At 59.0% G+C, this 56,695-nt stretch carries 53 protein-coding genes and 2 tRNA genes (2 of these 55 only partly in view); 30 read left to right on the top strand and 25 right to left on the bottom strand.

Going from position 1 to position 56,695, the window contains the following annotated elements; genetic code table 11:
* The 3 genes in view from kce to MCRY_RS12045 are tightly spaced (at most 48 nt apart) and all read left to right on the top strand, a layout consistent with a single transcriptional unit that may run on beyond the window.
* A protein-coding gene (kce, locus tag MCRY_RS12055) for a 3,5-dioxohexanoate:acetyl-CoA acetone transferase (RefSeq protein ID WP_085630170.1) crosses the window boundary here: on the top strand, nt 1–197 show its final stretch. The gene continues 730 nt to the left of window position 1, outside the view; only the last 197 of its 927 coding nucleotides appear in the window; its start codon lies off the left edge, out of view; its stop codon occupies nt 195–197.
* A gap of 48 nt (nt 198–245) precedes the next feature.
* Complete coding sequence (locus MCRY_RS12050; RefSeq protein ID WP_085630168.1) at nt 246–695, top strand: GNAT family N-acetyltransferase; 450 nt, start codon at nt 246–248, stop codon at nt 693–695.
* Nucleotides 679–1,689, top strand: a complete 1,011-nt coding sequence (locus MCRY_RS12045) for a histone deacetylase family protein (protein WP_085630164.1) — start codon at nt 679–681, stop codon at nt 1,687–1,689. The genes MCRY_RS12050 and MCRY_RS12045 overlap by 17 nt, the downstream gene beginning before the upstream one ends.
* A gap of 127 nt (nt 1,690–1,816) precedes the next feature.
* Here MCRY_RS12045 and MCRY_RS12040 read toward each other — a convergent pair whose 3' ends face one another.
* Nucleotides 1,817–3,280: a fused MFS/spermidine synthase gene (locus MCRY_RS12040; RefSeq protein WP_244897907.1), complete on the bottom strand. Its 1,464-nt coding sequence runs from the start codon at nt 3,278–3,280 to the stop codon at nt 1,817–1,819.
* A gap of 393 nt (nt 3,281–3,673) precedes the next feature.
* Complete coding sequence (locus MCRY_RS12035; protein ID WP_085630162.1) at nt 3,674–4,534, bottom strand: MurR/RpiR family transcriptional regulator; 861 nt, start codon at nt 4,532–4,534, stop codon at nt 3,674–3,676.
* Between the two features lie 288 nt (nt 4,535–4,822).
* Between MCRY_RS12035 and MCRY_RS12030 the strand changes: the two genes are divergently transcribed.
* Genes MCRY_RS12030 through MCRY_RS12015 form a run of 4 tightly spaced genes read left to right on the top strand, consistent with a single transcriptional unit; the run spans nt 4,823 to nt 8,661 of the window.
* Nucleotides 4,823–5,794: a Bug family tripartite tricarboxylate transporter substrate binding protein gene (locus MCRY_RS12030; protein WP_171046167.1), complete on the top strand. Its 972-nt coding sequence runs from the start codon at nt 4,823–4,825 to the stop codon at nt 5,792–5,794.
* A gap of 10 nt (nt 5,795–5,804) precedes the next feature.
* Nucleotides 5,805–6,737, top strand: coding sequence for a BMP family ABC transporter substrate-binding protein (locus MCRY_RS12025; protein WP_085630158.1), 933 nt, complete (start codon nt 5,805–5,807; stop codon nt 6,735–6,737).
* On the top strand, nt 6,719–7,165 hold the full coding sequence (locus MCRY_RS12020) for a tripartite tricarboxylate transporter TctB family protein (RefSeq protein WP_085630156.1): 447 nt from the start codon (nt 6,719–6,721) through the stop codon (nt 7,163–7,165). Before MCRY_RS12025 ends, MCRY_RS12020 begins: the two co-directional genes overlap by 19 nt.
* Entirely contained in the window at nt 7,165–8,661 is a 1,497-nt protein-coding gene (locus MCRY_RS12015) for a tripartite tricarboxylate transporter permease (RefSeq protein ID WP_085630154.1), read from the top strand. Before MCRY_RS12020 ends, MCRY_RS12015 begins: the two co-directional genes overlap by 1 nt.
* 72 nt (nt 8,662–8,733) lie before the next feature.
* Here the strand turns inward: MCRY_RS12015 and MCRY_RS12010 are convergent, their stop codons facing one another.
* Nucleotides 8,734–9,618: a LytTR family DNA-binding domain-containing protein gene (locus tag MCRY_RS12010; protein WP_085630152.1), complete on the bottom strand. Its 885-nt coding sequence runs from the start codon at nt 9,616–9,618 to the stop codon at nt 8,734–8,736.
* Nucleotides 9,619–9,960: 342 nt separating this feature from the next.
* On the opposite strand from MCRY_RS12010, the gene MCRY_RS12005 reads away from it, so the two are divergent.
* A tRNA-Asp gene (locus MCRY_RS12005) sits at nt 9,961–10,037 on the top strand.
* 29 nt (nt 10,038–10,066) lie between these two features.
* Nucleotides 10,067–10,143, top strand: a tRNA-Asp gene (locus tag MCRY_RS12000).
* Nucleotides 10,144–10,179: 36 nt separating this feature from the next.
* Here MCRY_RS12000 and MCRY_RS11995 read toward each other — a convergent pair.
* From MCRY_RS11995 to MCRY_RS11985, 3 genes are all read right to left on the bottom strand, one after another.
* A complete protein-coding gene (locus MCRY_RS11995) occupies nt 10,180–11,034 on the bottom strand; it encodes an alpha/beta fold hydrolase (RefSeq protein WP_085630150.1) in 855 nt (284 codons plus the stop codon).
* On the bottom strand, nt 11,031–11,597 hold the full coding sequence (locus tag MCRY_RS11990; protein WP_138488139.1) for a hypothetical protein: 567 nt from the start codon (nt 11,595–11,597) through the stop codon (nt 11,031–11,033). Before MCRY_RS11990 ends, MCRY_RS11995 begins: the two co-directional genes overlap by 4 nt.
* Before the next feature lie 115 nt (nt 11,598–11,712).
* Complete coding sequence (locus MCRY_RS11985; protein ID WP_085630146.1) at nt 11,713–13,089, bottom strand: M20/M25/M40 family metallo-hydrolase; 1,377 nt, start codon at nt 13,087–13,089, stop codon at nt 11,713–11,715.
* Between the two features lie 284 nt (nt 13,090–13,373).
* Here MCRY_RS11985 and hemA point away from each other — a divergent pair, with 284 nt between their 5' ends.
* From hemA to ispG, 3 genes are all read left to right on the top strand, one after another.
* Complete coding sequence (hemA, locus tag MCRY_RS11980) at nt 13,374–14,597, top strand: 5-aminolevulinate synthase (RefSeq protein ID WP_085630238.1); 1,224 nt, start codon at nt 13,374–13,376, stop codon at nt 14,595–14,597.
* A gap of 128 nt (nt 14,598–14,725) precedes the next feature.
* Complete coding sequence (locus tag MCRY_RS11975) at nt 14,726–16,312, top strand: helix-turn-helix domain-containing protein (protein ID WP_085630144.1); 1,587 nt, start codon at nt 14,726–14,728, stop codon at nt 16,310–16,312.
* A 108-nt stretch (nt 16,313–16,420) separates the two neighbouring features.
* Nucleotides 16,421–17,548 (top strand): flavodoxin-dependent (E)-4-hydroxy-3-methylbut-2-enyl-diphosphate synthase, encoded by a 1,128-nt coding sequence (gene ispG, locus MCRY_RS11970; RefSeq protein ID WP_085630142.1) that lies wholly within the window; start codon nt 16,421–16,423, stop codon nt 17,546–17,548.
* A gap of 118 nt (nt 17,549–17,666) precedes the next feature.
* On the opposite strand, the gene MCRY_RS11965 is transcribed toward ispG, so the two are convergent.
* Together MCRY_RS11965 and MCRY_RS11960 are read right to left on the bottom strand one after the other, a co-directional pair.
* Nucleotides 17,667–18,416 (bottom strand): DsbA family protein, encoded by a 750-nt coding sequence (locus MCRY_RS11965; RefSeq protein WP_085630140.1) that lies wholly within the window; start codon nt 18,414–18,416, stop codon nt 17,667–17,669.
* A gap of 21 nt (nt 18,417–18,437) precedes the next feature.
* Nucleotides 18,438–19,775 carry a M48 family metalloprotease gene (locus MCRY_RS11960; protein WP_085630138.1) on the bottom strand — a complete coding sequence of 446 codons (1,338 nt, stop codon included), beginning with the start codon at nt 19,773–19,775 and terminating at the stop codon, nt 18,438–18,440.
* Nucleotides 19,776–19,831: 56 nt separating this feature from the next.
* Between MCRY_RS11960 and MCRY_RS11955 the strand changes: the two genes are divergently transcribed.
* From MCRY_RS11955 to MCRY_RS11935, 5 genes are all read left to right on the top strand, one after another.
* The gene (locus tag MCRY_RS11955) at nt 19,832–20,986 is read left to right on the top strand and encodes a pyridoxal phosphate-dependent aminotransferase (RefSeq protein WP_085630136.1); all 1,155 of its coding nucleotides are present in this window, start codon (nt 19,832–19,834) and stop codon (nt 20,984–20,986) included.
* Nucleotides 20,987–21,063: 77 nt separating this feature from the next.
* The gene (locus MCRY_RS11950; RefSeq protein ID WP_085630134.1) at nt 21,064–22,281 is read left to right on the top strand and encodes an N-acetylmuramoyl-L-alanine amidase; all 1,218 of its coding nucleotides are present in this window, start codon (nt 21,064–21,066) and stop codon (nt 22,279–22,281) included.
* A gap of 114 nt (nt 22,282–22,395) precedes the next feature.
* A complete protein-coding gene (locus tag MCRY_RS11945; RefSeq protein ID WP_085630132.1) occupies nt 22,396–24,948 on the top strand; it encodes a penicillin-binding protein 1A in 2,553 nt (850 codons plus the stop codon).
* A gap of 98 nt (nt 24,949–25,046) precedes the next feature.
* A complete protein-coding gene (gene prfB / locus MCRY_RS11940; RefSeq protein ID WP_085630130.1) occupies nt 25,047–26,171 on the top strand; it encodes a peptide chain release factor 2 in 1,125 nt (374 codons plus the stop codon).
* Nucleotides 26,172–26,327: 156 nt separating this feature from the next.
* Entirely contained in the window at nt 26,328–27,134 is an 807-nt protein-coding gene (locus MCRY_RS11935) for a DUF2189 domain-containing protein (RefSeq protein ID WP_085630128.1), read from the top strand.
* Here the strand turns inward: MCRY_RS11935 and MCRY_RS11930 are convergent.
* From MCRY_RS11930 to MCRY_RS11920, 3 genes are all read right to left on the bottom strand, one after another.
* Nucleotides 27,131–27,364, bottom strand: coding sequence for a hypothetical protein (locus MCRY_RS11930; RefSeq protein ID WP_238939515.1), 234 nt, complete (start codon nt 27,362–27,364; stop codon nt 27,131–27,133). The genes MCRY_RS11935 and MCRY_RS11930 overlap by 4 nt on opposite strands.
* Nucleotides 27,361–28,509 carry an aromatic ring-hydroxylating oxygenase subunit alpha gene (locus MCRY_RS11925; protein WP_085630236.1) on the bottom strand — a complete coding sequence of 383 codons (1,149 nt, stop codon included), beginning with the start codon at nt 28,507–28,509 and terminating at the stop codon, nt 27,361–27,363. The genes MCRY_RS11930 and MCRY_RS11925 overlap by 4 nt, the downstream gene beginning before the upstream one ends.
* 101 nt (nt 28,510–28,610) lie before the next feature.
* Entirely contained in the window at nt 28,611–29,381 is a 771-nt protein-coding gene (locus MCRY_RS11920; protein ID WP_238939493.1) for a helix-turn-helix domain-containing protein, read from the bottom strand.
* A gap of 293 nt (nt 29,382–29,674) precedes the next feature.
* Here MCRY_RS11920 and MCRY_RS11915 point away from each other — a divergent pair, with 293 nt between their 5' ends.
* On the top strand, nt 29,675–30,049 hold the full coding sequence (locus MCRY_RS11915) for a hypothetical protein (protein ID WP_085630122.1): 375 nt from the start codon (nt 29,675–29,677) through the stop codon (nt 30,047–30,049).
* 54 nt (nt 30,050–30,103) lie between these two features.
* Here the strand turns inward: MCRY_RS11915 and ilvN are convergent, their stop codons facing one another.
* Both ilvN and MCRY_RS11905 read right to left on the bottom strand, forming a co-directional pair.
* Nucleotides 30,104–30,664: an acetolactate synthase small subunit gene (ilvN, locus tag MCRY_RS11910; RefSeq protein ID WP_085630119.1), complete on the bottom strand. Its 561-nt coding sequence runs from the start codon at nt 30,662–30,664 to the stop codon at nt 30,104–30,106.
* 112 nt (nt 30,665–30,776) lie between these two features.
* Nucleotides 30,777–32,531 (bottom strand): acetolactate synthase 3 large subunit, encoded by a 1,755-nt coding sequence (locus MCRY_RS11905; protein WP_085630117.1) that lies wholly within the window; start codon nt 32,529–32,531, stop codon nt 30,777–30,779.
* 437 nt (nt 32,532–32,968) lie between these two features.
* Here MCRY_RS11905 and MCRY_RS11900 point away from each other — a divergent pair, with 437 nt between their 5' ends.
* From MCRY_RS11900 to MCRY_RS11885, 4 genes are all read left to right on the top strand, one after another.
* Nucleotides 32,969–33,253, top strand: a complete 285-nt coding sequence (locus tag MCRY_RS11900; protein ID WP_085630115.1) for a hypothetical protein — start codon at nt 32,969–32,971, stop codon at nt 33,251–33,253.
* Nucleotides 33,254–33,540: 287 nt separating this feature from the next.
* Nucleotides 33,541–34,626, top strand: coding sequence for a TRAP transporter substrate-binding protein (locus tag MCRY_RS11895; protein ID WP_085630113.1), 1,086 nt, complete (start codon nt 33,541–33,543; stop codon nt 34,624–34,626).
* Between the two features lie 107 nt (nt 34,627–34,733).
* Nucleotides 34,734–35,645 (top strand): TRAP transporter small permease subunit, encoded by a 912-nt coding sequence (locus tag MCRY_RS11890; protein WP_085630111.1) that lies wholly within the window; start codon nt 34,734–34,736, stop codon nt 35,643–35,645.
* 62 nt (nt 35,646–35,707) lie between these two features.
* A complete protein-coding gene (locus tag MCRY_RS11885; protein ID WP_085630109.1) occupies nt 35,708–38,062 on the top strand; it encodes a TRAP transporter large permease in 2,355 nt (784 codons plus the stop codon).
* A gap of 63 nt (nt 38,063–38,125) precedes the next feature.
* Here the strand turns inward: MCRY_RS11885 and MCRY_RS11880 are convergent, their stop codons facing one another.
* The 6 genes from MCRY_RS11880 to MCRY_RS11855 form a co-directional block, all read right to left on the bottom strand.
* Nucleotides 38,126–38,512: a cupin domain-containing protein gene (locus MCRY_RS11880; RefSeq protein WP_085630107.1), complete on the bottom strand. Its 387-nt coding sequence runs from the start codon at nt 38,510–38,512 to the stop codon at nt 38,126–38,128.
* 84 nt (nt 38,513–38,596) lie between these two features.
* Entirely contained in the window at nt 38,597–39,409 is an 813-nt protein-coding gene (locus tag MCRY_RS11875) for an arginyltransferase (RefSeq protein ID WP_085630105.1), read from the bottom strand.
* Nucleotides 39,410–39,483: 74 nt separating this feature from the next.
* Entirely contained in the window at nt 39,484–40,065 is a 582-nt protein-coding gene (locus MCRY_RS11870) for a retropepsin-like aspartic protease family protein (RefSeq protein ID WP_085630103.1), read from the bottom strand.
* A 66-nt stretch (nt 40,066–40,131) separates the two neighbouring features.
* Entirely contained in the window at nt 40,132–40,755 is a 624-nt protein-coding gene (locus tag MCRY_RS11865; protein WP_085630101.1) for a MarC family protein, read from the bottom strand.
* A gap of 41 nt (nt 40,756–40,796) precedes the next feature.
* On the bottom strand, nt 40,797–41,513 hold the full coding sequence (locus tag MCRY_RS11860; RefSeq protein ID WP_085630099.1) for a hypothetical protein: 717 nt from the start codon (nt 41,511–41,513) through the stop codon (nt 40,797–40,799).
* Nucleotides 41,514–41,568: 55 nt separating this feature from the next.
* Nucleotides 41,569–43,422, bottom strand: coding sequence for an ABC-F family ATP-binding cassette domain-containing protein (locus MCRY_RS11855; protein WP_085630234.1), 1,854 nt, complete (start codon nt 43,420–43,422; stop codon nt 41,569–41,571).
* 176 nt (nt 43,423–43,598) lie between these two features.
* Between MCRY_RS11855 and ndk the strand changes: the two genes are divergently transcribed.
* Nucleotides 43,599–44,021, top strand: coding sequence for a nucleoside-diphosphate kinase (gene ndk / locus MCRY_RS11850; RefSeq protein WP_085630097.1), 423 nt, complete (start codon nt 43,599–43,601; stop codon nt 44,019–44,021).
* A gap of 47 nt (nt 44,022–44,068) precedes the next feature.
* On the opposite strand, the gene MCRY_RS11845 is transcribed toward ndk, so the two are convergent.
* The gene (locus tag MCRY_RS11845; protein ID WP_085630095.1) at nt 44,069–44,407 is read right to left on the bottom strand and encodes a TfoX/Sxy family DNA transformation protein; all 339 of its coding nucleotides are present in this window, start codon (nt 44,405–44,407) and stop codon (nt 44,069–44,071) included.
* The gene (locus MCRY_RS11840; RefSeq protein WP_085630232.1) at nt 44,407–45,588 is read right to left on the bottom strand and encodes a pyridoxal phosphate-dependent aminotransferase; all 1,182 of its coding nucleotides are present in this window, start codon (nt 45,586–45,588) and stop codon (nt 44,407–44,409) included. Before MCRY_RS11840 ends, MCRY_RS11845 begins: the two co-directional genes overlap by 1 nt.
* 244 nt (nt 45,589–45,832) lie before the next feature.
* Here MCRY_RS11840 and cysS point away from each other — a divergent pair, with 244 nt between their 5' ends.
* The 3 genes from cysS (at nt 45,833) to MCRY_RS11825 (ending at nt 49,798) form a co-directional block, all read left to right on the top strand.
* Entirely contained in the window at nt 45,833–47,236 is a 1,404-nt protein-coding gene (cysS, locus tag MCRY_RS11835) for a cysteine--tRNA ligase (RefSeq protein ID WP_085630093.1), read from the top strand.
* A gap of 169 nt (nt 47,237–47,405) precedes the next feature.
* Complete coding sequence (cimA, locus tag MCRY_RS11830) at nt 47,406–49,025, top strand: citramalate synthase (protein WP_085630091.1); 1,620 nt, start codon at nt 47,406–47,408, stop codon at nt 49,023–49,025.
* Nucleotides 49,022–49,798, top strand: a complete 777-nt coding sequence (locus MCRY_RS11825; protein WP_085630089.1) for a squalene/phytoene synthase family protein — start codon at nt 49,022–49,024, stop codon at nt 49,796–49,798. Before cimA ends, MCRY_RS11825 begins: the two co-directional genes overlap by 4 nt.
* A 1-nt stretch (nt 49,799) precedes the next feature.
* On the opposite strand, the gene MCRY_RS11820 is transcribed toward MCRY_RS11825, so the two are convergent.
* Both MCRY_RS11820 and MCRY_RS11815 read right to left on the bottom strand, forming a co-directional pair.
* On the bottom strand, nt 49,800–50,042 hold the full coding sequence (locus tag MCRY_RS11820; RefSeq protein ID WP_085630087.1) for a hypothetical protein: 243 nt from the start codon (nt 50,040–50,042) through the stop codon (nt 49,800–49,802).
* 78 nt (nt 50,043–50,120) lie between these two features.
* The gene (locus tag MCRY_RS11815) at nt 50,121–51,359 is read right to left on the bottom strand and encodes an MFS transporter (RefSeq protein WP_085630085.1); all 1,239 of its coding nucleotides are present in this window, start codon (nt 51,357–51,359) and stop codon (nt 50,121–50,123) included.
* Between the two features lie 89 nt (nt 51,360–51,448).
* Between MCRY_RS11815 and MCRY_RS11810 the strand changes: the two genes are divergently transcribed.
* Genes MCRY_RS11810 through MCRY_RS11800 form a run of 3 tightly spaced genes read left to right on the top strand, consistent with a single transcriptional unit; the run spans nt 51,449 to nt 53,465 of the window.
* Nucleotides 51,449–52,189: a precorrin-6A/cobalt-precorrin-6A reductase gene (locus MCRY_RS11810; RefSeq protein ID WP_085630084.1), complete on the top strand. Its 741-nt coding sequence runs from the start codon at nt 51,449–51,451 to the stop codon at nt 52,187–52,189.
* Nucleotides 52,174–52,803: a DNA-3-methyladenine glycosylase family protein gene (locus MCRY_RS11805; protein WP_085630082.1), complete on the top strand. Its 630-nt coding sequence runs from the start codon at nt 52,174–52,176 to the stop codon at nt 52,801–52,803. Before MCRY_RS11810 ends, MCRY_RS11805 begins: the two co-directional genes overlap by 16 nt.
* Nucleotides 52,800–53,465, top strand: a complete 666-nt coding sequence (locus tag MCRY_RS11800; protein ID WP_085630080.1) for an alpha/beta hydrolase — start codon at nt 52,800–52,802, stop codon at nt 53,463–53,465. The genes MCRY_RS11805 and MCRY_RS11800 overlap by 4 nt, the downstream gene beginning before the upstream one ends.
* A 6-nt stretch (nt 53,466–53,471) precedes the next feature.
* Here MCRY_RS11800 and MCRY_RS11795 read toward each other — a convergent pair whose 3' ends face one another.
* Complete coding sequence (locus MCRY_RS11795) at nt 53,472–55,271, bottom strand: glycosyltransferase (RefSeq protein ID WP_085630078.1); 1,800 nt, start codon at nt 55,269–55,271, stop codon at nt 53,472–53,474.
* Between the two features lie 69 nt (nt 55,272–55,340).
* Nucleotides 55,341–56,480 (bottom strand): tRNA 2-thiouridine(34) synthase MnmA, encoded by a 1,140-nt coding sequence (gene mnmA, locus MCRY_RS11790; protein ID WP_085630076.1) that lies wholly within the window; start codon nt 56,478–56,480, stop codon nt 55,341–55,343.
* Nucleotides 56,481–56,625: 145 nt separating this feature from the next.
* On the opposite strand from mnmA, the gene sciP reads away from it, so the two are divergent.
* On the top strand, nt 56,626–56,695 hold the beginning of the coding sequence (gene sciP / locus MCRY_RS11785; RefSeq protein ID WP_085630074.1) for a CtrA inhibitor SciP. Its footprint extends 203 nt past the window's final position; only the first 70 of its 273 coding nucleotides appear in the window; the start codon lies at nt 56,626–56,628; its stop codon lies beyond the right edge, outside the window.

Below are 56,695 nucleotides of genomic sequence, written 5' to 3'. Positions count from 1 at the left end.
CCGCTGCCATGGGGGGGCATGTGCGCGTCGGGCTCGAAGACAACTTGATGATCTCAAGAGGCAAGCTTGCCGAACGCAATGCGGATCAAGTTGCCAAGATCAGACGTATCGTCGAAGAGATGGGCCGCGATCCTGCGACACCTGATGAAGTCCGTGTCATGCTGGGCCTCAAAGGTGCGGATCAGACGGTGATGTGACAGGTGGAGCCGGTCAAGTTCAGATCCCCCAAGGAAAGCGACCTCGGTATGCTGGGTACAGCCCTTGCGTGCCTGTCGCATGATCTTGGCGATCCGTATCATGCAACTGAACTAAATTTGGCGCAGGCGCTTTGGGGGGCCTGTCCATCAGCGTGGGCGCGACTGGCGCACAGGTCGTCGAAATTGGCTGGAGTGGTTCTGTTTTCGCCCGTCTATTCGACGACACAGGGCGGAGCAGGGGTCTACGTGTCGGACCTTTGGGTGGATGCTGAGGAACGTGGTCATGGGCTGGGGCAGGCTTTGCTTCGCGAGGTGGCGCATAGCGGCAATGAGCTCTGGTCGGCGCAGTTCATGCGCTTGGCTGTATACAACGACAATGCGCGCGCGTCTGCGCTATACCAGAAACTTGGCTTTGCGCGTGCGGCCGGGCAATCAACACTGGCTTTGACGGGGCCTAGGTTTCAAGCATTGAGGGGACAAGATGAAAGCCATTCTTGACGATCGTCAGCGAAAACACGACCCTCAGAATTTTATGGCGAACGGTGTCATCTCGCGTAGCCCCGAACAGCCCGCACGCATTGATGTGCTGAAATCGGGTGCGCAAGCTGCAGGCTATGCTTTCGCAGAGCCGAAAGACGCGGGACTTGGTCCGATTGCGGCCATTCATACAGCAGAATACCTCAGCTTTTTGAAAACCATCCACGCCCGTTGGACGCGCATCGACGGGGCGGCACCAGAGGTGATCCCAAATATCCATCCAGCTAACCGCACAGACAGCTATCCCAAATCGGCGATTGGACAGGCAGGATATCATCAGGCCGATACGGCTTGCCCGATTTCCGAACATACTTGGCTTTCGGCATATTGGTCCGCCCAAACGGCGATAACGGGGGCAGACCTTGTATCAGGCGGCGAAAACAACATCTACGCGCTATGCCGACCACCGGGCCACCACGCCTTCACCGACCTTGCAGGGGGCTTTTGCTTTTTGAACAACGCGGCAATCGCCGCAGAGCGGCTTCGCCAGAAGGGGCATCGTCCTGCCATCCTTGACGTCGACGTGCATCACGGAAATGGCACCCAAGGCATTTTCTATCGCAGGGGCGATGTGCTGACCGTCTCGATCCATGCCGATCCAGCCAGATTCTACCCATTTTTCTGGGGGCACGCCCATGAGCGAGGAGAGGGCGAAGGTCTTGGCGCGAATTTCAACCTGCCGCTGCAACGTGGAACAGGCGATGACGACTACATCAAGGCGTTGGACATCGCACTTGCGCGGGTGGCGGATTTTGGGGCGGACATTCTGGTGGTGGCACTCGGACTCGATGCCTCAATCGATGACCCTTTCCAAGGGCTTGCCATCACGTATGAAGGTTTTCGGCGCATTGGAGACAGGCTGAGGAATACAGGGCTATTGCTCTTGCTGGTTCAGGAAGGGGGCTATCTGTCCGAAACTCTCGGCGACAATCTCAATGCTCTCTTGAAGGCCTGATTGATATCTGTCGGGTCTGTCGGGATGTGATGTCGATTTCGGTTCTTTGGACTATCTTGTTTTTGCGGGCGTCATCTAGAGGGTCTCAGTCCAGCGCCGGGAAACCCAAATTCCGGCAAAACTGGCGCTATCTGTGCCCAACCCAGCCGCGGTCATCAGTGAACGGGCGGGCGTCGGAGATTCCCGTGGGTTCATAATCCTGAGGCAAGCTGGCCAGAGCTGTCAAAGGTTCATGAGACGCTGCAAAAAGAATGTTTCGGCGGCCCATGTCATTCAACTCGCCCTGAACAATCTCGATATTCGGATAAAGCTCCTTCAGGATTGCGTTGACGCCGCGGGCCAATTGGCCGTCCGGTACATCGATCAGATTGACGTAGACCGGACCATCGACAATGTCGCGAAGGCGCGTGAAGGTTTCCAATGTCACCAAATGCGCCGGGACAGACCGAGATGAAAATGCGTCCATAACGGCGGCATCAAAGCGCTGAGGGGTTTCGTTCAGGTATACCCGTCCGTCGGCATGCACGATCCCAAGTCGACCTTTATCCTCTGCAGTCTTGTTTGATGGGTCATAACCGGTTTGCGCGATCATATCCCCTGCGCGCGGCAGGTTGGCCTTGGCCACCTCGGTGACCAGCGGGTCGATCTCGATGGCGATTGCATGTGCGTCTGGCCGTGATGCCAAAAGCTGCGTCGGCAGTGTGTAGCCACCGCCACCCACAAATATTACCGAAGGTTCCGGACCAAGGTCGCGATCCATGCGGGACCAAAGCCAATCGGTGTATGGCAAGGCAAGGTCCATTGTGGTCGTTTTGGCGTCTGCCGAATTGGTCTTTTCGGCTGCCTGTAGTGTTCCGTCCGAGATAAGCTGTCGCTCACGCCCATTTTCAACGACATACAGGCAGGATAGGCCGGATTCGTATTGACAGGCAGGGCTTCCCGCCAGCCCGGCAAAGGCAACAAAGGCCGCAGCTGCGACGGTGATCCCGGGGTTCCCGGACGCGCCCCCTTTGACAAATGGCAGGCAAAGAAGTGCAGCCGCGCCGCAAGCCGCAAAGGTGGCCGTGGAGCCGATCAGCGGCAAAGTGACAAACCCTGCCAGAATAGCCCCGAAAATAGCCCCAACAGAGCCCGCCGCCAAGACGATGCCCAGCGAAGACCCTTCGCGTCCTGGGCGCGCCTCGATTGCGATTTTGGCCAGCAACGGCGATGGCAGGGTCACGCAGACCGAAGCGGGAAAGAACACCCAGAACACGGTGAACATCATGCCGAACGTGCCGCGCGCGCCGGAAGCATAGAACAGACCAAGGAGTGTGGGTGAGACGGCCATCAAAACAGCCGTCGCAACAAGCGCGCTGCGGACGTTGCGCAAGGCCACGTCGCGCGGGCGTTCCGCAATAAACCCACCCAGCGCGCTGCCTAACGAAAATCCGGCAAGCACCGTCGCGATCACGACGGTCCAGGTGAGAAGCGATGTCCCGAAAAATGGCGCAAGCACGCGGCCCGCTGCAATCTCGTAGGTCAGCCCGACGGCCGACAACATGAGAATGAGCACGATGGTGACTGAAAACTGAATAGTGACCTCCCACACGTCGGGTTCCGGGTCAGCGATAAAGCTCGCTGCTCCATGGGCATTGGACCTAGCAGGCTTTCCAGAGAAGTCATGGCTTGCAGTGTCGGTGAAACAGACGTGGTTTCTGGATGCCGTGCCACCTTTTTGGACACTGTGCCTGCCAGCGACATCTGGAAATTGAGGCGGGGTAGACGGCCAAAGACGGTGGGTTCGCCGAACCTTCGAAAAAACAGTGAAAAACGCTCGATTGCGCCACTTCCGGTATCAACGCTATTGCGAGTACTCCCGAACCGCAAAGCACCACGATGGCAAGGTCGGGGATTTCCTGAATTTAGATATCCTTACCCATCGCGGCGGGCTGATCCTGCATTAGAACACGCACTGCAAATGACGCACAAGCTGACTGTGCGGTCAGTCGTATTCGCCCAAGCGCTCGTTAAGTTCATCAACACGGCGCAGGCGCGTGCGGCCATTGGCGCCTGATTTCAACGTCGTTCGAACCACGATCTGGTGGCACAGGGCCAGCACGGCGGCATGGTTGAACTGCGGGGTGGCGGTGCTGATCCGGCAGCGGAAATGCCAGTCAAGGCTTGGATCCGGTTCCATACTGTCGTCTGAAATCACAGCGCGCGCTGCGCCGATTGTGCCGATTTCGCGCAATAGGACTTCAAGTCCGCTCATTCTGCGGCGCAGGGCGACAACAAGGACTAGGTCGTCTGCTGTCATCGCAGCCAAGTGCTCGCCCATGGATTCACCGTCTTTGGGAATGACGGCGGCGTCTGGGACAACCTTGACCAATTGCCAGCGCAGATAGGTTGCAAAAGAATGGCTGATGCGTTGGCCGATGATCCAGACTTTCCGGGCAGACAGCATCTTTTCTGCCAGCCTATCAAGGTCATCCGGGGTGATCCTCTGAAAGGTCCACGCCAGGTTTTCCATTTCTTCGCGCATCCCGAAGCCCAGCACGTCTTCCATCGCGCCCGGTTCGGCGTGACCGATGTATAGGCGAGAGCCGGAGCTTGCTTCGTCACGCACGGCACGGCGCGCGGCGTCATAGCTGTCATAGCCGATCTTGCGGATGAACCGCGACACCGTTGCTTTGGACACATCCGACAGCCGCGCCAATTCCTGCGCGTCGTAGCTTGCCATATCGCCCGGAAAATCCAGAAGGAACGTCCCAAGACGCCGTTCAGCAGGTTGCAAGTCTGCCAAGGCCGTCCGAATGCGGTCGAGAAAGCGGGGGGAGGACTCTGTCTGTAACTGTGATTTCATGAGGTCAGTTTGCCGATAATCCTAGTGGTGACAAGAAATGAGACCGATTTCTTTGCTCTAAAAAGCATGTCCCGATTCGTCTTGTTCTGACTGGATGTCCCAGGTGAAACGCAGGTTTCACGACTCTTTGTGGGGTGAATGATGAGCAGGTCCGTGGTCATCTGCTGAATTTCTGGCCGAAATCAAGATTTCTGTTTTGTTAATTTTTGAAACCATGGTTCCATAATCTCATGTTGGACCCACGATGACAGCGCACGCTCTTTGATGCCTCATAGAAGGAACACGCTCATGACCACCAGACGACATCTTCTTGCTTTGCTGGCCTCCGTATCGGCGGTCGCGGCCATTGCTACGGCCCCGGCGGCACAAGCGGCTTGGCCGGAAAAACCTGTCCGTATTCTGGTGTCCTTCCCGCCGGGTGGATCCAGCGACCTTGTGGCACGCCTTTTGGCTGAAAAGCTGTCCGCCGATCTGGGCCAGCAATTCGTGGTCGAGAACAAACCCGGCGCAGCAGGCACTGTTGCTGCAGGCGCGCTGCAAGAGGCGGACCCTGACGGTTATACATTCATGCTTTCCAACCTGACGCCGTTCAGCGTTGCGCCGACGCGTTTCCCCGACACGCCCTATGATCCGGTCGCCGATTTCGATCATATTACCTATGTCGGAACGGTCCATTTGGGGTTGTTTGGTGCGCCCAGTTTAGAGACAGCTGATTTTGGCGCTTTCCTTGAAAGGGCCAAAGCTGATCCGGGCAGCATCGACTATGGCAGCTCTGGTGTCGGCTCTTGGGGGCACATCATTGCCGAGCAGTTCAACCGCGAGACCGAGGCCGGTCTGTTCCACATTCCCTATAAAGGCTCTGGTCCAATGCGGCTTGATTTCCGGGCGGGTGTGGTGCCGGTGATCTTTGATGCGGTGCCGCAGAACCTTCCGGCGGTCGAAGAGGGCACAGCGATTCCGCTCGCCGTGTCGTCGACAACGCGCCTGCCGACTTTGCCGGACACGCCGACGTTTACCGAGCTTGGCTATGACATCGTTGCTGAAAACTGGCTTGGCGTAAGCGCCCCTGCCGGTGTGCCGGATGAGATCAAGACGACCCTTGATGCGGCGCTGCAAAAGGCGATGACCAATGCAGACGTGGTGGCGCAGTTCGACACGTGGGGTCTGGTGCGTGCACCCAAGACCAGCGCCGAGTTCGAGGCCTTCGTCGCTGAACAATTCGAAGCATGGAAGCCGCTGGTCACAGCGATTTCGAACTGAGGGGAGCGGTATGCGGATCACTGTCTTTTTTGTCGGCGAGGTGCATGATGATGGGTTCAATGCCAGTGCGTTGGACGGTGCCTTGCGGGTGCAAGACGCGGGGATTGCCGAGATCAGCGTGATCGATGGTGTGCCATACAAAGAAGATGTGATCCGCTCTCGTCTCGCTGACGTGATGCCCGGCTGTGACGGGCTTGTCTTCATCGGAGGGCAGGGCAACGGCGCAACACCAGACATCGCGGCGCTGCATCCAGACAAACGCTTTGCCATTGTGCAGGGCCACAGAACCGGACCGAACCTTGCGAGCTACGACGTATTGCAAGAGGAAACGGCCTTTCTTGCCGGGGCCTTGGCGGCGCTGATCACGAAGACGCGTGTCGTTGGCCATTTGTCGGGCCACAGGGTGCGACCCGGTTTGAAAGGGCGCGCTGCATTTGCCGCGGGTGTGGCCCATATCGACCCCGAGATCGAATTGCTGACCGCCTTTTGCGGCACGCAGGATGACAACGCGGTGTCACGTGCATGGGCCGAGGCAGAGATCAGTGCCGGGGCCGATGTGATCTTCACCATGTTGAACGCCGCACGCCAAGGGGCGATTGACGCTTGTCGAGCGGGTGGGGCGATGCAAATCGGCAATGCTCTCGATTGGGTGACGCGTGACGAAGAGGTGTTCATTGCCTCTGCGATGGCGCGGATTGATCTTGGTGTGGAACGCGCGATCCATGACATGGTGGCAGGACAAATCCCGTCAGAGGTGGTCGAGCTTGGACTGGCAGACGGAGATTACGGGCAGCTGACTTTGGGCAAGGATGTCGCCCCGGAGATCAGGGCGCGGATCGCCCAGATCGCAGTGATGGTCCGAAACACGCAGATTACCATTCCCGACGACTATACAGGGCCGGAGTTCCAGCCCGAGACAGGGCTATGCATCGCGACCGCCTGATCTCTCAGGTTGGTCCCGCGCTCATGCTGCTGGTGGGCTTGGCATTTGTCGTCGGTTCGATCACGACGCTTGAGCTTGGTTCAGCCCGACGGATGGGGCCGGGGGCGTTTCCGGCGATTGTCGGGGGCCTGCTGTCCGTGCTGGCTTTGGTGACACTGATCCGCAACGTCCGGCAGCCCATGGGCTGGGACCAGCCGGACCCGATTTCCGTGCTGGCCGTGGCTGGTGGTGTGATTGCTTTTGCGTTTCTCACGCCACTTCTGGGCGTGCTGCCTGCGATTGTCGTGTCGGTGTTGACGACCTCGTCGGCGGTGCCTCAGTTCCGGTGGCCCGGTCGCATTGCTCTGGCCGTCTGTGTCTCGGTTGCGGTCTGGTTGGTCTTCGTCAAGGGCCTTGGCATCCCGCTCACAACGATACGGGGGCTCTGATGGAGCTGTTGTCCAATCTTGCGCTTGGCTTTGCGACAGCCGCGACGGTCTATAACCTCACCTACTGTTTCGTTGGTGTGTTTCTTGGCACTTTCATTGGCGTGCTGCCGGGGGTCGGGCCATTGGCTGCGGTGGCGATGTTGCTCCCGGTATCGTTCTATCTGCCGCCCGAAACTGCGCTTGTGATGCTGGCAGGCGTCTATTACGGCGCGGAATATGGCGGGTCGATCGCGTCGATCCTGTTGAACATCCCCGGCACGCCATCTGCGTCGGTGACCTGCCTTGACGGATATCCGATGGCACGCGATGGCCGGGCTGGTGTTGCCTTGTTTTCGACCGCGATCGCGTCGTTCTTCGGGGCCATTTTCGGAGTTGTGGTGATGGTTCTCCTGTCGCCGGCGTTGGCGGAGTTTGCCCTGTTGTTCGGGCCTGCCGAGTATTTCGCGGTCATGGTGCTGGGGCTCGTTGCTGCGTCGGTGGTAAGCACTTCCGGTGCACTGCGCGGTGTGATGATGGTCTGTCTTGGCATCTTGTTGGGCACAGTGGGCGTCGATATCAATTCCGGCGAAACGCGGTTTGTTGTGGGGATGCCCGAGCTGCGCGACGGGGTCAGCCTTGTTGTGGTGGCCATGGGGCTTTTCGGGATTTCCGAAGTCATGGTGTCGGCGCGTGGTGCCACGCGGTCCTATGCGACCGAGCGGATTTCCATGAGCAAGTTTCTACCGACACGGTCGGAATGGCTGCGCAGCATCGGTCCCGCCATTCGTGGATCGGCCATCGGTTCCTTCTTCGGCACGCTTCCGGGGACTGGGCAAACAGTGGCGTCGTTCGTTGGCTATGCCTTGGAAAAACGCATTTCGCCTCGGGGGGACAAGTTCGGCACAGGCCAGATCGAAGGCGTGGTCGTGCCTGAGGCGGCCAACAACGCTGCGGCACAAACAGCCTTTATCCCGACGCTGACGCTTGGCATCCCCGGATCGACAACGATGGCGCTGATGCTGGGCGCCTTGATGATTCACGGGATTACGCCGGGACCGCGTCTTATCTCAGAGCATCCAGAGCTGTTCTGGGGACTGATCGTGAGCTTTCTGTTCGGCAACCTGTTTCTGCTGATCCTGAACATCCCGCTGATCGGTCTTTGGGTCCGCTTACTGCGGGTGCCGCACTATTATCTTTATCCAACCGTCGTTGTCCTGATTTGCGTGGGTGTTTACAGCATCGATAATTCGATCTTCGACATCTGGATGACCCTCGCGTTCGGTGTGCTGGGCTATGTACTGCGGCTTTTCCGCTTCGAGCCTGCGCCACTGCTTATCGGGTTCGTTCTTGGGCCGATGTTGGAGGAGTTCTTCCGCCGCGCCATGCTGCTGTCGCGCGGTGACCCGATGGTCTTTCTTGAACGCCCCGGCAGCGCTGCTCTTTTGGGGATCGCGCTGGTGTTGTTGCTGGCAACGGCGATCCCGCGTCGGTTCCTGCCATGGGCGCGCCCGGCGTGAGGCGGCGGCTGTTCCATAGATAAAGCAAAACGGCGCATACGTTACAATCATCGCATGTGGCGTGGGGGTGCCTTACTCGGCGGGATGCACGTGAGTTTGTAGCCAGCTTAAAACCTCGTCGACACGGGTGCGGGCGACGGGGACTTCGGTGTCATCACGCAGTCGTAGAACCACGCGGCCGTTCTTGCGTTCGACGCGAATGGCAGGGTCGCGGGCAATCCACCATGACCGGTGTGGCTGCATCCCGTCCGTATCCTGCGTCTGTGCAACAATGTCGCTAAGGCGGGCCCGCGCGCGTGATTTCGCGTCTTCAAATGTCATGTGGACATGGTGTTCGCGCGCTTCGATGTGAAGAAGCTTGGTCAGTTCTACTTTTTCGCCACCGATGACAAGATGGCGACTGGGTTCCTCAGCGGCGAGCTCTTTTCGGATGTCGGGAAGGATGAATCGAAAGTAAATCGTTTCAAGCCCCTGTACCATGAAGAAGAAGATAAAGAGTTTTCCAACGAAATCAGGCACCAGTGTGCCGTTGCTCGCATAGTGCAGGCAGGATTCGCACAGGACGACCGTCGGTATCAGTGCCACAAAACCAATGACAGGTATCGGAACACGCAGGTTGGGAATTGCGCGCGCCAGTGCTGCAACGCCAAACAGGCAGAGGATCATGACCGTCAGGTAAAACGCAAACAGGACGGGCCAAAAGCCGACAGCAAACCAGACCGGCACAAAGGCCCGAGCGGACGAAGGATCGGCCGCGATGAATGCAATCATGCACAAAAATGTAAACAAGATTGTGCGATTATGCGCTAACGCGCGCAAATACACCCTGAGGCTGAAGGACATTCGTTCGCCCAACAGGTCCCAGAAGCGCAGTTCTGTACCCAACAAGTTACTCACAACTCTGATCACCCCAACCAGTCTGGCCAGAAAGGATATGTTTTTGATGTCACCGATCAACTCAAATCTTTCAGATTATATTCTTTCGTATGCCAAAATGACGCTAACGCGCATCACTTTTGATACTATGTTGCGGAATATCTCAGAAATTTGAATGCTTTGTCGGTCAGGATTGTCCCGCGCCCGTACCAGTCGCACGGACAGATGCCGGTTGGGCCCAAGGCGTGGCTGGGTGAGGGCGAGAGGTGGCCAGTTTGCGGCCTGATCTTTGGTAAAAATCAGTGTTCCAACCATTGCTTCCAACCGTCTGAATTTTTGCTTCAGAAAACCGCGCGAAAGCGCTTGACGGGGCAGGGCACTGACCATAAAACCCGCGTCACGCCCAGATGCGGGCGGCAGTGAGCGGTTGTAGCTCAGTTGGTTAGAGTACCGGCCTGTCACGCCGGGGGTCGCGGGTTCGAGCCCCGTCAACCGCGCCATCACTGCCCAAAGCATCGACGTGAAATGCGCGGTTGTAGCTCAGTTGGTTAGAGTACCGGCCTGTCACGCCGGGGGTCGCGGGTTCGAGCCCCGTCAACCGCGCCATTTCCCGAAATTCCCGTTCTCCAATGTCCTAAACGATCAGGTGATGAAGCGGGCGATTGCGTCGGTTGTGGCTTCTGGCGACTGGTCGGGGAAAAAATGCCCACCGTCAATTGCGGCGTGAGACATGTCGCTTAATCGATCGGCCCACGTTCCCGGAACATCCAAAAGCTGCGCCATCGCGCCGTCCTTGCCGTAGAGAACAAGCGTTGGACACGCGACACGTCGATCCAGGTCGGCCCGATCATCCGCCCAATCAATGTCCAATGCCGCACGGTAATCATGGCACATAGCGCGAATGCAATCAGGATCGCGCCACGCCGTTCTGTATGTAGCCAGAAGGTCTGAGTCGAAATCCGACAGGCGGGCCTTACCGAAGCCCAAGAGGCAGCGTTCGAAATACGCGTCTGGGTCGTGACCGATCATTGTTTCCGGAAACGGATGGGGCTGCGCCAGAAAAAGCCAATGATAATACGCTCGCGCGATTTCGGTTGTCATATTCGTCAACAGGTATTCGGTTGGAACAATGTCCATCACAATCAGGCTTTGAACGACTTGCGGATGGTCGAGCGCCATGCGGTGTACCGTGCGCGCCCCTCGGTCATGCCCCACGGCGTGAAACTGCACGTGGCCAAGATGGTCCATGAGGTCCACCATGTCCTGTGCCATGCAGCGAAAGCTCATCTCGGGCATCGTGGCGGGTTTGCTGCTGTCGCCGTAGCCCCTGAGGTCGGCTGTCACAACTGTGAAGCGGTCGGTAAGGGCAGGGATCATTGGTCGCCACATCGCCCGTGTTTGCGGGAACCCGTGCAACAACAAAAGAGGTGGACCGTCACCGGCCACCTCGTACGCAACGGATTGATTGTTCGTGCTAAAGTGTTGTGTTCGCGTCATTTAGGCGAGGATGACACAGGTACCACGCTTGTCCAATCGATATTTGCGATGTCCGAGGTGCGCGCCTGCGCAAAGGTCAGGACATCCGCCGGGCTTTCAAATCCAGCGTATTGCAGTCCGGATTGCAGATGTGCCTGATCCAGATTGCTGACGGCAATCGCTGCGACTGCGCCGACGATAAGACCGGCCGAATCCAATCGCCCGGTTGTCCGCGGTTTCACAAGGCGAACGACATTCATCAGGTAGAACACGATCAAGCCGAGGATCAGAAGGCCGAGACCGTTTGTTGCGTAGTGAATGAATTGCACGGGCCAGCCAGACCGTACCAGCAACGCTTGGACGGTTTCGGGATTGTTGGCTGCGAACAATGCGGCGAGTGCAAGACCAAAGCCAAGGCCGGACATCATCACCGGGTGGCTGGATTTCCGAGACGCGGATGTTCCCAGTTCCCAAGGCTTACGCGCATCGCGTGCTTTGGAAGGTGTCGCGGCGAACGAAGGATCAAGCCGCTGAATGCGCGCATTGAAATCGTTACGATCTTGTTTTCTAACCACTCGTCTCATGGCGTTAACTTTTCGCTGCGAAATGTGTCCGGAATTGGAAATGCCCGTGTCCAAGTTGCGAAACTACACGAAAATGCTATGAAAGTGACGCCACGTCACAAGCTCCCTTCCCAGGTCAGGTCCGGGTGAGAGCGTCAAGGATACGCGCCCAGCTTCTTGCGCCTTTGTGAAAGCTTTCGATGTCGTATTTTTCGTTTGGGCTGTGGATCTGGTCGTCGTCCTTGCCAAAGCCGATCAGCATGGATTCGGTCCCAAGCAAGGTTTGAAAATACCCTGCGACGGGAATTGAACCGCCACTGCCGATGAACGCGGCTTCATCGGGCCATTCAGCGCTGAGGGCGACGCGGGCCTGTTCGAATGCTGGATTGTCGATCGACATGACCGACGCTTGTGAGGCGCCATGGCCTTTGAATGCGACCGTGCAGTCTTTCGGAGTGAGGTCCGTCACCATCTGGCGGAAACTGTCACGGATGGCGTGCGGGTCCTGCTGGCCCACAAGACGGAAACTGATCTTGGCGCTGGCTTTGGAGGGGAGCACGGTTTTGAAGCCTTCGCCCTGATAGCCGCCACCGATCCCATTGATCTCGCAAGTCGGGCGGGACCAGATCATTTCAAGCGCGCTGCGTCCTGCTTCACCAGCAAGGTCGCTGAGTCCTACGTCACCAAGAAACGCCTTATGATCAAAACCCAGCGCCTCCCATTGCTGTAAAACATCTGCGGGAATTTCCGGCACACCGTCGTAGAAATCCGGGATCGTGACGCGCCCTTGATCGTCATGCAGTGCCGCAAGGATGCGATTAAGCACCCGGATCGGGTTCATTGCCGCCCCGCCATACATGCCGGAATGCAGGTCTCTGGTCGGTCCGGTGATCGTGATTTCCTCTTGCAACATGCCCCGCAACATTGTCGTGATGGCAGGCACCCGGCTGTCGAACAGGCCGGTGTCGCAGATCAACGCGATGTCCGCCTTCAACTCGGCGGCGTTCTCTTTAAGAAACGGCACCAAAGAGGGTGATCCCGATTCCTCTTCGCCTTCAAAGAAAAAGGTGATCTTGCAAGGCAGGCTGCCATGTTCCGCGATCCACGCGCGGCAGGCTTCGACAAAGGTCATCAACTGGCCCTTGTCATCTGCCGTCCCACGTCCGCGCAGGATTTTGCCCTTGGATGTGTCCTCGACCTGTGGGTCAAAGGGATCATTGTCCCAAAGATCCAACGGATCGACAGGCTGCACATCATAATGTCCATAGAACAACAAATGCGGGCCGGGGCCGTCGATATGCCCCACCACCATCGGATGACCGGGGGTCGGACGTTTTTCGGCGGTGACACCCATCGACTGAAGATCCGCGACCAGCCAATCAGCGGCCTTGTCACAGGCGTCCTTGTAGGCCGGATCCGTGGAGATCGACGGAATGCGCAGCAATTCCTTCAGACGCTCAAGGCTGTCCGGCAGCGAGGAATCAATGCGGGCAAGGACGGAATCGACGGACATGTTCGGGCTCCTCTGTGTGTTTGTCGCGACCCTATCACCGCGCCTGTCGCTGTCCAGAGTGGCTCAGGCCGCGCCATCTGATTGAATGATGCAGGAAAAATGCAGATTTTTCGTTCAAATGCGGCGTTCGGGTGAAACGATTGACTCAGATCAAGGCTGCGACCGTTGGTCGTTCCTTAAGCACATTGTCATGGAGAGATGCGATCTATATCCATTCTAAAACGTGAATGCGACGCGGGGCGACGGAAATGGCCCTCGAAGATCGCAGACTGAAGGAGACGCCGGTGCACTACGCAGACAAACTCGACGAAGCCCTGAACCGTTTGCACGAAGAGGGTCGCTATCGGACGTTTATCGACATCGAGCGTCAGAAAGGTCAGTTTCCCCATGCAGTCTGGCGCAAGCCGGATGGCAGCGAACACAATATTACTGTCTGGTGCGGCAACGATTATCTGGGAATGGGCCAGCACCCTGCGGTGCTTGCCGCTATGCACGAAGCGCTAGACGCAACAGGCGCAGGCTCGGGCGGCACGCGCAACATCTCCGGCACCACAGTCTATCATAAACGTCTTGAAGCGGAATTGGCCGATCTCCACCGCAAAGAGGCTGCGCTGTTATTTACGTCGGCCTACATCGCAAATGACGCAACCTTGTCGACGCTGCCCAAATTGTTCCCGGGCCTTATCATCTACTCGGATGCCCTTAACCATGCGTCGATGATCGAAGGCGTGCGCCGCAACGGTGGTGCAAAGCGGATCTTCCGGCACAATGATCTGGACCATCTGCGCGAATTGCTGGCGGCGGATGATCCCGACACACCCAAGCTGATCGCGTTTGAATCGATCTATTCGATGGATGGCGACTTTGGCCCGATCGAAGCGATTTGCGACCTTGCCGACGAATTCGGCGCGCTCACCTATATCGACGAGGTGCATGCCGTGGGCATGTATGGACCGCGTGGTGCAGGTGTGGCCGAGCGAGATGGCCTGATGGGCCGCATCGACATCATCAACGGAACCCTTGCCAAAGCATATGGTGTCATGGGCGGCTACATCGCAGCCTCTGCAAAAATGTGTGACGCAATAAGATCATACGCGCCGGGCTTTATCTTCACGACATCCTTGCCGCCTGCTGTTGCGGCGGGGGCTGCAGCTTCGGTTGCGCATCTCAAGAAGGATCAGAGCCTGCGTGATCAGCACCAGCTGCAGGCCCGCATTCTGAAAATGCGCCTCAAAGGTCTGGGTTTGCCAATCGTCGATCACGGCAGCCATATCATTCCTGTCATTGTCGGCGATCCTGTCCACACCAAACAAATGTCCGACATGATGCTGGATCGCTACGGAATCTACGTGCAGCCGATCAACTATCCGACCGTACCGCGAGGTACAGAGCGTCTGCGCTTTACCCCGTCACCGGTGCACGGACCGCAAGAGATTGATAAGCTTGTACAAGCGATGGACGAACTTTGGGCGCATTGTGCGCTGAATCGCGCCGAACTCAGCGCCTAAATCTCGGAATCAGTGCAAATAACCTTGTCGTGTGATATCTAAAGAGTAATAAAACGCGCGACTCGACTCACCTGGTACGCGCGACGCAGGCAGCGTGTAGACGGTTAGTACGGCAAGGGGCAGCGAGTATGATTGGGCGTAAATCCCAAAAGGTTTCGCAGGACACGACCGATGAAAAACCGCGTGGGTTCGATGATTTCGAACTCAGGCTCGGGGATGTCATGCGTGGGGAACGCGCCACGTTAGGCAAATCCCTGCTGGATGTTCAGCGCGAACTGCGCATCAAGGCCAGCTATATCGCGGCCATCGAAAACTGCGATCCCACCGCATTTGACACGCCGGGCTTTATTGCCGGATATGTGCGCTCGTACGCGCGGTACCTTGGCATGGACCCGGATGACACCTACGCGGTGTTCTGCGCCGAAAGCGGTTTTGAAACCGCGCATGGTATGTCCGATGCAGCATCGTCGCGCAAAAAAGCTGACATGGCACCCGTATTGAGAGCAGAGGCCGCACGCGATCCGTTCTCGCAACCTGCGTTGCCATTTGCCCCCGGAACCGATTCCCTGCTGTCCCGCATCGAACCCGGTGCCATTGGATCGACGCTTGTTCTTGTCCTTTTGCTGGGCGGGCTTGGATATGGCGGATATTCCGTTCTTCAGGAAGTGCAGCGCGTTCAGCTTGCTCCGGTCGATCAGACGCCCGTTGTTCTGAGCGATCTTGATCCGCTTCAAACCACGATCGAGTCGACGGACGACACCGTTGCGACCCTCGACGAGAACACCGCCGCTGGCGTGTTCACTCCACCTGCATCGGTAGAGGCATTTGACAGGCTCTACCGCCCGCAAGCGCTGGATGTTCCGGTTCTGGTGGCGCGCGATGCGCCGATTTCCACGCTTGATCCGAACAGCGTCGGGGCCTTTGCCGAGGTGACACGGCAAAACCTGCCGAATGTCGATCTTTCACCTGCAGCGATCCGCGCGGCGGCGTCGTCGGCCGCCTTGCCGTCGGACGGTGTCACTCTTATCGCGGCGCGTCCTGCTTGGGTGCGGGTGCGGGGTGATGACCGTTCGGTGATCTTTGAACGCGTTATGGCAGCGGGCGACACGTGGACTGTTCCCGCATCCGAAGCGGACGCGCTGTTGAATGTCGGCGAAAGCGGAGCAATCTATCTGTCGGTGAATGGGCAGACCGTTGGCCCGGTGGGGCCGTCCGGTACAGTCACGTCTGACATGTCGCTTGACGGGCCGACGCTTGCCGCGATTCTCGAACCTGCTGATGTGCAGCGCGATCAGGATCTAACCCGCGTCCTTGCCGACTTGGGAACCGATACGACGCAGCCGACCATTGGCCAGCCGAAAATTCTGGAAGACAGCGCGCCGGGTGTGACCCTTGTTGCGGTGCGTCCCGCGTGGATTCGGGTGCGCGCGGCGGATGGGACCGTGATTTACGAGACCATCATGAATGCAGGCGACACCTACGAGGTGCCGGTGACCGAAGAGCCGCCGACCCTGCGCGTTGGCGAATCCGGTGCGATCTATTTTGCCATGAACGGCCAGACATACGGGCCCGCCGGAGCACGTGGATCGGTGACATCGAACTTGGCTTTGTCCGTCAACGAATTGTCGCAAACCTATGCGGTGGCATCGCTTGAGGCCGACAGCGATCTTGCACGCGTGGTTGCAGAGCTGTCCGTCATCCAGCCCACAGACTGAACGTCGCAACATGTGTCTTGAGGCTTGCGGTGCGCCAATGCCGGGCCTAGCTATATCCTCAAAGAGACTGTACCGTTTGGTTGACACTTTCCGCGACAGGAGGGCTGCATGAGCCTTAATCACATTCGCCCGTGGCGCAACATCTACCGCCGCAAGTCGCGCCAGATCATGGTGGGCAATGTGCCGGTTGGGGGAGATGCGCCCATTACCGTTCAGACCATGACCAACACGCTGACACCGGATGTGAAGGCGACAATCGCGCAGGTGCAGGCGGCGGCGGATGCAGGTGCTGACATTGTGCGGATCTCGATCCCCGACGAAGACAGTTCGCGTGCGTTGAAAGAGATCGTACGCGAAAGCCCGGTGCCCATCGTTGCGGACATCCATTTTCATTACAAACGTGGCATCGAAGCGGCTGAGGCTGGAGCGGCCTGCCTGCGGATCAACCCCGGCAATATCGGGTCTGAGGCGCGGGTCAAGGAAGTCATCAAGGCGGCACGTGACCACAATTGCTCGATCCGTATTGGCGTAAACGCCGGATCGTTGGAAAAGCACCTGCTTGAGAAATACGGAGAACCCTGTCCAGACGCGATGGTGGAATCCGGTCTCGACCACATCAAGATCCTGCAGGACAACGATTTTCACGAATTCAAAATCAGCTGCAAAGCGTCGGACGTGTTCATGGCCGCCGCCGCCTACCAGCAATTGGCCGAAGCCACGGACGCGCCAATTCACCTCGGCATCACCGAGGCGGGTGGTCTGATGACCGGCACGATCAAATCGGCGATTGGTCTTGGTAACCTGCTTTGGATGGGGATTGGTGACACGATCCGTGTTTCGTTGTCGGCTGATCCTGTGGAAGAGGTGAAGGTCGGGTATGAAATCCTGAAATCATTGGGTCTGCGCCACCGCGGTGTAAACATCATCTCCTGCCCAAGCTGTGCGCGGCAGGGGTTCGACGTGATCAAGACGGTTGAGGCGTTGGAAAAGCGGCTGGAACACATCAAGACACCGATGAGCCTGTCGATCATTGGCTGCGTGGTAAACGGGCCGGGCGAGGCTTTGATGACCGATGTCGGGTTTACCGGCGGCGGCAACGGCTCTGGTATGGTCTATCTGGCCGGCAAACAGAGCCACAAGATGTCCAATGACCAGATGATTGACCACATCGTCGAAGAGGTCGAGAAGAAGGCGGCGGCATTGGACGCCGCTGAAGCGCAGGAAGCGGCAGAGTAGGTAAAAGCCGCTTTGGTGCGGCTTGAACCAAGCGCGTTGCAATGCGCTTCAATCGCGGTTTCGGAACCGCGAGATTCAAGGCGGTTCGAACCGCCTTGCGCCCGTGCGAACCTCGGGCTTACCGCGCCTCTGCTACGATCTGTTGCATCGCGTCCAGCGGCACGTAACCCCGGATCAGCTGGTCGCCCATGACGAACGACGGTGTGCCATTGATCTGCAACGCCTGCGCAAGCGCCCGTGTTGATGCCAGTTGTTCGTTGATGCTGTCGCTGTCCATCGCTGCGATCACAGCGTCTGCATCAAGGCCCAGCGTGTCGGCCAAACGGCGCAGGACTGTATCGTCGAGATCACCATTCAGCACGATCAGTGCTTCTTTCGCGGCGTGGTACGCCTCGTCACCTGCAACTTCGCGGGCAGCCAAGGCAAAGCGGGACGAGATCACCGAGTTCTCACCAAGGATCGGGAATTCCTTGGCGATGTAGCGGATATTGCCATCAAGTTCGAGAAGTTGAGTCACTTCAGGGTGCGCACGGCGGCAGAACCCGCAGCGGTAGTCGAAGAACTCGACGATGGTCACATCGCCTTCGGGGTTGCCGCCGACCCAAGAATACCCGTCGTTGAAGATGGCCTCGGCGTTGTTTTCGATCAGCGAGACATCGCCTTGTGCCTGCTCGGCGGCCTGACGATCTTCCAGAACCTGCACAGCTTCCATGATCACCTGTGGGTTTTCCAGCAGGTAGGCCCGGACCTGCGCACCAAAGGCAGCGCGGTCTGCGTCGGACATATTGTTCAGATCAAGATCAGCAGCCTGAACGCCGGTGGCCATTAAAAGGGCGGCGAAAGACGTGGCAAGGCGGGTTTTCGTCATGTGGGTCTCCAGTTATCAGGCTTAGCGCTGCGCCGCGCGTTGAGCAGCACTTAGCACATCCTGCGCACGTTGCCATGGGCCGGATCCGCGCGGCAATGCACCTTCGGCCCGTTTGGCGTGAATGGCGGCATCCTTGAACCGCCCTTGAACCGCGTAGCGTTCCGCAGTGACCAACGACGCCATCGCGTTCTGCCCTGTCTTGGCATAGGCAGTGGCCAGATCGCGCAGGATGCGCGTGTCGCTGAAATCGCGGCCGCGTGCGGCTTCCAATGTCTTGAGCGCGTCTTGCGCGTTGCCCGCAGCAAGCTGCGCCCGCCCCAATCCGCCAAGGATCAACGGTTCGCGGGGGGCGAGGCGGGCAGCAGCGGAATACACTTTCACAGCATCCGAGGCACGACGCGATTCCAGCAGGATCTGGCCCTTGAGTTCGCGCAGGAATGGATCGTTCGGGCGGGCTGAGATGGCAGCGTCGATATTGCTGAGCGCGCGACCAAGATCACTTTGGCGGTGATAGGCGACCGCCTTGCGCATTTGCGCAATATCCGCGCTACCGCTGCTGTCCGCGCGACGCAATGTCCAGCTTGGTGCCCGGGTGAATGCGGTCAGTTTGCCCTTTGCACGGGCGAACCAGTAATCCGCGGCGGGGTCGGGCTCCGTTTGCGCAGATGCCCCGGCGACCAGGCCTTTCAAGGCGCGCAATCTGTCACGTGATAAGGGATGAGAGCGCATATACGGATCTTGCCGGGTTTCGGCCAACGCCTCTTGTCCCCGGAACAGGTCTTGGACCTCGATCGCGCCCTGTGGGTCGATGCCTGCGCGCACAAGATAACGGATCGAGCTGATGTCGGCTGATGATTCTTCGGCGCGGGTGTGTGCCAAGAAGTTGCGCATCGCCGAAGACTGCACCCCAAGGCCAAGCCCGACTGCTGCCTGACCATTACCAGCGGCAGCCGCCGCAGCAGCCAGAACCATGCCAAGCCCTGCCGCAGTCCGTGCGGTGCGCATGTTACCAAGACGCCGGGCGATATGACCGTTTGAGATATGCGCCGCCTCATGCGCGATGACGGCCTGTACCTGTGCGGCGGTTTCCAACTTGGTCAGCAGGCCCGAGTGAATGAAGATGTGCTGCGTATCGACGATAAAGGCGTTCAGAGTGCTGTCGTCGATCACCAGAATACGGATTTGGCTCGGGCTAAGCCCTGCCGCGCGCAGAACCGGAGCGCCCAGTTGCTTGAGTGCGTATTCGATATCGGCATCGCGCAGCAAAGTCACCGCGCGTGCGGACGATGCGCCAATCAGCGCTGTCAGGCACAGAACGAGGCCTGTCACCCGCAAGAAATGCAATGCTGTATGATACATTGACCTTGCCCTGTCTTCGCCCCTAGGTCTGCCCCCAACACTGTACGGAGAGAATGATGCGGAACTCAAGCCGTGGGGCGGTTGATCCCTTTATCGTGATGGATGTCATGGAAGCCGCGCGTCAGGCCGAGGAGGCTGGACGTCACATTATCCATATGGAAGTGGGCCAACCGGGCACCCCAGCGCCAGCCTTCGCCCGTCAGGCATTGCAAAACGCGATGAGCGACAATCCGCTGGGATACACGGTGGCCTTGGGGCTTCCCGCTCTGCGCCAGAGGATCGCGCGGCTTTACGGGGATTGGTACGATGTCGATCTTGATCCGGCGCGCGTTGTGGTGACACCGGGATCGTCGGGCGGGTTCATCCTTGCCTTTTCGGCGCTCTTCGATGCGGGCGACCGGATCGCGCTTGGAGCACCCGGATATCCGTCGTACCGCCAGATCATGAAGTCGCTCGACCTGATACCGCTTGAGGTGCAAACCCGCGCGGAGGCCCGGTATCAGTTGGAACCGTCCGATCTGAAGGGGATCGACTATCAAGGTATGATGGTGGCCTCGCCCGCAAATCCGACCGGTACAATGCTTGGCAAGGATGCTTTGGGAGCGCTGATCGGAGCCGCGCAAGACAAGGGGGCTGCGTTCCTGTCGGACGAGATTTATCACGGCATCGAATACGAGCACAAAGCGGTAACAGCGTTGCAAATCAGCGATGATGTCTGCGTCATCAATTCATTCTCCAAGTATTTCAGCATGACGGGGTGGCGTGTCGGCTGGCTTGTTCTGCCGCCCGAAAACGTCCGCCAGGTGGAGCGTCTGGCGCAAAACATGTTCATCTGTGCGCCCCATGCCGCGCAGGTTGCCGCATTGGCGGCGATGGATGCGGGCGATGAGTTGGAAGCCAACATGGCGGTCTATCGCGAGAACCGTCGCCTGATGATCGAAGGTCTGCCCAAGGCAGGGTTTGACCGGATCGCGCCGCCTGACGGGGCGTTCTATGTCTATGCCGATATATCGCATCTGACAGATGACAGCCGCGCATTTGCCCGCGCCATTCTTGACGAGGCAGGTGTTGCCGTCACGCCGGGGCTTGATTTCGATCCGGTTCGGGGGGGCGGAACGCTGCGCTTTTCCTATGCGCGTGCGACTGCGGATATCCTTGAAGGTCTGGATCGGCTTGAACGGTTCATGCGCGCGGAGGGTCATATCACCTGACCGTATCCACACTGTCCTCGACGCGGCGAATCCGGTACGATTGCTTTAAAGGTCCGGTCAGAGGCCAAGGTGAGTAAATGAGCGGTGTTTTGAGACGGATTTTGGCGTTTGTGCTGTCTGGCGTGCTGGCAGGGCCTGCTCTGTCGCAAGAGCTTGGCGCAATGGCGCGGTTCGAAGCAGGAAACGTACAGGATCGGTGGGGTGGATCGGAGTTGCGGATTGAGATCAGCCAAGGCGTTCCGTGGCGGATCTTTACGTTGACGAACCCGAACCGTCTTGTGATGGATTTCCGTGAGGTCCAGTGGGCAGATGCCGATCCGTCTGCGCTGGACAAGTCTGACAGGATCGCTGGCGTCCGTATGGGCGGGTATCGCCCCGGCTGGTCGCGTCTTGTGGCTGATCTGGCAGAGCCGCTGATCGTTGAAAGCGCCGAACTCGTGACGGATGTATCGGATGGCGGTGCCACGATCACCATACGGCTCGAGCAAACCGACCAGGCAAGTTTTGACCTGGCGGCGGGCGCACCCCGCGATCCGCGCTGGGATTTGCCTGCACCCGCAGTGGTCGATACCGTGCCGCCGCGCGATCCGGACCGGGTCAGCATTGTGCTGGATCCCGGCCATGGGGGCATTGATCCGGGGGCCGAACGCGATGGCATCACCGAAGCTGATCTGATGCTGACCTTCGGGCGTGAATTGCAGGATGTTTTGCGGCGAGCGGGTGGGTTCGATGTGATGCTGACCCGTGATGGCGATTATTTCGTGTCACTTGAAGCACGCGTGGCGGCTGCGCGCGATGCCGGAGCTGACGTGTTCATTTCATTGCACGCCGATGCCCTTGCCGAGGGAGAGGCGCGGGGGGCCGCGGTATATGTGCTGTCCGATGAGGCGTCCGATGCCGCCTCTGCCGCTTTGGCGGAACGTCACAACCGGGACGATTTGCTGGCTGGCATCGACCTCAGCCAATCCGATGACCGGGTTGCCAATGTGCTGATGAGCCTTGCCAGACTGGACAATGCGCCCCGAAGTGAGGCGTTGGCCAAACACATGCTGGACGGGATCCGCAATGCGGTGGGCCGAGTGCACAAGCGGCCTTTGCGCAGCGCCGGGTTCTCGGTGCTCAAGGCTGCAGATATTCCCTCGGTGCTTTTGGAAGTGGGGTTTCTGTCGACCGAGGAAGATCTCAAGAACCTGAGCGATCCGATTTGGCGTCAGGGCATGGCGGCAGGCATTCGGGATGGCATCATCGCGTGGCGAGACGAAGATCGGGCGCTCGCGCCGCTTAGACGGAACTGACCATCGCGCCGTGACCCTGCGTCATAGGCAACCGACTGCCGGTTCGAACGGCAATGTGTTTTGACCAAGCGCCCCTAATTTTGTAGGGGTACAGAACTGAAATAGGGGCACGCCGTGACCAGATTCATCCTGTCGTTCTTCGGAGCCATCTTCACCCTTGTCACCATGGGGATGATGATGGTGGCGCTTGGCGTGGGCGGCGTGTTCTGGATGTATGGCCGTGACCTGCCCAGCCACGAAAGCCTCGCACAATATACCCCGCCGACGATCAGTCGCATCTATTCGCGCGAAGGCCGTATCATCGACGAATTCGCGCAGGAACGTCGCCTGTTCACACCGGCGAACGAAATACCCGATCTGGTTAAGCAGGCGTTCATTTCGGCGGAAGACAAGAATTTTTACACCCACCAAGGCTATGACCTGCGCGGTATCGCGGCGGCTGCGGTGGATGCCGTTGCGTCGGGTGGTCGTGATGTGCGCGGTGCATCGACCATCACTCAGCAGGTGATGAAGAACTTTTTGCTCTCCGGTGACCGCCGGGTCGAGCGCAAAATCAAGGAAATCATCCTTGCCTCACGCATCGAGGAGACGTTGAGCAAGGACAAGATCCTCGAGCTTTACATGAACGAGATTTTCCTCGGGCAAAACTCGTATGGCGTGACCGCTGCCGCGCAGACCTACTTCAACAAATCGCTGGTCGAACTCGCCCCGCACGAGGCCGCAACGCTTGCGTCGATGCCCAAGGCACCCTCCGAATTCCACCCGGTGCGCCGCAAGGAGCGCCTGTTGGCGCGGCGGGATTTCGTACTGAAAGAGATGTACGAGAACGGGTATATCGACAAACCGACCTATGAGGCCGAGGTCGCCATGCCCCTGCGCTCGGTCCAGAACGGAGACTATGTGCCGTTCCGCGATGCGCTGCCGCCGCGCAACTACTTTACCGATGAAATCCGCCGTCAACTGAGCGAAGATTTCGGCGAGGGTGAATTTTTCTCGGGCGGGTTCAGTGTGCGGGCCACGCTTGACCCCGAACTGCAGGTCGAGGCGGAAGACGCGCTGCAGCGTGCTTTGGAAAGCTATGACCGCTCCCAAGGTGTTTGGCGTGGCTCTGGCCTGACCATCCCGGCGGAACAACTGGCCAGCACCGATACATGGCGCGAAGCATTGTCGGCCGTGACCATTGCCCGCGATATCCAGCTTGAGAACCCGTGGTATCCGGCGGTTGTGCTTGAGCTTGGCACAAACGATGCGCGGATCGGCATCGAAGGTGTTCCCGATGATGAGGACGGTCATTGGATTCCAGCCAACGACGTTCAATGGGCACGCAAGCGCAACGATGACGGATCGCTTGGCCGCAAGGGGCAGGTGGCCGGAGACCTGCTTGCTGTCGGGGATGTGGTGCATGTCCGCCGCATGACTTCGGACAGCGATGGCAGTTTCATTCGCTGGACATTGCGTCAGGTGCCGGAAGTGCAGGGCGCGTTCATGGCGATGGACGTGAACACGGGCCGTGTGATCTCGATGCAGGGCGGGTTCAGCTATCAGCATTCGGTGTTCAACCGGGCCACACAAGCACAGCGTCAGCCGGGGTCGAGCTTTAAACCCTTTGTGTTCGCCGCAGCGCTGGACAGTGGCTATTCGCCTGCAACCATCGTTGTCGACGCCCCGATCGAGATCAACACGCCGCAAGGTATTTGGCGCCCGCAGAACGCCTCCAACCGGTTCTATGGCCCGACGCCACTTCGCACCGGTATCGAGCAGTCGCGCAACCTGATGACCATCCGTCTGGCCCAAGAGGTCGGCATGGATGTGGTCGCGAGCTATGCCGAGAAGTTCGGGGTCTATGACAATATGGGCCGTGTGCTTGCCAACTCTCTTGGAGCGGATGAGACCACGCTCTACAAGATGGTGGCCGCTTACGCGATGTTCGCCAATGGCGGTGAGCGGGTGGAGCCGACATTGGTTGACCGCGTGCAGGACCGCTATGGCAACACGGTGTATCGCCACGACCAGCGCGTCTGCGAAGACTGCACGCTGGCCAGCTTGCAACCGGGTCGTGGCCCCACAGTGACCAGTGACCGCGAGCGTGTGATGAACGCCGTGACAGCCTATCAGCTTACATCCATGATGGAAGGTGTGGTCGAACGGGGCACCGCGCGCAGCACTGTAAACCTGCCTGTACCGACTGCGGGCAAGACCGGCACGACCAACGACGCCAAAGATGTGTGGTTTGTTGGCTTTACGTCGAACATCGTGGCGGGCTGCTATATCGGTTACGACCAGCCGCGCAGCCTTGGACGCGGGGCGTCTGGCGGTGGGATGTGTGGACCGGTTTTCAACGCCTTTATGCAAAAGGCAGTGGCCAAATACGGTGGCAGCGCCTTCCGCCCACCGGAAAGCTGTGAGTTCATCAAGATCGACCGCAATACCGGTGCCCGTCTGTCGGATGGCGCAAGCGGCGACAACGTGGTGGCGGAATGTTTCCGCGAAGGCGAACAGCCGATCTTTGGCATCCAATTCGATGGTGGCTTTGCCATGGGGTCAAATTTCGAACTGTACAACTCGAGCGGTCAACCGTCCAAACAGGTCACCACATCCAGCGGTGGCACGGCGATCGTCGGTCCGAAAGCTTCGTTCGGCACGCTCAGCTCTGGTGGTCTGTACTGATCCGTCCATGTCGACCGCGCCGGTCGCGCTGCCTTGAAGGGGCGGCGTGGCTGGTCTATCACCAAGTCTGACCAAGGCCCGAGCATACAGGATCGCCAATGCGCGCTGAAATCCAGAACACCGTTGAACAGATTGAAAAATCCCTGAAATTGCTGGCGCAGCGATTGAATTGGGAAACCGCCCAGCATCGTCTGGAGGAGTTCAACGCCCGTGTCGAGGACCCAAACCTTTGGGACAATCCAGAAGCCGCGCAGAAACTGATGCGCGAACGTCAAATGCTGGTCGACGCCATCGAGACTTACACCTCGATTAAGCAAGACCTCAGCGACAACGTCGAAATGATTGAACTGGGCGAGATGGAGGATGACAAGGAAGTCATCGCAGATGCCGAGACCGCGCTGAAATCGCTTGCGGACAAGGCGTCCAAGAAAGAGCTTGAAGCGTTGCTTGATGGCGAGGCCGATGGCAACGACACCTTCCTTGAAATCAACTCGGGTGCGGGCGGCACCGAAAGCTGCGACTGGGCCAATATGCTGGCGCGGATGTATGTTCGCTGGGCGGAACAACATGGCTACGAGGTTGAACTGCAGTCCGAAACTCCGGGCGAAGAGGCGGGTATCAAATCTGCCGCCTACAAGATCTCGGGTCCCAATGCTTATGGTTGGCTCAAGTCGGAATCTGGCGTCCACCGTCTAGTGCGGATTTCGCCCTTCGACAGCGCCGCCAAGCGCCACACCTCATTCTCTTCGGTCTGGGTCTACCCGGTGGTCGACGACAATATCGAGATTGAAGTGAACCCGTCCGACATCCGCATCGACACCTACCGCTCATCCGGGGCAGGTGGTCAGCACGTGAACACCACGGACTCGGCTGTACGGATCACCCACATGCCGACCGGGATCGTCGTGACCAGTTCCGAAAAGTCTCAGCACCAGAACCGCGATATCGCCATGAAAGCGCTAAAATCGCGGCTCTACCAGATGGAGCTTGATCGCCGGAACGAAGCGATCAATGCCGCACACGAGGCGAAGGGCGATGCAGGCTGGGGCAACCAGATCCGATCCTACGTTCTGCAACCCTACCAGATGGTCAAAGACCTGCGCACCGGGCATGAAACTTCGGACACCAAGGGTGTGCTGGATGGCGATCTTGACCCGTTCATGGCGGCCACCCTTGCTATGAACGTGTCGGGCAAGTCCCGCGCCGACGCGCGCGCCGACTGATCTCGCCTTTTCACACCCGGTGGACGATGTTCCGGTGAAGGAAAAACAGCGATGCGGCCACGCATCGCTGCACGTGGCTCTGTCAGGAACGTGTTGCCAAACCTGTGTTGTGTCGATTTCATACAGAGGCGCGAACGTCATGCTTGGGAGGATGGCATGAGGGAGACCCCAAAACTTGGTGTGCCGACACTGGAACCTGTGTCGGTAGATATGTTGCGAACGGCGTTGCGGCGCGGTTGGAAAGACCTGACTCGCGCGCCAAGCTATGCCCTGGTCTTTGCCGGGTTCTATGTTCTGGCTGGCTGGACGATTTTGTGGATCACAGTCTGGACGGGCACGACCTACTGGCTTGTTCTGGCGGCAATCGGGTTTCCCCTGATCGGACCCTTTGCGGCGGTCGGGTTCTACGAGGTCAGCCGCAGGCTCGAACGCGGGGATCCTTTGGTCGCGTCCGAGATTTTCGGCGTCGTCCTGCAACAGTCCCGCCGACAATTGCCATCCATCTGCGCGATCATCATCATGGTCTTCCTGTTCTGGTTCTTCCTCGCACACATGATTTTCGCGTTGTTTCTGGGCCTCAGCACGATGACCAATGTCTCGACATCCCTTGATGTGTATCTCTCACCAAACGGGCTGATGATGCTTGCCGTGGGCACCTTTGTAGGTGCTCTATTCGCGATATTGCTGTTCAATATCACGGTGATCGCGCTGCCGTTGCTTTTGGACCGGGAGATCGACTTTGTCACCGCGATGATCACCTCTTTCCAATTCGTGATGGCACAGCCCGTGCTCATGCTGGGCTGGGGCGCGTTTATCGCAATCGTGACCTTCGTTGCCCTGCTGCCGGGATTTCTTGGGTTGTTGGTGGCTCTGCCGCTTTTGGGCCATGCCACCTGGCATCTTTATGACCAGGTGCGCATTCCGTCGATTCAGGCAGAGCAGGGGAACGCGCAGCCAGTTTAAGGATCGTTTGGGGCAGGGGTGTCACGTCCAAGCGCGACCAGCGCGTCTTTCAGACGATCCGCTCGGGCATCGCCTGTATCCAACGCGAACACATAAGCCTGGGTCAGGAAGAACCCGCGGGCGGGCTCGTTTGATGTGGCCTCGGCGGCGTGTTCATAGAGCGCGATCAAAGCGAGGTGATCATTTTGCGCATGCGCTGCCAACAGCGCCTGATCCAAGGCTTCGGTCACGCTTGGCTTTGGTGGCGTGTGATGCGGCCTGCCGCCCATTTATGAAAGCAATGCGTCGGGCCGTCCATCGCCGGCGAGAACCGTCCGCCATCGAAACCCGGAGCACGACGACCGCGCTGCATGCCTTCGACCACAAAGATGTCCTCTTCAAAAACGACTTTCCATTGCTCGGCGTTTTTCTGTCTCAATGAAATGTCGGTATCCGGAGTGGCATAGTAAATGTGGATGAATTCTTCGGTCTGGTTCGGGCCGTTCGGGCGTAGGATAATTGCAAAAGCATGATCGCGATGCACGCCCAGCAGGACATTTGGATAAATCGAAAGGTATTCCGCACCAGCGTCCCATTTCGGGTCCAAATCAGCGTAATCGGGAAAAACGGCACCTGTGTCGCTTTGCAATTGGCGATAAACCAATGTGCCTTGTCCCGACGTTACTCCTTCGATTTCGATATTATAGTGATCCTCGAGCCGCGAATAACTGTTCAGCCCTGGATGGACCCATGGCAGATGATAGCTTTCGCAATAGTTTTCGACGGCCAGTTTCCAATTGCTATCAACCGTCAGAGTGAATCGGCTGTCATCGCCTCCGTGAAACAGCGGTTTTTCAAAATCCGCCCAGCGAGCAATCACATCACGCATCGCGTCTTCGAACGCCGGTGCGTCGCCTGAAAGATTGATCCAGACGACATCCCGCCAGACATGGCTGCGCACTTCGATCAGCCCTAGCGTGGCGCGGTCCATGTCCTTATGGGAATTGAAGCCCGGCCCGCCGACATGGGGCGTGGCAACCAATTGTCCCTGCGTGCTGTAGCACCACGAGTGATAGGGGCAGCGGATGGCCCCTTCGATCCTGCGGGGTTCTGACACAAGGATCATGCCGCGATGACGGCAGATATTCTGAAACACCCGCACGACATTGTCACGTCCCCGGATCAGAAGCAGCGGAATGTCGAGAAAGGTGATCGGAACCGCGTCGCCGATTTCGGGCACGTCGGACGCCACGGCCAGCCCGGCCCATCCAGCACCAAAAAGCGCGTCCCGTTCCTCGATGAACTTGTCGGGATCGGTGTAGTGCGCATTAGGAAGCCCTCGTGCTTCGGCCGTTGGTTTGTTGACATCCGCCAACCGGGGATCAAGCACAGTCATCGCCACCTCCACAATCTGGTTGGACAACATCCTGTGGCGCAAAAGACGCGGGGTCGCGTCAAAAGACGACAGAATCTGCCGCCCACCGACCATGACCCGACCTAGAAGAACGGCTCTCCGATGCGCAATTGCGCCTGCTCGTAGGCAACGAGGTCAGATGCAGTGCAGAATCCCGAGTTGCGCGCAGCGTGGCGTACCTTTGTCCCGTCGCGACCGAGAAATTCATAAACCAGCCGCGCAACCCGCGCGCCTGTGCTGCTTTCCCGTACCGTCCGGACAGTGTATCCGACCCAGTAGTTGTTCTGAAACGACGGCACCTGCGCCAGAAAGTTGAAAGAGGTCGTCAGGGCATTCCGTCGACTGACCAATCCCGCGACCCCGCCTTCCTGCGCCATCAGAAGTCCGCGAAACTCCCGGTTTTTGGGATATGCGGGCAATCCTTGCTGGGCCATGGCCTCTTTGGCCTCAAAGCCGCGAAGAAAGGTTGCTCCGTCCTTTCGATAGACATACACAAGACCCTGAATAAATTTGGCCTCGTCCAGAAAACTGCGGCGCACAAATCGGTAAAATCCTGCAGGAAAAATGGTTTCCTGTAATTGTGTGACGCCACTGGATAAGAAACCGTCGATTTCAGGGTGGTTCAACAAGGATTTTGTGCCCAAACCGATATTGGAAAGAGGTTCGAGAATGATCCGTGCATCGACATCAAAGTATTGGCAGATACGAAACAAAACATCTGGCCTTGGAAAACTTTCCCCAGAGAGATATCTGTTGAATTGGGTTCGGTTTATTCCAAGTTCCCGGCAAAGTGCTGAGATTGATTCTGTTGATTTGGCGAGTTCGCGCAGGTTTGCCCCCAGAGTGTTGCGCAATTCAGAAGGGCTTGGGCGTGTCACTTTGATAAGCTCTCGTCGTGAAAATCAGGATCGAAAGGCCATTACTGTTGCTCGTAGATACTCGTCAAAAACCTTGGGTGGCGCTGCCGGATTATGGCCCGTGCAGGGATGTACTGGCGGAAGTGATGCTAACCAGATACATTGTTGATGCGAGTTCGCGTCAGGGTCAATCACCACTGACACAAATTTTTTACCGCAGACGCACAGTTCGGGATGTCCTGACGCCCGAAAAATTAACACATTAGGCTTCTAAGATGGGGAACCTAACTATGAAACCGCAGAATATGTTCGGTGTTGTGCTGTGGTCAGACACAGCCGCACAAAAAGCTGTGATCTGGTGCGAAGACCAAGGCGAACTTGCTTTTTACACACCGGCAGAGGGGAGCGTTCATGACGCGCCGGTGCTTGATGCAGGTGATCTCATCAGATTTGACATGATCGTGCAGCAGAATGTCAGAAAGGCCCGCAATCCGCAGGTGCTGATGGCATCGCATTCGCCCGATCTGCCAAAGACTTTGCGCGATGGCACTCCGGCCAGCGCGAATGATGCGCGGCCGCTCAAGGCTGAAGGCACCGATAAAGTCGTTTCACTGTCGCAGTATTTCGGCGTCACAGCGCCCGCCAAGGTGGCCTGTTCCGGCTAAAGCCGGGGATGATCAAGTCGGGGCTTATCTTTCCCCGACTTGGTCTTGATCGTTTCAGACGCCGCGCGACAATGCTGCGACACCCGTTCGTGCAACTTCGACCAGCCCAAGTGGGCGCATGAGATCCACAAACGCATCGACTTTTTCAGGCGTGCCCGTGATCTGGAACACAAAGCTTTCCAGCGTGCTGTCAACAACCTGCGCGCGGAAGATGTCGGCAAGGCGCAACGCCTCGACCCGTTTTTCGCCCGACCCTTCGACCTTGATCAGCGCCAATTCGCGCTCAACCGATCCGCCTTCGACGGTCAGGTCGTGCACTTCGTGTACGGGCACGATCCGCCCCAACTGTGCCTTGATCTGTTCAATCACCTGCGGTGTGCCGGTGGTGACGATGGTGATCCGGCTCGTGTGCCCGGCGTGATCCACTTCAGCGACAGTCAGGCTGTCGATATTGTAGCCACGACCGGAAAACAGTCCGATCACCCGCGCCAACACGCCGGGTTCGTTTGCAACGAGCACGGCCAGAGTGTGGGTTTCCTGGACGTCGGAAAAGGTCGAACGCAGGTTGTAGGCGGAATGCTTGGTCGAACCTTTTTTGATATTCAGCGGGGACATGATCTTCTTCTTTTTCCAAATATGCCGGGGGTGTGGGGGCTGGCCCCCACAAAAAGGGCGATGTGGGGGGCAGCCCCCCACGGATCAGACCGGCGCGCACCGGTCTGAAAGCCTAGACCATCACTGCGCCCTTGGTGCCGATGGCGTCCTTGGTATTGGCTTCACCCAACAGCATCTTGTTGTGAGGCTCACCCGACGGGATCATCGGGAAGCAGTTTTCGTGCTTCTCGACGAGGCAGTCAAAGATCACCGGACCGTCATAGTCCAGCATTTCCATGATCGCATCATCAAGGTCGGCTGGATCTTTACACAGGATACCTTTGCACCCGAACGCTTCGGCGAGCTTCACAAAGTCGGGCAGGGCCTCTGACCAGGAATGCGAATAGCGCTCGCCATGCAGAAGTTCCTGCCATTGGCGCACCATGCCAAGCCGTTCGTTGTTCATGATGAATTGTTTGACCGGCAGGCGGTACTGTACCGCGGTGCTCATCTCTTGCATGTTCATCAGCCAAGACGCTTCACCCGCCACGTTGATCACCAGCGCATCGGGGTGTGCGACTTGAACACCGATCGACGCGGGGGTGCCATAGCCCATGGTGCCCAGACCGCCTGAGGTCATCCAGCGATTTGGGTCTTCAAACCCAAGATACTGTGCGGCCCACATCTGGTGCTGGCCCACTTCGGTTGTGATGTAGCGGTCACGGCCCTTGGTCAGCTGCTCAAGCCGATCCAGCGCGTATTGGGGACGGATCGCCTTTTCCGATGGCTTGTACTTGAGGCAGTCCACGGCGCGCCATTGTTCGATCTGGTGCCACCACTTTTGCAGGCCTTCTTTGTTGACCTTGCGTCCGCGGGCTTTCCAAACCTTGAGGATATCCTCAAGAACATGGCCCACATCGCCGATGATCGGCATGTCGACGCGGATCACCTTGTTGATCGAGCTGGGGTCGATGTCGATATGTGCCTTGCGCGATTTCGGGCTGAACGCATCCAGCCGTCCGGTGATCCGGTCATCAAAGCGCGCGCCCACGTTGATCATCAGGTCGCAGCCATGCATCGCAAGGTTGGCTTCGTAAAGACCGTGCATGCCGAGCATACCCAGCCAATTCTTGCCCGACGCCGGATAGCAGCCCAGACCCATCAGGGTTGATGTGATCGGAAAGCCGGTCGCTTCGACCAATTCGCGCAGGAGCTGGCTTGCGCCCGGACCCGAGTTGATCACGCCGCCGCCAGTGTAGAACACCGGACGTTCGGCGACTTCGAGGGCTTCCACCAACTGTGTGATGGTCTCCATGTCGCCCTTGAGTTGCGGCTGGTAGTGGCTGACCTTCGCTTTGGCCTTTTCGGTATAAGTACCGGTGGCGAACTGAACGTCCTTCGGAATGTCCACAAGAACCGGACCGGGTCGACCGGTTGTCGCCACATGGAACGCCTCGTGCAGAACGCCGGACAGGGCGTCCGTGTCTTTTACCAGCCAGTTGTGCTTTGTGCAGGGGCGGGTGATGCCAACGGTGTCGGCTTCTTGAAATGCGTCCGAGCCGATCATGAAGGTTGGGACCTGACCGGTGAGGACGACAATCGGGATGCTGTCCATCAGCGCGTCAGTGAGGCCTGTCACGGCATTCGTCGCGCCGGGGCCAGAGGTCACAAGCACCACACCCGGCTTGCCGGTGGCGCGCGCATAGCCTTCGGCGGCGTGAACCGCGCCCTGTTCGTGGCGAACGAGATAGTGGCGGATGCCGTTCTGTTGAAAAATCTCGTCGTAAATCGGTAGCACAGCGCCACCGGGATACCCGAATACTGTGTCCACACCCTGATCCTTCAGGGCTTGAACCACCATTTTCGCTCCGGTCATTTGACGTGTCATCGCTTTGCTCCGTTTACAGACACTTCTGTTCGTTACGCGAAAAAAAACCCCCGATGTTTAGTCGGGGGCGCATGGGGACGTGGTCTGGTTCCGTCACCGGCCCATGCGCTCTTTCTCTACTACAATGACTAGCACTCGTGCCATGTCGGCTCCTTCTCGCGTGGGCGGACATTATGTTGAGCCTCCCAGAGGGTCAACATCGAAAACGACGAAAAAAGTACCCGAAGCCAAGAAAATTTTGCCGTTTATTGCTAGGTTGACCCATGTTCTTGAAATTTTCCGAAAATAACCTGCATGGCGCTGCGCTTTTCTGCTGAGTCGCTGACAGAAGGGCGCAAGTGCTGTGCAAAAACGCGCGGAGATGTGAATTGCAGGTGATCGATAAGATACAATAAGCTGAACTGGTCGGTTCACTTTTGTCACAGCCGGAGGCGGACATGCTTGGAAAACGCAATTTTCGCGCAGGGGACTTTTCCACCTGCCATGCAACAGTCCTTGTGGGCTTTATCGTTCTTGCGCACGTGTTGGGCTTGGGCGCAATGGGGCACAAGGTGCAGTTGTCCGAAACCGAAAGCGTGAAACCTTCCGTGCCTTCGCAGATCTGCCTGCTGCAAGGGGACGGGTCGACCTTGATGCGGTCTTGTGCAGTACTGATGAACGTGACCCACAGGGGCTTCACGCCCTCGGGCTTCGTTGTCTGGGGACAGGGAACACGCCTTTAACGCCGGGCGTTGCGGGGCTTTTGTGCGCATTGCGTGTGGCGTAAGTTTTGCAAAAACAACTTCAAGTAAGCTGACCTTCCCCGGCTTCAAGGCTTGGTAGCGCTATCAAGAGCTCTGGCAAAAAATCGAGAGATTTCCGCGATTTCTGCCTAAAATTTAAACAAGTGTAAGCACTCTTAATTATTTGCATTCAGTTTTTTTTCTGATTACCGTCCGACCCACTAAATGATCCGCGCAAACAGCGGACTGGCTGTTTTTGTGCATCCAAAACTCAGGGGAGGAAATACATGGATCGTCGTTCATTCTTGCGGACGTCTACTGTAGGGGCAGGCGCTGCTGCTGCCACAACACTTGCGGCACCGGCATACGCGCAGGGCAATCGCACACTGACTATGGTCACATCGGTTCCGGACGGCTTTGCCGTGTTCGACGATGCGGCTCAGCTTGCTATCGACTACATCACTGCCATGACCGATGGCCAGATTTCGTTCAACAAGATGCCTGCCGGCTCGCTTGTTGGCGCGTTCGAAGTGTTCGACGCCGTGTCTTCCGGTCAGGCCGACGTGTATCACTCGGCAGAATACTACTTCCTCAACCAGCACCCGGCATTTGCCTTCTTTACCGCTGTGCCCTTCGGCATGACGGCGCAGGAAATGGCGAACTGGTACTACCGTCGCGGCGGTCAGGCACTGCATGACAACCTGTCGAGCCTGTTCAACCTCAAGCCTCTGATGTGCGGCCAGACCGCAATGCAGCCGGGCGGTTGGTTCAACAAGGAAATCAATTCGGCAGACGACCTTCAAGGTCTTCGCTTCCGTATGCCGGGCCAAGGTGGTCAGGTGCTGGGTCGCCTCGGCGCCTCTGTGCAAAACATCCCCGGCGGTGAAATCTACCAGGCGCTTGCGTCCGGTCAGATCGACGGCGCGGAATGGATTGGCCCGTATGCGGACGAACGCATGGGCTTCCAGGAAGTCACCAAGACCTACTATGCAGCTGGCTTCCACGAGCCGGGTTCGACCCTGTCCATGGTGTTCAACCTGGAGATCTGGGAATCCCTGACGCCGCAGCAGCAGACGATCTGTAAGGTCGCCTGTGAAGCGTCGCACGCGCAGAACACCGCGCTGTCGCTGGCCGAAAACGGCGCTGCTCTGGCCCGCCTGCAAGCCGGTGGCGTTCAGGTGCGTCAGTTCCCCGACGACGTCTGGGATGCGTTCGGCACCGCAGCGGCCGAAGTCCGCGAAGAGAACATGGGCGACCCGATCTATGCCGAGATCGCCAACAGCGTGTTCGAGTCCATCCGGGAATCCTCCGGCTGGTACGAGATCGCTGATGGTGAATTCATGCGTCAGCGTAACCGTGTGAACGCAGGCTAATCGACGCCGCGTCTTAGCCCCGCCCGGACAACCTGTCTGGGCGGGGCTTTTCGCCACTTTACAGACACGCGTGATGCCCCACGATCGGGGCAACAGAGGGGCAGGGTATGGTTGATTTCATCCTTTGGGTGCTACAAAATATAGTAATGGCCCCATACAATCTCGTGGCGGCGATATTCACTCCGGGGTCATGGCTGAACTGGTCCGATCCCGCATCCGTGATGCGCTTCATCTACTACGGCGCATCCGTAGAATTCTTCTTTGTGGTCTTCACCACCTTCCTGATCCTTACCGTGCTCGGCCTTGCCTGGAAGCGCAGCATCCTTTGGGGATGTGTTCGAGGTCTTGAAGGCATGGCGAACGGGATCGGTCGCTTTGCGGCATGGGCCGGTCTGCTGATGGTTATTCAGCAGGTCATGATCGTGTTCCTGCAGCGCATCTTCCGGGTTGCCTCGATTGAACTGGGACCGTTCGGCACGGCGTTCGCCAAAGACCTCAGCTGGTGGGCCGAAGAGCTCAAGTTTTACAACGCCATGGTTGTGGCATTGTGCGTGACATATACCTTTGTGCAAGGCGGCCACGTCCGTGTTGACCTGTTTTACTCCAAGGTAAAATACGGCACCAAGCGGCTGATCGACATGTTTGGGTGCATGTTCTTCATGCTGCCTGCGATCACCATCACGTACCTCTATGCGTGGTTCTTCATGTGGCGCCACCTGATGACGCCTGCGGTGACCGCGACAAGCGATCTGGACCGCATGATCATGCAGTCGCGCATCTTCCGCTGGAACGTCGAAACCATCGGCTTCAGCCCAAATGGCTTTGATGCCTATTTCCTTTTCAAGATCCTGATCGTTGCATTCTGCGTGCTGACATTTGTCCATGCGATGGCGTTCTTCTGGCGCTCGCTTTTGGAATACATCGAGGGCGAAGAAAGCGACGGCAAATATCTCGACAGGGATGGCTTTGCCAGCGAAGCCGAAGAAATCGAGCACGCGATCCATTCCGGATCGACCTGAACACATGATCAATACACAAAATACGATGCCTCAAACGGCACATAGCGGGGGGGCCGCATAACATGCTTTTCGGAATGGACGGGGTAGAGGTCGGGATCCTCATCGTTTTCCTGACGCTCTTTGCCGGGATCATGACAGGCTTTCCGGTGGCATTCGCCATCGCGGGGGCCGGTGTCATTTCCTTTGCCATCATCGCCGCGCTGGACTCGGCAGGGTTGTTGATCCACCAGGCAATCGACAAAGGCTCAGCTGAATTTGCGGCGTTGGTCGCCGAGGGGGTCGCCCGAGACGCCATCTCTGTGTTCCGATACCCGGACTTACCGCGCATAGAAGAGCCGGTGTTCCCAGGTGGATGGGAACAGGCGATGGAGCGCAATATCTCCTTCATCGTGAACCGGATCAACGAAAGGGTGATCGCAGGCCAGTCCATTGAAACGCTGCTTGCGGTGCTGATGTTCGTTATGATGGGCATCACGCTGGAACGCTCTCGTATTGCCGAAGACCTGCTGACCTCGATGGCGCGGGTGTTCGGCCCGCTTCCGGGCGGTCTGGCTGTGTCCATCGTTATCGTGGGCGCGTTCCTTGCCGCCTCGACAGGTATCGTGGGCGCCACAGTTGTGACCATGGGCTTGCTGGCCTTGCCGACAATGCTGCGCAACAACTACTCGCCCGAACTGGCGACAGGGGTTATCGCGGCCTCGGGCACGTTGGGACAGATCATCCCGCCGTCCATCGTCATCGTTCTTCTGGGAACCCTTGTCGGGGATCTCTATGCAACCGGACAGGAAACCCGCGCCGTTGTTGCAGGGTGTACCGACGCGTTGACCTTCCTTGGCGAACCTGCCGTTCTGTCGGTGGGCACGCTCTTCCAGGCGGCTCTGTTGCCGGGTCTGTTCCTTGCTCTTCTCTACGGTCTATATGCATTTGGCTTTGCGCTCCTGCGCCCGGCCAGCGCGCCGCCCGTGCAGTTGGCGGGCGAAAGCGGCGAGGTCGTGACCCGCAATGAAGCGCTGACTTGGTACTTGGCGGCACCGGTTGGCCTGATCCTTGCGATCTCTATCGGCTTTGGCTCGGGGCTGATCGGCAACCAGACCATCGCGGTCTCTGACTACGCCGAACGCGCTGACGGTCCAAGCCTGCGAACCAACGTATCCGAGCAGTGTCAGGCCTCCATGATCGAACTTCATGGCCAAGAGGCGTGGGACGAATCGGTTGCGCAACGCGCAGCCATGACCGCAGCCGGTGATACTGGCGAGGTCGTGGAACTGACCGAAGAAGAGCGTGCAACGGCGTTGATTGAAGCGCGTGATAACATCTCCCCCATCGGGTCAGGTGTAGCCACGGTCTTCACACTGCTGGCGCTTGTGCTCATCCTGGCGCGCGGCGTCTCGCCGTCCGCAGAAACGCTGCCGTTGATAGTCGGGGGCTTGGGGATTGTCCTTGCGTTCCTCTGCGACGTGATCTTCATCTCACCGCTGAGCGGCGCCGGGGCGACCTTCATGATCCTCGCGATCCCGATGCTCTTGACGATGTATGGCGTCTGGATCGCGATGGGACGATTGTCGCAGAACGAACTCTTGCGCGTCGTCTTCCCGCCGTTGATCCTGATCGTCGCGGTGCTTGGCTCGATCCTTGGTGGGATCACCAACCCGACGCCTGCGGCGGCTTTGGGTGCGGCAGGGGCGATCATGCTGGCCGCCTATCGGAAGCTCAAGGAAGAGCAGGGCGCGGCCAAGGTCATCATCTGGGCGTCCTTGGCCTTGATCATCATGATCCTGCTCGGGGTGAACTTCGACCTGCGCATCACGCGCGAGGGCATCCCGCTCGAGGATTGGGTGGCATATGTTCTGGCACAGATCGCGTATCACTTCGCGTTCTTCGGTCTGCTGTATAGCTGCTGGGTTTTGTTCCGAACTAACATCCTTGGGCCTGTGGTAAGGGAAACCGCGAAAGTGACGTCGATGGTGTTCACCATCCTCATCGGTTCGCAGCTTCTGAACCTCGTGCTGATCTCGTTCGGTGGTGAACACTACATCCAGCAATTCCTGCGGTCCTTCGACAATGAAACCATCGTGTTCCTTGTCGTGATGTTGATCCTCTTCGTGCTGGGCTTCGTGCTCGACTTCCTCGAGATCATCTACATCGTGGTGCCCATCGTTGGACCAGTGATTTATGGTGGGACGCTTGATCCGGCATGGGTGACGATCATGATCGCGATTAACCTGCAAACATCGTTCCTGACGCCACCCTTCGGTTTTGCGCTGTTCTACCTGCGCGGTGTGGCGCCGAAAGAGGTGACGACCGGACATATCTATCGTGGCGTTATGCCCTTTGTGGGCATCCAGGTGCTGGGCCTTGCGTTGCTCTGGCTATTCCCCGGGATTGTCACGATCCTACCGGACCTGATCCAGAACTGATCCAGTCACCAAACACGCAAAAAGGCCGCTCGTCAGAGCGGCCTTTTCTTTTGGCGCAAAGGCTCAATCGTCGTTTGGATCAGCCTCCGCATCTGCCTTGGTGTCATGTTCGGTGCCGGGCTCGTGTTCGGGTGGCGAATAGGTTGTGTAAAGACGCATCATCCCGGTTCCGGTGTTCTTGAAATTGTGGAACTTGCCTGAGGGAACGATCGCCACGTCACCGGCAGAGATCTCCATCTCGTCATCGCCGATCTTCGCCTTGCCCATGCCGTCGATGAAATACAGCAATTGGTCATGACCCGTGTGGGTCTCCCCACCAATCTCGCCGCCTTCGGGAATGGCCATCAGCACAAGCTGCGTTTTGTCGCCGGTCCAGACCACCTCGCGGAACTTGTCGTTGCTCCGGGCTATCTTGGCGATGGGCATTACAAATGTATCGTGTTCAGACATCTCGGTCGCTCCTTTGTCTTTGCGAGAAGGGAACGTATGAGGCTTCGAACTGTTCCGAACGAAGAGTTTGGCAGGCGGTAGGGATCAGCTGCGCAAATCGGGAAGCGATATATTCGCGACCTGTTCGGCAATCGGATCGGTCGACATAGGATGGATGTCCGCAGAATAACTGTCGGGCTTGCGGAACGGCTCCCATCCGCCGTGGCGGTATAGTTCAAGCCCCGAAAAGGCCGACTTGTACCCCATTTTGGTGCTGCCCGGCACCCAGTAGCCCAGATAGACATACGGCAGCCCAGCCTCGCGCGCGATCTCGACATGGTCGAGGATCATGTAGGTGCCAAGGCTCTGGGCCGGCACATTGGGCGAATAGAACGAATAGACCATGCTCAACCCATCATCTAGCACATCGGTCAGGCACACCGCCTGCAATTTGCGACGTTCAGGGTCGGAATATTCGATCACCCTCGATCGGATGGGGGTTTCCTCGACCATTGCGGCAAAGTCGAACACGTCCATATCCGCCATGCCACCATCGGCGTGCCGCGCATCCAGATAGGTGCGAAACAGATCATACTGATCCTCGGTGGCCCAAGCGCTGCTGGCATGCCGCCGCAAATGCGCATTGCGCTTGATCGTCCGTTTCTGGCTGCGTGACGGGCGAAACGCGTCAACCGAGATCCGCGCCGACAGACAAGCCGAGCAATCGGAACAAGACGGTCGATACAGCACATTCTGCGAACGACGGAATCCCTGCTTGGACAGGCTGTTATTCAGCTTGTCCGCGGCCTCGCCCTGCAGGGCAGTGAACAGCTTGCGCTCCATCCGACCGGGAAGGTACGGACAGGGCTGGGGCGCAGTAACATAAAACTGCGGCGCAAGTGGCAGCGAGTGACGCATCGTAGACTCTTACTTCGGTATGAACGGACCGTAGCCGAAGGTTTCTTTTCAGCCAACCCCCCAGAAACGGGTAATCACCGTTCCAGGATCAGCCGACCATTGTTGATCTCAAGACGGGCAAACCGATTGAGATACTCCATGCCCAATAGGGACTTGCTCATTTCGCCCTCGTTCACGAAGGCCCGCACATCCCGGTCGTGAAATGGACCAAGCGCGACATCGGCCAGCCTGACTGGTGCGGTGCGTACAGGGCCGTTTGCTGTCATGGCTTCCGTATAGAAGATCACATCTTCGTCCTTCAACCCGACCCGTGCCGCGTCTTTCTGTGTCAGCACCATACTGGTTGCACCGGTGTCGACCACAAAGCGCACCGGCGCGTCGTTGATCTCGAGCGTCAGGTAGTAATGTCCATCGGGTCCGCGCGGCACTTCGATCCGCCCAGTCTCTGACATGACAAGTTGCTGTGGCTGCACGGTCTGTCGAATGTCGCCCCAAAGACCAACAGCGGCGATCACACCAAGAAAAATCAGCCCCCACACCGCGCCTTGTTGCAAGGTCTTGTTCAGGCCTTGCCGGTTTTGAATAAAAAACCAGAACACGATCACAGCGCCCAACAGCACCAGATAGGCCAGATTGCCGTACTCCATCGCTGACATTGTCGATCCCCACTCCGTGATACTCAACATGTAGGTCGGCGCGGCACGCTTGTGTAGGGTCTGGGCCTAGCTGCCAAGCGCCAGCCCGAAACCCCGGATGCCGTCCAGAACGAACTGGACGGAAAGTGCCGCCAGCAACATTCCCAAAAGCCGCGTCACCACGACAATCCCGGTCTTGCCCAAGGCGCGTTCAATAATCGGCGCGCTGAGGAATAGCAGGAAAACGATCATCAGCACCCCGACCATCACCCCAAGCACCGATGCCATGCCGACAGCGCCCTCGGCCTGACCGGCCAGCAGGATGATCGAAGCGATGGCACCCGGACCGGCAATCAAGGGGATCGCAATGGGAAACACGGACGGATCAGGTGCATCATCCACATCGGCCTGATCCTCGCGCCGTTTGGTGCGCCTCTCGAACAGCATGTCGAGCGCTGTCAGGAATAGAAGAATACCCCCTGCAATGCGGAAGGCCGGCATGGAGATGCCGATAAAGCCCAAGACCTGCTCGCCCAGGAAGGCGAACAGAAACAACAATGCAGCGGCAATGATCGTCGCGCGAATGGCGATGGCGCGCCGCTGTTGCGCCGTCATGCCGGGGGTCAACGCGATGAACACAGGTGTCAGGCCAATCGGGTCAATGACCACGAACAGCGTCACAAAGGCAGAGATCAGAAAAGCGGTATCCATGAGGGTGCTCAATCACGTTCGCTTGGTGCGCGCAAGCGTTGTCAGGCCGGTGCTGCGGCGCGGCCCCAATCCTCGGACATGTCTTGAACGCGAAACCGCGAGAATGACGAGCGATCGAACATCGCGTCGGCAAAATGTCCATCCATCAAGCCACGGTGAACCCCCGGTTTGTAGGCAGCCGCCATCATCGCCGCGTCGGTTTCCCAAAGGGACAGCGTGATCCCGTCGCGCCCGTCCACACCAGCGCCGTTGACGGTGTCGCGATAGATATTGCCGGGGGCTTCCCCATAGCCGCGCAGAACCGCATCGACTCCCCGGGCAAAATCCTGACGCCGGCTGATCGGCACGGTGGAATCGTCGTCAAACCCCGCAGATGTGACCACGGCCAAGGTGCCTTCGACAGGGTCCCGACACACGCGCAATGCGCAATCGGTCTCGATCCTGTCGCGCCATATAACCGTGCCACGATGGGCAAAAGGAATGGCGAGCGCGGTCCAGACCGTGTCCGCGGTGTTCAGGAATGGCAGCTGGCTGTACGGGTCGGCTCGGAATGCGCGCGCGTCTGCCTCGGTATCGAACGCCGCCATACCCGCCCAGACGTCTGATGCAAATTGTGGCCGATTATCATCGGTCAGGCGCTGGCTGGGACAAAAGCGCCAGATATCCGCGCCCTCAAATGCGGGAAAGCGGCAATCGGCTGCCGCGATAATGTCCGGAAAACAAACCCGCAAAAGGACAACCCGGTGAAAATCCGACATCTCCAAGCCCTTTCCAAAAACAATCTAGAAAGGCTAGCATGTAGGCTATGCGGTTCTAAGCGTTTTCAGCCACGTCCAGTTTCTCGGCCGCGGTTTCCCAAAGCGCCTCGGCGCGCCGCAAGCCATCCATGACCTCGGCGTATTTCTTATTCCAGGTCTCAAGCTCACCTTTACGGCCCGGCTCGTAAAGCGCGGGGTCCGCCAGTTTCTTGGCCAACGTCTCGCGCATCTGCTCGATCTTCTCGACACGCGCTTCGCATTTGCGCACCTCTGCCCGCAACGCCAGCATCGTGTCACGGTCGGGGCGGGCAGGGCGCGCAGGCTTTGGTTTTTCTGCCTTCGCAGGTTTGTCCGAAGCCAGCAGCATAGCGCGGTAATCGTCCAGATCGTCCTCGTAGGGCGTGACGTTGCCATCCTTCACCAGCCACAGCCGGTCCGCCACCATCGACAACAGATGCATGTCGTGGCTGACAAGGATCACCGCACCGGAATAGGCGGTGAGGGCCTCGACCAGTGCCTCACGGCTTTCGATGTCAAGGTGGTTGGTCGGCTCGTCGAGGATCAGCAGATGCGGCGCATCCAGCGTGGCCAAGAGCAGCGACAGACGCGCTTTTTGTCCACCTGACAGCTTGCCCACCACGGTGTCCGCCTGCGCCGCCATCAGGCCAAAACCCGCCAACCGTGCCCTGTGACGTGTCGGCATCTCATTGGGCCGCACGCGCCGCAGGTGATCAAGCGGCGTTTCGTCCACGTGCAACTCGTCCACCTGGTGCTGTGCAAAGAACCCGATGCGCAGCTTGGACGACCGTGTGATGCGCCCGGCCATAAGTGGCAGGCGGTCCGACAGCAATTTGGCCAGAGTCGATTTGCCCTGACCATTCTTGCCCAACAGCGCGATCCGGTCGTCCTGATCAATGCGCAGGTCCAGTTTTCGCAAGACTTCGGTGTCGCCATAGCCGGTGACACCGTTCTCGACCCGGATGATCGGCGGCGACAGCTCGTCGGGCTGCGGAAAGCTGAAGACCCGCTTGGCGATTTCCTCGGGCGCACTGACCATGTCCATCCGTTCGATCATCTTGAGCCGGGACTGCGCCTGCTTGGCCTTGCTGGCCTTTGCGCGGAAGCGGTCAACAAAGGATTGCAGATGGGCCACGCGGGCCTGCTGCTTCTTGGCCACCGCCGCTGCCTGTGCCCGTCGTTCTGCGCGCTGCCGCGCGAACTGGTCATAGGGGCCTTGGTAAAAGGTCAGTTGCCGCTCTTCGAGATGCAGAATCGCGCCCACGGCCCGGTTCAAAAGACCCCGGTCGTGGCTGATCACGATCACCGTGTAAGGGTACTTCGCCAGGTAGCTTTCCAGCCACAGCGCCCCTTCCAGGTCAAGATAGTTGGTCGGCTCATCCAGCAGCAGCAGATCAGGCTGTGCAAACAGCACGCCCGCCAAAGCCACGCGCATCCGCCACCCACCCGAGAAAGCAGAACAGGGCATGCGCTGTTCATCATCGTCGAACCCAAGGCCCTTGAGAATTGCAGCTGCCCGTGCCTCCGCCGACCACGCGTCGATATCGGCAAGCCGTGTCTGCACCTCGGCAATACGCGCACCATCGGTGGCAGTCTCGGCCTCTGCCATCAGCGCGGCACGCTCGGTATCGGCAGCCAGAACCGTGTCGATCAGCGACACCGACGACCCCGGCACCTCCTGGCTCACCCCGCCGACACGCGCCCCGCGCGGCACTGAAATCGCACCGCCCTCCAGCGCCAATTCGCCCCGGATCAACCGGAACAGCGTGGTCTTGCCGGCACCATTTGGCCCGACAAGGCCAACCTTGTGCCCATCGGGAATAACGGCGCTGGCCCCTTCGAACAAAGGCCGGCCGTCAACTGCATAGGTGATATCTTCGATCTTCAACATGGCACGCCCATAGCAACGCCCGGCAAGACAAACCAGCACCCTTCGCTTCTTTGGGCGAAAAATACCTCGGGGGTTCGGGGGCAGAGCCCCCGTAAGCCCCGTCAGGGGCTTTCCAACGCCAAACCCCCATGCTAACGGGCGCTCCAAAGATAAACCCAAACCACGGAGCGACCACAATGGCCCTCGAACGCACCTTCTCGATCATCAAACCCGACGCAACCCGCCGCAACCTGACTGGCAAGATCAACGCCAAGTTCGAAGAAGCGGGCCTGCGCATCGTTGCGCAAAAGCGCATTCACCTGTCCAAAGCGCAGGCAGGCAAGTTCTACGCCGTGCATGCCGAACGCCCGTTCTATGACGAACTGTGCGAATTCATGGCGTCCGAGCCGGTTGTCGTGCAGGTTCTCGAAGGTGAAAACGCCATCGCGAAAAACCGCGAAGTCATGGGCGCCACCAACCCGGCCGATGCTGCCCCCGGCACCATCCGTGCAGAATTTGCCGAATCCGTTGGTGAAAACTCGGTTCACGGCTCCGACGCACCGGAAACCGCAGCAGAAGAAATCGCGTTCTTCTTCTCGGGGCTCGAACTGGTCGGCTAAGCCAACCTTCGCAAGCGAACGACATGTAGGCCGGGCATCAGCCCGGCTTATTTTTTGGGGACAACCCCGATCTGATCCAGAAACTGCTCGATGCCCGGTGGCATCCCATCAGTTCGGCCGGCAACCTCTGCCTTGATCGCATCGAACCGCACCCGCAGGGCTTTCTTCTCGTCGCCCTTGCAGTCGTTCCAAGGCCGCCCCTGAAGCCCCATTACCAGCACGTAATAGCCGATGAAATGCGGTCGCAAGCCTGACAAAAGCAAACGCCGATAGGCCTCGTCCGCGCCGATATCGCGCAGTGCTTCAGCTGATGTGATACCGGCCTTGGCACAGGCGGCATCCATCGCAGGCCCCAGATTGCGGATCGACGAAACCGGCTCGGACATCATCCTGCCTTGGCGAGTGCTGACGCGAATTCGCACAGAGTGCGCAACGCCGCTTTGAACCGGCTGTCCTCCTGCGTCATCGCCACCCGAACATGTCCGGCGGCAGATCGACCGAAACTCTCTCCCGGCATGACTGCGATATGATGCGCATCAAGCAGCGCAAAGGCGAACTCTTCACCATTCATGCCGGTCGCGCGCACATCCAGCATCACGTACATCGCCCCCTGCGCGGGGATCATCCGTAAAACGGTCTGTGATGCCAGAATTCGCTCGGCAATGGCCCGTCTTCGCCGGAACGGTTCGGCAACTTGCGCTTCCAGCGGCAGGCCGGTCCGCAAGCCGAACAGCGCCGCGTCCTGAATATATCCCGGTACGCCGTAGGTTGTGTTGGTCGCCAGATCGACCAGACAGGTGATCGCGTCTTCTGGTCCGACGATCCAGCCGATGCGGCTTCCGGTCATGGCGTGGCTCTTGGACATCGACCCGATCACCAATGTGCGCTCGGCCATACCGGGCAGGGCACGCGGGCTGATATGCGCACCGTCCCAGACCTGCGTGTCATAGACCTCGTCCGAGATCAGCCACATGTCCTGCGCCGTCACCACCTCGGCGATGTCGTGTAACGTGGCGCGGGGGTAGACGGCGCCCGTGGGATTGTTCGGTGTGTTGATCAGCAGTGACGTCGCAGCTTCAACGGCGGCTTTAAGCACATCACGTTGCGGCAGGAATCCCTGCGAGGACCGGGTCTCCACCGCTCGCGGCACAGCACCGACCGACCGCAGAACGCCGGGATAGGTCGCGTAATAGGGATCGACGAACAGTGCCACATCCCCCGGCGCACAGACCGCCATATGTGCCGCGAAAAGCCCGGCCTGTCCTCCGGGTGTGATCAGAACGTTCTCACGACGCGTTGGGACACCGGACTGCGCCTCGACCCGCGCTGCAACTTCGTCGCGCAACGCACTGATTCCCGGTACAATTGCGTACCCGGTGTGGCCGCCCAAAGCGCTCTCGTACATCGCTTTCAGGATCGACGGATCGGTGCCGATATCATGCTCTCCAATGGTCAGCTCGGTCACCGGCACTCCGTCGGCGATCATGGCGCGGGCACGGTAGAACACGTCCCACCCGTCGGATCCGTCTCCGTTGAGCGTGGTGATGCGGTGTGACAAGGCTGGCATGAGGGTCTCCGAATGATGCCCCTCATCTCCTGCCAGAGCCTGCGCCCCAAAGTCCAGATCGAACAGGGTGTGGAGCAAAATCCTTGACCGGAAAACCCGAACGCGTCTAAGTGCATGTCATGACCCGTATCGCAACAGACATTTGCTGCATTATCCGCTAATCCATCTGGCGGGCCGGTCTTCTATTCCCATATCGAAGTGAAGTTGCTACTCCCGCCGCGAACCCGGCCCGCGAGGAGCATCCATGACCATCTGGCTGACCAACACCGCCACCCGCAAGAAAGAGGAATTCACTTCTCTCGATCCGCAAAACGTGCGGATGTATGTCTGCGGGCCCACCGTCTATGACCGCGCCCATCTGGGCAACGGACGTCCGGTGATCGTGTTCGATGTGCTTTTCCGGCTATTGCGCCATGTCTACGGGGCCGATCACGTCACCTATGTGCGCAACTTCACCGATGTGGACGACCGCATCAACGAGACCGCGCAAAACCGACGTGCGGCAGGGGCGGTGGGAACGCTTGAAGATCTGATCCGCGAACGCTCGGACGAGACGATCAGTTGGTATCACGCCGACATGGACTCGCTCGGTGCGCTGCGCCCCACCGCAGAGCCTCGTGCGACGGGCTATATCGCGCAGATGATTGCGATGATCGAAGACCTGATCGCCAAGGGCCACGCCTATGAGGCCGAGGGCCATGTGCTCTTTGCGGTGGACTCGTGGAAAGAAAGCTACGGCAAGCTCTCTGGCCGTTCGGTCGATGACATGATCGCCGGTGCCCGGGTCGAGGTTGCGCCCTACAAGCGCAACCCGATGGATTTCGTCATGTGGAAGCCGTCCTCGGACGATCTGCCCGGCTGGGACAGCCCTTGGGGCCGGGGCCGCCCCGGCTGGCACATCGAGTGCTCGGCCATGGCCTATGACCTGTTGGGCGAGCAGTTCGACATCCATGGCGGCGGCAACGACCTGATGTTCCCGCACCATGAGAACGAAATCGCGCAGAGCAAATGCGCGGGCCACGGCTTTGCCCGCTACTGGCTGCATAACGAGATGCTGCAGGTCGAGGGCAAGAAAATGTCCAAGTCGCTGGGCAATTTCTTCACTGTGCGGGACTTGCTGGATCATGGCGTGCCGGGTGAGGTGATCCGGTTCGTGTTCCTGTCGACGCATTACCGCAAGCCGATGGATTGGACCGAGAAGAAGCGCGAAGAGGCTGAGGCGACGCTGCGCAAATGGCGGGGGATGACAGATGGCGTTGCGGCGGGTGAGGTTTCGAAAGAGATCGTTGAGACGCTTGCCGATGATCTCAACACCGCTGGTGTTATTTCGGTGTTGCACAAGCTCGCCGGGGAAGGCGATGCAGCCGGCCTGTTGGCCGGGGCGCAGATGGTTGGGCTTCTGACGGATGAGCTTGGCGACTGGTGGTTTGACGAAGCTGACACTCCTACAGATCAATTTATGGAAAAAGCGGAGTATTGGATCAATCAGAGGACAGAAGCCAAGAAACGCAGGGATTTCGCAAGAGCCGACTTCATTCGTGACAGGCTCGCAGAAATCGGCGTGATGATTTCGGATACGCCGGAAGGCACTAAATGGATGCTCAATTCATCTGCGGCCCGAGTTGGCGAATGGGGTATTCTTGAATGATTCATCACTCGAACCACCCAGCCCGGCGGCACGCCGGGCAGCCCCCGACCGCCCCCATGGGCGGGGGCTTCTCCCCCGCCCGCGGCCGGGGACTGCCCTTTGCACGTTGCATCGACCGTAAAGACAAGGCTTCGGGGTCGGGCGCGGCCCTCTGCACAAAGGCCAACCCATGACCAAAACCCGCCTGACCCTCTACGACACCACGCTGCGCGACGGGCAGCAGACGCAGGGCGTGCAGTTCTCCACACCCGAGAAACACCGCATCGTTGAGGCGCTTGACGCGCTTGGCATCGACTATATCGAGGGCGGATGGCCGGGGGCGAACCCCACGGACAGCGCGTTTTTCGAAGAGGTCGGCCACACCCGCGCCACCGTCACCGCCTTTGGCATGACCAAACGCGCGGGCCGCTCGGCTGCGAATGACGACGTTCTGGCGGCGGTGATGAACGCAGGCACCAAGTCGGTCTGTCTTGTCGGCAAGACCCACGATTTCCACGTCACCGCAGCCCTTGGCATCACGCTGGACGAAAACGTCGAAAACATCCGCGCCTCGGTCGCGCATATCGTGTCCCAGAAACGCGAAGCGCTGTTCGACGCGGAGCACTTCTTCGACGGCTACAAGGCCAATCCCGACTACGCGCTGACCTGCCTTCACGCCGCCTATGAGGCCGGCGCACGCTGGATCGTGCTTTGCGACACCAATGGCGGCGCGCTGCCGTCCGAAGTGTCAAAGATCACCGAAGCCGTCATCGCCAGCGGCATTCCCGGCACCCATGTGGGCATCCACACCCACAATGACACGGAAATGGCGGTTGCCGCGACATTGGCCGCCGTCGATGCAGGTGCAAGGCAGATTCAAGGCACGCTCAATGGCCTTGGCGAACGCTGCGGCAATGCGAACCTGACATCGCTGATCCCGACGCTGCTGCTCAAGGAACCTTACGCCAGTACGTATGAGACAGGCGTGACGCTGGATGCGCTCGAAGGCATGACGCAGATCAGCCGGATGCTGGACGAAATCCTCAACCGCGTCCCGCTGAAACAGTCGGCCTATGTCGGATCGTCCGCCTTTGCCCACAAGGCCGGGCTGCATGCCAGCGCGATCCTCAAGGACCCGACGACCTACGAACATATCGACCCTGCCAAGGTGGGCAACCGCCGGGTGATCCCGATGTCCAATCAGGCGGGGCAATCGAATCTGCGCCGCCGTCTGGCGGAAGCCGGGATCGAGGTGCCGGACAAAGACCCGGCCATGGCCCGCATCCTTGACCGGATCAAGGCGCGCGAATCCGAAGGCTATTCCTACGACACCGCGCAGGCGAGTTTCGAGCTGCTGGCGCGTGATGAGCTGGGCATGCTGCCCGAGTTTTTCGAGGTCAAGCGCTACCGCGTGACGGTGGAGCGGCGGAAGAACAAGTATAACAAGATGATCTCGCATTCCGAGGCCGTGGTTGTGGTCAAGGTGGGCGACGAAAAGAAGCTGTCGGTCAGCGAATCCATGGACGAAATGGGCAATGACCGTGGTCCGGTGAACGCTTTGTCGAAAGCGCTGGCCAAAGACCTTGGCCCCTATCAAGAGCTGATCGACGATCTGCGGCTTGTGGACTTCAAGGTGCGCATCACGCAGGGCGGCACAGAGGCCGTGACCCGCGTCATCATCGACAGTGAAGACGGGCAGGGGCGGCGCTGGTCCACTGTTGGCGTCAGCGCAAACATCATCGACGCGTCGTTCGAGGCATTGCTCGATGCGGTGCGTTGGAAACTGGTGCGGGATGCAGCCCTGGCATGAGCTTTGACGCCGATCTGATCGCCTGTGCGAAACTGGTCGAAAAGGGCGACCCTGACCGCTTTGCCGCGACGATGGCGGCCCCCGTGGCGCTGCGTAAGGTGTTGTTTCCCATATATGCTTTCAATGTCGAGGTGTCGCGTGCGCCTTGGGTGACGAAAGAGGCGATCATCGCTGAAATGCGTCTGCAATGGTGGACCGATGCGCTGGAAGAGATTGCCAGCGGTGGTCTGGTGCGGCGTCACGAAGTGGTGACGTCCTTGGCGCATGTGCTGGACGCGACCGCCGCGCGCGAATTGCAGAAGGCTGTTCAGGCGCGGCTTTGGGACGTTTATCGCGATCCGTTTGAAGATCAGGCAGCATTTTCAAAATATATCGAAGACACGGCAGCGTCCCTGCTGCGCGCGGCATCGCAAAGTCTGAGCGGCACCATGCCGGGGGCGTTAACCGATCTGGGTTATGCCAGTGGCCTCGCACAATTCCTGCGGGCGGTGCCCGAACTGGAACGACAGGGTCGCAGGCCGCTGGTGGATGGACGGCCCGAGGGGGTGCGGGACCTCGCCAGACAAGGATTTGACCGTTTGGTAAAATCCCGGCAAGCGCGGTCAACGATCCCGGCAGAGGCGCGTCCGGTTACCCTTGCTGCGTGGCAAGCAGGGCCGATCCTGAAACAGGCCAAATCCGACCCGCGGCTTGTGGCGGACGGTACGCTTGGCATGTCTGAAGCGTACAAGAAGCTGCGCCTGATGTGGTGCGCAGCAACCGGACGCTGGTAAGTCAAAACGCGAGCGCCACGCTGCATCCCAACCCTGTGGCCACGATGTCCGCCGGGTCGACAACATCGTCGACCAATTCCTTGAGCACCCCGACACCAATGGTCGCCAGACATCCCGCCGTCGGGTTGCCGGTTTCCTGCGTCACGAAGTGCGACACCGCAGCCCCGGCAGCGAAATGCGCGGCTTTGTCATAGTGCTGGCAGGCGGCGAGCAGGGGCAGGGCAAGGATCAGATATCGAGGCATGGCAGACACCGTTCTGGTGGAAACTGCCGGTCACTCTGAGCCTAAACTCTGAAGAAGGTCTTAAGCCCGACCTGACCCTTAAACCGTGCGCTCTTTCGACTGGAACATCAGCCAGATCAGCGATCCACCCGCCAGCATCAGGAACGGTGCCATCGCCATGTTCACCGCACTCCAGCCCTCGACCGGGGTGCCGCCGGAACAGTTCAGCAACCCACCCGAGGCCAATGACGCCATCGTCACACCGCCGAACACGAGCACGTCGTTCATGCCCTGCACGCGGCCGCGCTCATGCGGTTCATGTGCGGCGGTCAGCATGGCGGTGGCTCCGATGAAGCCGAAGTTCCAGCCAAAGCCCAGCAGGATCAGGGCGACGTAGAAGTTCTCAATGGCGACTCCATGCAGGGCAACAGCCCCGGCAGCGGCAAGGATTACCAAGCCTGTTGCGACGATCTTTTCCACGCCGAAGCGCACGATCAGGTGCCCGGTAAAGAACGACGGAATAAACATCGCGAGAACATGCGCAGACACGATGTCGGCGGCGTTGTTGGCGGTGTAGCCACATCCCACCACGGCCAAGGGCGTCGACGTCATAACAAGGTTCATCAGCGCATAGGTGACCATGCCGCAGATGATTGCCACGGCGATGCGGGGCGTCTTGAGCAGCTCCATCCGGCTGCGCCCCTTGGGATCGTCGGCTTGGGGCGCTTTGGGCTTTGGAATGTCGAGGAACAGAAACAGCGTTGATCCGATCACATTCAGCACGATCACCGCAAAGTAAGTGCCTAGGAACGGTACGACATACCAATCGGCGGTGGCTTTCACCAATTGCGGCCCAAGGATCGCGGCCGCAAGTCCACCCGCCATAACATAGGAAATCGCCTTGGGGCGGTATTCATCTGTGGCAGTGTCGGCGGCGGCAAAGCGGTAAAACCCCTGTGCGGACATATAGATTCCGGTCAGAAAGCTGCCCAAGAGAAAGACCGGGAAGGATGCGATGTAAAGACCGTATGCCCCGATGGCCCCGCCCAATGCACCGCCTAACGCGCCGACAGAGAACCCGGCGCGACGGCCGTATTTCTGCATGAAGGCCGAGATCGGCGTCGCGGTTGTCATCGACCCCAGAACGATCAGCGAAATCGGCAGCGTCGCAAAGCAGATGTTCGACGCCAGCGATTGCCCGGCCAAACCACCCACCGTGAACAGCATTGGCATCTGTGCGCCCAAGATGGCTTGGGCCAAGACCAGAACAAACACGTTGCGCTTGGCGCGGCGGTTTTCTGTGGCGTCGTCGGGGGTGGCGTGGTCAAGTGTGCTCATGACAGCAGCCGTAGGTCCAAATTCAATTTCCTGCAAGTGTGCGCAACGCTCCGTGGCGCTTTGTCCCGTGGTTTTGTAAGCGGTTGCCGATGAGGGATTTTGACGGCTCCAATTCCGCCCGGCATGGGCAGGTGGTGATCCTTGGCGGATCTGCCGAAGCGCGTGATCTGGCGATACGGCTGGGCGGCAGATCTCGGCTGTGGTTGCCGACCCGCGACCGGGTGACCGGGCAGGGTGCATCGGATCATGCGACGCTGTCAGAGCTTGCCCAGACTGCGGATGCGCTGGTTCTGGCACCACATCCCTGTGATGCCGCGTCTTTTCAGCTGGGCGCGCGCGTTGCGGTGCAGGCCGGTGTGCACAGCCTGACCATCGCGCGTCCGACATGGCGTCGGACATCCCGCGACAAATGGATTCCCCTGCGGTCCGCACGCGAGGCAGCAACCCGCATTCCTGCAGGTTCTCGGGTTCTTGTGACCCTTGGCCGACAGGCGTTGCCTGACTTGCGTGCTTTGCGTCATGCGTATCTTTTCGTGCGGCAATTGACCGACCACCGCGATGCGTTTCCCTTGCTCAATGGCCGTTACCTGCACGGAACCGCCCCCTTTACCGTGGCGCAGGAAATCGCGCTTATGCGCAGGTTTCGGATCGACGCGGTGCTGACCCGCAATGCAGGAGGTCCGGGCGGTTGGCCCAAGATCGCGGCGGCGCGGGCGCTGGGGCTGCCGGTCTATATGGTGGCGCGACCGCATAGCATGGCGGGGCCGGTGGTGCCGTCGGTCGAGGACGCTTTGAACTGGTTGGAGACACGGCTTTGGTTGGACGCCTGATCGAAACAGAGGCTTGTGTGGCCGAAGGTGCGGAATGGCTTGCCAAGACCGAGCCGCGCTTTGCCCATGCGTTGGAGCAGACCGGAGACCTGCCCCTACGCCGCAGGCCCGACGGGTTTGCACAACTCCTTAGCGCGATTGTCAGCCAGCAGGTCAGCGTCGCGTCTGCCCGTGCGATCTGGGCCAAGCTGGAGGAGGCAGGCGCGGTGACACCCGACGCGGTGCTGCGTCTGGATCAGGACGCGTTGCGCGATCTGGGTCTCAGCCGCCAGAAGGCGCGCTATGCTTGTGCCTTGGCCGAGGCCGGGATTGACTATGACGCGCTGCGCCATGCCTCGAATGACGAGGTCATCAAGACACTGACGGCTGTCACGGGGATCGGCGTCTGGACGGCCGAGATCTACGCGATGTTTTCGCTCGGTCGTGCCGATGTGTTCGCGCCCGGTGATCTGGCCTTGCAGGAAAGTGCCCGGGTTTTGTTCGATCTGCCCGAACGGCCCAAGGAAAAACCGCTGCGCCAGATGGCCGAGGCGTGGAGCCCGTGGAGATCGGTTGCGGCGCGTGCGCTCTGGGCCTACTACCATGTGGCAAAAGACCGAGAGGGGATCGCATGACACGGGTTTTGAACGCAGAGCGCAAAGACGCGGTATCCGGGGAAACCCGGTCTGCAGTGGTGTTCCTGCACGGCTACGGGGCCAATGGGGCCGACCTTTTGGGACTGGCCGATCCTTTGGGCGAACACCTGCCGGACACGATGTTCGTAGCCCCCGATGCGCCCGAAGCCTGCGCCGGTTCGCCGTTTGGATTCCAGTGGTTCCCGATCCCGTGGATTGATGGTTCGTCCGAGGAAGAATCGATGGCGGGCATGGCGCGCGCGGTGGACGATCTGAATGCGTTTCTCGATGCGCTGATGGTGGATGAAGACCTGTTGCCGGAACAGGTGGTTTTGTTCGGCTTCAGCCAAGGCACCATGATGGGGTTGCACGTGGCGCCCCGTCGCGAAGACCCGATTGCCGGAATGGTGGCGTTCTCGGGCCGTCTGCTGGCGCCCGAGTTGTTGGCCGACGAGGTCGAAAGCCGGTTCCCGATCCTTCTGGTGCATGGCGATCAGGACGATGTCGTGCCGCCGCAATCACTGCCCGAGGCCGCTGATGCGCTGCAAAAGGCTGGCTGGGAAGACGTCTATGCCCATATCATGAAGGGCACCGCGCATGGTATCGCGCCCGACGGCCTTTCGGTGGCTCTGGCCTTTATGCGGGACAAGTGCAACCTCTGACCGGGTTTACGCCAGACCTTCCACAGCATCCGCCAATTCAATGAAGTCGGGATAGCGCGCGACGAAATCCGCGTGCTGATCCGGAAACCGTTGCGCAAACAGGTCCAGATGTGCGCGGCATTCGGCATCGCGCCCCAACCGACGGCTAAGCCAGATGCAGCGCACGATGGGACGCTGGTCTTTCGGGCGCAGCGCGATCTTTTGCCGGAACCCGTCATACATGCTGCCCAGATCGCGGCTTAGATGGCATTGGTGGATATAGAGATCCAGCAACCGATCCCTGTGTTGCGCCGGAGCCTTATCCAGCGCGCGCAGCGTCTCCCCTTTGAGATCACGCGCGGACAAATCGAAATAGAACCGGTTAGCCACCAGATCGTCGATCAGTTGATGATAGCGGTCCCGGTACCTGTCGAAAGAGTAGTACTCCACTGACGCGGCACAGCCTGACGCATATCGGTCGCGGTCGGCATGGACCTTAAGGATGGCCGCCGCGATGGCATCGAGATCTCTGGGTTGCACCAATTCGCCATTCTCGCCGGATCGGATCAACTCGCGCGGGCCGTAATCCACATCAAAGCTGATGACTGGGCAGTCGCAGGTCAGCGCTTCGAGCAGCGCCAAGCCAAAGCCTTCCGTCATTGTCGGGGCAAGGGAAAACAGGCTTTGGCTGAACACCTCGGGTGCGTTTGCCGTATGCCCCATCAATCGCACCCGGTTTCCGCAATCATGATGGTCAATCAACTGTTGCAGCCGGGCCTCGCCCAAACCTGCACCATAGATCAGGTAATTGGTGTCGGGGATCAGATGCATGATCCGGACAAAGGCCTCGATACATTGATGGATTGGTTTTCCCGTTAACTCCAACCGGGACACAGTGCAGATGTCCTTGCGGGGTGCGCCGGGTGTTGCCGCCGCATCGGTATAATGCGGGATCACCCGCACCGGTGTCGTGTGCGCCAGTTCGGCATCCAATCGCTGCTTGTGGGCATGGGTCGCAGTGATGATCGCGTCACCGTCGAATGCTTCGATCAAGCCACGTGACCGGGGCACGATCTTGCCCGTTGGGTTGCGGTGATCGGCGTGCAGGAACAACACCTTTCGCGCCGGGATCGGGTGGGAAAGATGAGACGACGTGATGCCGTCGATGAACACGATCGCATCTTCAGGAAAGTACCGGTGCACCAAAACACGGTGATGGATGATCTCGTCGGAATAGGTTTGGCCCAAGCCGAAATCTTCGACCTCGATCAACCGGCCGTGTTCGCGCCGCGTGCGGCAAGCGGGGTGCCCCCCGACAAAGGCCACCTTGTCGACGAACCCATCGCCAAAGGCTTCGCGGCTTTCGACCAGCGCGTCGTCAAGGTATTTCAACCGGATGTCACGTTCAGGATCCGTCAGCAGGTGCCGGGTGGTCTGCACACCGGCGATAGTGTGTTCGTTGCTGTCCCGCATCACTGGAACGCCATTTCTTAGATAGATGACGCGTTCTTTGCTGCCGTGTTGAGACCGGGTGTCGTCCCAATCAGGCAGGGATGGCCCATCCCGAAGTGTTGTCTGGGGCGAGACGCACAGTTCATAGATCGACTGATGTGCAATCTTTGAGTCCAGCAATCCGGACGCGACCAGCTCTGCAAAGGCGATCTTCTGATTGCAGCCATGTTGCAGATTAAGGAGCGTGACCTTGGTGTCGGCTTTGTTTGCCAGAAGGTTCATCCGCGTGAAAACCGCGTTGATCTTGCCACCGCCCACGCTCGCGCCCAGCTTGGGCACGATGCAGATGACATGGGCGCTGACAGGCTCGGACATCGGGGGCGGGTCTTTTCTCTGCTCTTTCCCAAGGTGGAAGAAGCGTGGCCCGGACGCAATGGTTTTCGGTCAGCCGCGCCAGATCCAGCCACCACCAAGGATGCGACTGCTTTCGGTTTGATAGAACACGCAGGCCTGCCCCGGGGACACGCCTTCTTCCGGGGTCAGGAGTTCGACCTCTGCGGTGGTGTCCGAAAGCGGGCGGATGATCGCTTCGCGTGGTGGGCGTGTGGACCGCACTTTCACGGACACATGCCACTCGGTCTGGCTGGTGAGGGGCGTATCGCCCAGCCAGTTGATTTCACGAACCGGGATGGTGCGGGTGGACAGCAGGTCTTTCGGACCAACGATCACCTGCTTTGCGTCCACGTCGAGCTTGACCACGTAAAGCGGCTCTTCCAGCCCGCCGATGCCAAGGCCGCGGCGCTGTCCGATGGTGTAGTGAATGACCCCGTTGTGGGTACCCAGCACGCGGCCATCGGCATGCACGATATCGCCCGGTTCCGCAGCACCGGGGCGCAGCTTTTCGATCACCTGCGCGTAATTGCCGTTTGGTACGAAACAGATGTCCTGACTGTCGGGCTTGTCCGCCACCTGCAAACCATAGCGTGCCGCCAGTTCACGGGTCGCGTCCTTGGACGGCAGATGGCCCAGCGGAAAGCGCAGGTAATCCAGCTGTTCGGGTGTGGTCGAGAACAGGAAATAGCTTTGGTCGCGGTTCGCGTCTTCGGCGCTGTGCAGTTCGGGGCCGTGTTCGCCCATCTTGCGCTGGATGTAATGGCCGGTCGCCATGCAATCGGCCTCCAGATCCTTGGCGGTTTCGAGCAGATCCTTGAACTTTACCCGCTCGTTGCAGCGAATGCAGGGCACCGGGGTCGCGCCCGCCAGATAGCTGTCGGCGAATTCGTCGATCACGGCATCCTTGAAGATGTTTTCGTAATCCAGAACATAATGCGGAAAGCCCATATCCTCGGCCACGCGGCGCGCATCGTGAATGTCGAGCCCTGCACAGCATGCGCCTTTCTTGGCCAACGCCGCCCCGTGATCATAAAGCTGAAGCGTCACCCCAACGACATCATAGCCTTCCTCGGCCAGTTGCGCCGCGACAACCGAACTGTCCACGCCGCCCGACATCGCCACAACGACGCGGGTCTCCGATGGGGGCTTGGCGAATCCAAGCGAATTTAGGGTCGGCGCATCGAGTGCCATTGGGGTGTCTCCGGGCAGGTCGGGGTGATCGGGCGAAATATAGGTAAATCCAAGATACTCTCAACCCTTGGCTTCACGTCACATTAAGTCTGTTTGCGCAAAGGTGGCCTCAAGCAGGAATACTGGGCTTGGAAAGGGCCGGAACATGTATCTTAAAAAAGCGAATGGCCCGCGGACTGTGACGCTCGCCGATGGCACAATCCTCTCACAGGCCG

The organism is Marivita cryptomonadis (assembly GCF_002115725.1).
Classification (GTDB): Bacteria; Pseudomonadota; Alphaproteobacteria; order Rhodobacterales; family Rhodobacteraceae; genus Marivita; species Marivita cryptomonadis.
Note: the sequence above shows the minus strand (reverse complement) of the source record. Positions and strands in the feature narration are given on the sequence as shown.

Excerpts from the sequence above, each read along its gene's own strand:
- MCRY_RS12050 (WP_085630168.1), top strand. The coding sequence starts at position 246 with ATGCTGGGTACAGCCCTTGCGTGCCTGTCGCATGATCTTGGCGATCCG.
- MCRY_RS12045 (WP_085630164.1), top strand. The coding sequence starts at position 679 with ATGAAAGCCATTCTTGACGATCGTCAGCGAAAACACGACCCTCAGAAT.
- MCRY_RS12035 (WP_085630162.1), bottom strand. The coding sequence starts at position 4,534 with ATGAAATCACAGTTACAGACAGAGTCCTCCCCCCGCTTTCTCGACCGC.
- MCRY_RS12030 (WP_171046167.1), top strand. The coding sequence starts at position 4,823 with ATGACCACCAGACGACATCTTCTTGCTTTGCTGGCCTCCGTATCGGCG.
- MCRY_RS12025 (WP_085630158.1), top strand. The coding sequence starts at position 5,805 with ATGCGGATCACTGTCTTTTTTGTCGGCGAGGTGCATGATGATGGGTTC.
- MCRY_RS12020 (WP_085630156.1), top strand. The coding sequence starts at position 6,719 with ATGCATCGCGACCGCCTGATCTCTCAGGTTGGTCCCGCGCTCATGCTG.
- MCRY_RS12015 (WP_085630154.1), top strand. The coding sequence starts at position 7,165 with ATGGAGCTGTTGTCCAATCTTGCGCTTGGCTTTGCGACAGCCGCGACG.
- MCRY_RS11995 (WP_085630150.1), bottom strand. The coding sequence starts at position 11,034 with ATGACGCGAACACAACACTTTAGCACGAACAATCAATCCGTTGCGTAC.
- MCRY_RS11990 (WP_138488139.1), bottom strand. The coding sequence starts at position 11,597 with ATGAGACGAGTGGTTAGAAAACAAGATCGTAACGATTTCAATGCGCGC.
- MCRY_RS11985 (WP_085630146.1), bottom strand. The coding sequence starts at position 13,089 with ATGTCCGTCGATTCCGTCCTTGCCCGCATTGATTCCTCGCTGCCGGAC.
- MCRY_RS11975 (WP_085630144.1), top strand. The coding sequence starts at position 14,726 with ATGATTGGGCGTAAATCCCAAAAGGTTTCGCAGGACACGACCGATGAA.
- ispG (WP_085630142.1), top strand. The coding sequence starts at position 16,421 with ATGAGCCTTAATCACATTCGCCCGTGGCGCAACATCTACCGCCGCAAG.
- MCRY_RS11965 (WP_085630140.1), bottom strand. The coding sequence starts at position 18,416 with ATGACGAAAACCCGCCTTGCCACGTCTTTCGCCGCCCTTTTAATGGCC.
- MCRY_RS11960 (WP_085630138.1), bottom strand. The coding sequence starts at position 19,775 with ATGTATCATACAGCATTGCATTTCTTGCGGGTGACAGGCCTCGTTCTG.
- MCRY_RS11955 (WP_085630136.1), top strand. The coding sequence starts at position 19,832 with ATGCGGAACTCAAGCCGTGGGGCGGTTGATCCCTTTATCGTGATGGAT.
- MCRY_RS11950 (WP_085630134.1), top strand. The coding sequence starts at position 21,064 with ATGAGCGGTGTTTTGAGACGGATTTTGGCGTTTGTGCTGTCTGGCGTG.
- prfB (WP_085630130.1), top strand. The coding sequence starts at position 25,047 with ATGCGCGCTGAAATCCAGAACACCGTTGAACAGATTGAAAAATCCCTG.
- MCRY_RS11935 (WP_085630128.1), top strand. The coding sequence starts at position 26,328 with ATGAGGGAGACCCCAAAACTTGGTGTGCCGACACTGGAACCTGTGTCG.
- MCRY_RS11925 (WP_085630236.1), bottom strand. The coding sequence starts at position 28,509 with ATGACTGTGCTTGATCCCCGGTTGGCGGATGTCAACAAACCAACGGCC.
- MCRY_RS11915 (WP_085630122.1), top strand. The coding sequence starts at position 29,675 with ATGAAACCGCAGAATATGTTCGGTGTTGTGCTGTGGTCAGACACAGCC.
- ilvN (WP_085630119.1), bottom strand. The coding sequence starts at position 30,664 with ATGTCCCCGCTGAATATCAAAAAAGGTTCGACCAAGCATTCCGCCTAC.
- MCRY_RS11905 (WP_085630117.1), bottom strand. The coding sequence starts at position 32,531 with ATGACACGTCAAATGACCGGAGCGAAAATGGTGGTTCAAGCCCTGAAG.
- MCRY_RS11900 (WP_085630115.1), top strand. The coding sequence starts at position 32,969 with ATGCTTGGAAAACGCAATTTTCGCGCAGGGGACTTTTCCACCTGCCAT.
- MCRY_RS11895 (WP_085630113.1), top strand. The coding sequence starts at position 33,541 with ATGGATCGTCGTTCATTCTTGCGGACGTCTACTGTAGGGGCAGGCGCT.
- MCRY_RS11890 (WP_085630111.1), top strand. The coding sequence starts at position 34,734 with ATGGTTGATTTCATCCTTTGGGTGCTACAAAATATAGTAATGGCCCCA.
- MCRY_RS11885 (WP_085630109.1), top strand. The coding sequence starts at position 35,708 with ATGCTTTTCGGAATGGACGGGGTAGAGGTCGGGATCCTCATCGTTTTC.
- MCRY_RS11880 (WP_085630107.1), bottom strand. The coding sequence starts at position 38,512 with ATGTCTGAACACGATACATTTGTAATGCCCATCGCCAAGATAGCCCGG.
- MCRY_RS11875 (WP_085630105.1), bottom strand. The coding sequence starts at position 39,409 with ATGCGTCACTCGCTGCCACTTGCGCCGCAGTTTTATGTTACTGCGCCC.
- MCRY_RS11870 (WP_085630103.1), bottom strand. The coding sequence starts at position 40,065 with ATGTCAGCGATGGAGTACGGCAATCTGGCCTATCTGGTGCTGTTGGGC.
- MCRY_RS11865 (WP_085630101.1), bottom strand. The coding sequence starts at position 40,755 with ATGGATACCGCTTTTCTGATCTCTGCCTTTGTGACGCTGTTCGTGGTC.
- MCRY_RS11860 (WP_085630099.1), bottom strand. The coding sequence starts at position 41,513 with ATGTCGGATTTTCACCGGGTTGTCCTTTTGCGGGTTTGTTTTCCGGAC.
- MCRY_RS11855 (WP_085630234.1), bottom strand. The coding sequence starts at position 43,422 with ATGTTGAAGATCGAAGATATCACCTATGCAGTTGACGGCCGGCCTTTG.
- ndk (WP_085630097.1), top strand. The coding sequence starts at position 43,599 with ATGGCCCTCGAACGCACCTTCTCGATCATCAAACCCGACGCAACCCGC.
- MCRY_RS11845 (WP_085630095.1), bottom strand. The coding sequence starts at position 44,407 with ATGTCCGAGCCGGTTTCGTCGATCCGCAATCTGGGGCCTGCGATGGAT.
- MCRY_RS11840 (WP_085630232.1), bottom strand. The coding sequence starts at position 45,588 with ATGCCAGCCTTGTCACACCGCATCACCACGCTCAACGGAGACGGATCC.
- cysS (WP_085630093.1), top strand. The coding sequence starts at position 45,833 with ATGACCATCTGGCTGACCAACACCGCCACCCGCAAGAAAGAGGAATTC.
- cimA (WP_085630091.1), top strand. The coding sequence starts at position 47,406 with ATGACCAAAACCCGCCTGACCCTCTACGACACCACGCTGCGCGACGGG.
- MCRY_RS11825 (WP_085630089.1), top strand. The coding sequence starts at position 49,022 with ATGAGCTTTGACGCCGATCTGATCGCCTGTGCGAAACTGGTCGAAAAG.
- MCRY_RS11820 (WP_085630087.1), bottom strand. The coding sequence starts at position 50,042 with ATGCCTCGATATCTGATCCTTGCCCTGCCCCTGCTCGCCGCCTGCCAG.
- MCRY_RS11815 (WP_085630085.1), bottom strand. The coding sequence starts at position 51,359 with ATGAGCACACTTGACCACGCCACCCCCGACGACGCCACAGAAAACCGC.
- MCRY_RS11810 (WP_085630084.1), top strand. The coding sequence starts at position 51,449 with ATGAGGGATTTTGACGGCTCCAATTCCGCCCGGCATGGGCAGGTGGTG.
- MCRY_RS11800 (WP_085630080.1), top strand. The coding sequence starts at position 52,800 with ATGACACGGGTTTTGAACGCAGAGCGCAAAGACGCGGTATCCGGGGAA.
- MCRY_RS11795 (WP_085630078.1), bottom strand. The coding sequence starts at position 55,271 with ATGTCCGAGCCTGTCAGCGCCCATGTCATCTGCATCGTGCCCAAGCTG.
- mnmA (WP_085630076.1), bottom strand. The coding sequence starts at position 56,480 with ATGGCACTCGATGCGCCGACCCTAAATTCGCTTGGATTCGCCAAGCCC.